The sequence below is a fragment of the Mesorhizobium silamurunense genome (assembly GCF_014843905.1).
Classification (GTDB): domain Bacteria; phylum Pseudomonadota; class Alphaproteobacteria; order Rhizobiales; family Rhizobiaceae; genus Mesorhizobium; species Mesorhizobium silamurunense.
Genome location: NZ_LPVS01000069.1, coordinates 114,418 through 170,619, shown reverse-complemented (window position 1 = coordinate 170,619; position 56,202 = coordinate 114,418). Strand labels below are relative to the sequence as shown.

Here is a 56,202-nt window from a genome sequence, read left to right as displayed (position 1 = left end):
GATGGCGGTCGAGATGATCGGCGAGCCGCGGGCGCACAGAATTGTCGTCTGCAACGCGCCGATCGTCGAGGGCGCGGTGATGGCGGCGACGGAATCCTCCGGCGGCGCCTCGCTCAAGGAAGTGGTGGCGACGGCGCATGAACTGTCGCCGTCGTGAGTGAACGGGAACCGACTGAATGTCCGCATCCGCCGAAGCCACGGTACTGATCACCCACGAGGTGGGTCTGCACGCGCGCCCTTCGGTGAAGTTCACCAAGCTCGCCAAGTCGTTCGCGGCCGATGTGGAAGTGGCAATCGCCGCCAATGGTCCCTGGTTCGACGCCAAGAGCATCGTCAAGGTGATGGCGGCTAAGGCACCAAAGGGAACTCTGCTGCACATAAGAGCAAGAGGTGACGGCGCCGTGGAAGCGGTGGGAGCGCTGGTCGACCTGGTGCAGCGCGACTTCGACGAGGACAGGGACCATGCCCGGTCCGCTTGAAACAGGCGAAACGCATTCGCCAGCCGCAAGGGCTGTTGACCGTGCGAATTGAAGGCATTCCCGCCTCTGCAGGTTATGCCGAAGGGCCGCTGTTCGACCTCGACCGGCCGCCGGCCGCCTACAGAAGCAAGGCGGGCGCGGCGGAGGAAAAAGCAGCACTGAAGGCGGCGATCGGCAAGGCGTTAAGCCGACTAACGTCACTTGTCGAAAACGCCGACGGCGACGCCGCCGGCATACTCGAATTTCATATCGCGATGCTGGAGGACGACGCACTGAGCGGTCCGGCCTTCGTGTCGATCGGCTCCGGGGAGCCTGCCGACGTCGCCTGGCGGCAGGCGCTGGATGGCGAGATCGCCGACTACGAGGCATCCAACCAGGACTATTTCCGCGCGCGCGCCGCCGACTTGCGCGACATCCGCGATCAGGTGCTGCGGGCGCTGAGCGAGGACAGCGACTTGGCGGCATCCCCCGGCGCCATCCTCTACGGCACGGACATCGCGCCGACGCGCTTCCTCGAAACCGACTGGAGCAGCGGCGGCGGCATCGCGCTCAAGGGCGGCAGTTCGGCCAGCCATGTTGCCATGCTGGCGCGCTCGCGCGGCGTGCCGATGGTGGTGGGGCTTGGCGCTTCGGCGGATAGACCCACAGGGAACGCGCTGCTCGACGCCGAGCATGGCGGCATCGTGTTTTCGCCCTCGCCTGCGGAACTCGAAGCGTTCCGGCAGTCATCCTCCTCCTTCGCGACGCGACAGGGCAAGGCGCAGGCTTTTCTAGCCCAGCCGGCCGTGACCAGGACCGGCACTCCTGTGCGGGTGCAGGTCAACATTGCCTACCCTTCCGATGTCGACGGCATCGATATCGAGACTTGTGACGGCGTCGGCCTGATGCGGACTGAATTCCTGTTCGGCAAGTCGCTGCCGGACGAGGAGACGCAGTACCATGCCTATCGCAAGGTGCTGGAATGGGCAGGCGACAAACCGGTGACCATCCGCACCGTCGATGCCGGCGGCGACAAGCCGGTTCCCGGTTTCACCGTCGAGGAAACCAATCCCTTCCTCGGCCTGCGCGGCATCAGGCTGTCGCTGGCGCGACGCGACATTTTCCGGGTGCAAATCCGGGCATTGCTGCGCGCCGCCGTACACGGCAATCTGAAGGTGATGTTTCCGATGATCGCCACCGCCGAAGAGTACAGCCAAGCCGCCGCGCTGTTCGCGGAGGAGCAGGCCGCTCTTGCGATGGGCGGTGCTGCGCACAAGCTGCCGCCGCTCGGCATCATGGTCGAGGTGCCGTCGGTAGCGATCGCGCCGGAAGCCTTCGCCAACGTCGCCTTCTTCTCGATCGGCTCCAACGACCTGACGCAATATGTGATGGCGGCCGCGCGCGACAATGCCGCCGTGGCGCCTCTCAATTCGGTCCGCCACCCGGCCGTCCTGCGGCTGATCGCTTCGGTCGCGGCTTTCGGGCGGGAGCAAGGGATTCCCGTTAGCCTCTGTGGCGATGCCGGCGGCGATCCGGCCGCTATCCCTGCGCTGCTCGAAGCCGGCCTGCGCGACCTTTCGGTGGCTCCAGCACAACTCGCCATGGCCAAGGCAGCCATCGCGGGCGTCTCGGTGTAAGCACGGCATGGCCAAGGCAGCCAAGATACAAGAAGCCGGCGCGGAAGACGCGATTCGCGCCTACAAGACGATCCTGTCGCAGGTCATCGACCAGCGACCTTCCGGCATGCGCCAGCGTCTTGCCGATGCGCTCGGCAAGCATCGCAGCTTTGTCACGCAGATCTCAAGCCCGGCCTATTCGATCCCGATCCCGTCAAAGCATTTGCCTTCCATCTTCACTGTCTGCCATTTCAGTCCGGCCGAGCGCGACCAATTCCTGGTCGCCTATCACCAGGCGCATCCCGGAAAGCTGCCGGCGGCTTCAGGCCCCCGCAAGACGCGCCACGTTTCGCTCATCGTGCCGGATTTCGGCGACGACAAGCAGAATGCCGCGCTCGACCGGGCGATCAACGAATTCATCCAGAAGATAACCAGCATCGCCGGCAAGGGCAGCAGCGGCTGAGCAAAGCAATTCCAGGAAAAGTGTGCAGCGGTTTTCCGTTCGCTGAGCAAAGCAATTCCAGGAAAAGTGTGCAGCGGTTTTCCGTTCGGAATTGCGTAAAATGAAGACTGTTGGGAGGACTGCCATGAAGAAGTTTATCAACGCGGTCGATACAGTCCTGACCGAAAGCCTGGACGGCTTCGTCGCCGCGCATTCCGACATCCTCGTGCTCGGCGATGAGCACAAATTCGTCCGCCGCAAGGAGCTCAAGCCCGGCAAGGTAGCGCTGATCTCGGGCGGCGGCTCCGGCCACGAGCCGTTGCATGGCGGGCTGGTCGGCGACGGCATGCTGGACGCCGCCTGCCCGGGCCAGGTCTTCACTTCGCCGACGCCGGACCAGATGCTCGCGGCCGTGCAGGCCGTCGACACCGGCGCCGGCTGCCTGTTCATCGTCAAGAACTACGAAGGCGACGTGATGAACTTCGACATGGCGGCCGAAATGTCGGAAGGTGTGCTGCAGGTGGTGACCAATGACGATGTCGCGGTCGAGAACTCGTCCTACACGACCGGGCGGCGCGGCGTCGCCGGCACGCTGGTGGTGGAGAAGATCGTGGGTGCCGCCGCCGAGCAGGGCATGACGCTGCCGGAGCTCAAGGCGCTCGGCGATCGCGTCAACGCCGCGACGCGTTCGATGGGCGTGGCGCTGACCAGTTGCACCGTGCCGGCGGCCGGCAGGCCTACCTTCGAGATCGGCGACAACGAGATGGAATTCGGCGTCGGCATCCATGGCGAGCCCGGCAGGCGGCGCGACGCGCTGAAGAGCGCCGACGCCATCGCCGAGGAGATCTGCGCGGCCATCGTCGGCGACCTCGGCAAACGCGCCAAGGGACCGGCGCTGCTCTTCGTCAACGGCTTTGGCGGAACGCCGTCGATGGAACTTTATTTGATGTACAACAGCGCCCGCAGAATCTTCGAGAAGAGCGGGGTGACGGTGACACGCTCGCTGGTCGGCTCCTATGTCACCTCGCTCGACATGGCCGGCTGCTCGATCACGCTGACGATGCTCGACGACGAGACGGCGGCGCTGTGGGATGCCCCGGTGCATACGGCGGCGCTGCGCTGGGGGATGTAGCCTCCGCTGGCGCCGCCCGGGCTTTTCTGCGACCATATTCGCCGAATTTGCCATTCGCGACGCTGCCCGGTTGATGCTGCCCCCGCTTTCGCCTGCCGAAGAAAAACTGCTGCTCGACTTTGCCGACCCCGAGACGCCGGCTGATCGAGACCGGAATCTTTCGGCAACCGGCTTGAAGGCGTTGCTCGCCAATGCCGAATTCCACGGCGTGCTGCCGATCATGCTGCGCAAGCTCCGCGAGCGCGGCGACGCCAACCTGCCGGACGATGCCGCCTTGCGGCAGAAACTCTCCGAGTTGCGCGACCAGGCGACGCTGGCGACCGGGCAGTCGATGCTCCTGCAATATCACGGCGACCGCATCATGAAGGCGCTGGCGGCGAAAGGCGTTCCCGCCCGCATCGTCAAGGGACCGGTCTTCGCGCGCAAGCTCTATCGCCATGCCGCCGATCGGCCGTTCACCGACATCGACATTCTTGTCGGTCCCGCCAGCATCGGCGAGGCCAACAGCGTGATCGCCGGCTGCGGCTTCGTCCTCGGCAGCGGCGAGGCTGAGTCGCACGAGTTGCAGGAGTTCAAGTGGCTGGAGAAGGAGAACTCCAGCCTATTGATCGAGCTGCACGGCAACCTGGTGCATGACACCGGCATGCGGCGGCGGCTATCGCTCGGCTTTCGTGAGCTGCAGGCCATCGATGGCCGCGAGACCGATACGCCGGCATCGCTGCTCACCATCGCCATCGTTCACGTGGCCGGCGGCCACAAATTCCACCGGCTGCAGCTTTGCGTCGACGTGTTGCAGGGGGTGCGCGCGCTGCGGTCGCCGGAGGCGGAAGCGTGCCTGCTCGAGGCTGCGCGCATGACCGGGATCGAGCTCGAGCTGGCAACTGTCCTCAACGTGACCGGACGCCTGTTCGACGAACCGCGCGCGATCGAGCTTGCCAACCGCATCAAGCCCGATCTGTCGATACGGCTCGCCAAGTGGCTGATCACCGGCAACATGCTGCTTAGGGTCAATTCGCGGGACAAGATGCGGTCGCGTCTCAGCCGCGATGCCTTCCGCTGGGTCCAGCGGTTGGCCCGGCCAAGGCCCTATCCGGCCTGAGAGCCCTCGATGGGGGAGGTATCCGGTCTAGGCCCGAGCCAGCACGGCGCGGATCAACGCCGCCGCGTCCGCCGGGCTAGAGCCGACTTCCAACGTAAAGGTCGGGACTGCCTTGACCAGTGCCGCGATCGACGCCATGCGCCGTCTCTGCATCGGCAAGAGGCCGGTCATGCCGGTCCTGACATTGTCGGTGGCAAGCGCCACCATCGCATCGGTCCTGGCCAAGGGCGTGAGTCGGGTGTGGCCGTCGGCCGAGCGCGCCAGATGCAAGAGCGCCGCGACCGGCCTGGCACGAACCTCCTCGACGCGGATGATCTCGCCGAGGCGCTCCAGCGAGACGGCCTGCTCGCCCTCCGCGTCCCATGTGTCGCCAAGGCAGGGGGAGAGGAATGGCAGCATCGCCGCGGTGTTGCGATGGATCTTCACCTTCCGCGGCATGCCCCAGGCCAAGGTGCCATCAGGTGTCGCGCTGAGGATCATGACATCGTCCGAGCAAAGGCCGAAGCCTCGCGATGCCAGCGCCATTGACGTCGTCGACTTGCCGGTGCCGCTCGGCGCGTGGATCAGCACGAGCGCCTCGCGTTCGGGCAGCGTCAGGCCGGCGGTATGGAGCATGTGCTGCCCGCCCGCATCCAGCGCGGCGTCCAGCACCATCATCAGCAGCGTCCATTTGACCTTGCTGTCGGGATGAACGCGGATTTCGGCCGAGCCCTGATCGGCATGGATCGAGGCCGTCTGGAGGCCGGGAAAGACCAAATGGAAGACGTCTCCGGCGTCGATGATACGGCAATGGCCGTCCAGCGGCATATCGCCGTCGAAAGCCAGCTTCCCTTCCGGGTTTTCCGGCAGCGCCGACGTTTCGAGGATATCGATGCGAAAACCGGGTTCGACCGCTTCATCGACACGCAAGGCGCCGAGCATCAGGTCGAAGCTCGGCCAGAGCTCGGTGCGCTCCGCCGATATGCCGATGACCTGGCCGTTGAGGTCATAGCAGAAGGTGGCTCCCGGACCGGTCAAGCGGCGCGCGCCTTCACGCTGCCGCCGGGATGGCGGTAGATTTCAACCATGTCGGGAAGGCTGTCGCTGACCACCGGCTTGCCGTCGAGGCAGACCCAGCAATGCGCCGACAGGCGCGGCTCGTGCATCGATTTGGCATCGACACCGAAGTGGAGGTCGGGGTCGAAACCCGCCATGCGCAGAAAGCGGAAACCGAGCAGCCCCTCCCTCAGGCATCTGCGATCACGCATGACCCAGGGGTGCCGGACCGTGCGGTTGACACAAGCGACGATGTAGCTCCACGGCAGGCCGCGATAGGGTGCGGGCAATTGCAATGGCGCCAATTTCAGCACGCTTTCGAAATCGCGCCGGGCGACCAGTACCGGCAGCACGCGGGCGCTCAGCCACAGATGGGTGCGGAACAGGGTGCGCAGGAACGGTCCGTCGGCCATTACGCGCCCGGGTCGGCGAGGATGCCTTCGGCCACCAGCTCTGCGGCAAGGGCGGCGATATCCTCATCGAGCGTGGCCTTGTCGACTTCGAACTCGTCCGACAACAGGTCGACGATCTGGTCGAGGCTGCGCTCGCCGTCGACCTTGTCGAGGAAGGCTTCGGCGGTGCCGTTGCAGGTGTAGAGCTGGCCGCTGCGCGCCAGAAGCACGACGGCGCCGTCGCCGACATGCTGCACGGAGGCGTCCTCCGCCAGCCGCAGAACCATTTCAGAGGCGATTTCGACCATGCGCCCGCTCCCTTGCCGAAGTGCAATTAGCGCGACGTAAGGGCGCTGTCCATCGCCTGATGTCAGGCAGGCAGGGTCATCAGCCGGTCACACCCGTCGGGCCACTCAAGCCGCCCGCGACCACACTCGACAGCTTCTCGCGCTTGACCAGTACCGGCTTTTCGTAAGTTCTCTTCATCAAAATCCCCCAAGAAAAAAATCCACGCGCGAGGATGACGGCGGGCTGTGCCGGCTGTCAAGTTGGCGCTTCCCGTCAGGGTTGCGATCTTTCCCTTAAGTAAGCTAAGAGTCCGCCGGGGTTTTCGGGGGAGTGGACAGTATGCGTTACAACTGGGATCGGCCTCCGACGGCATTCGAGCGCCCCCGGAAGGCATTGGCGGCCGCCATTCTGATCGCCGGCGGCGTCGGGCTGATGCTGGCGGCATTGCCGCTCTAAGCCGGCTTTCAATCCGCGACCGGTCGAACGGCGCTCCAAGCGGAAGCGCCGCCAGGACAAATTTCCCAAGCGACGTCGACCAAAATGCAGGAAGACATGGCCGTGAGAAGCGGCTTAGGCTATGGCCAGACGACGAAAATGTTCCTGGGGAGGAAAGTCGATGGCCTCACGCTACCGCGAAGTCTATGAGGGCTGGAAACGCGACCCCGTAGCGTTCTGGGCCGAGGCGGCCAAGGCGATCGACTGGTATTCGCCGGCCAAAAGCGTCTTCGATCCGACGGCCGGCGTCTACGGCCGCTGGTTCACCGGCGCCACCTGCAACACCTGCTTCAACGCCATCGACCGCCATGTGGCGGGCGGCCGCGCCGACCAGTTGGCGCTGATCCATGACAGCGCGATCACCGGCACGATCCGGAAATTCACCTATGCCGAATTGAAGCGCGAGGTGGTCGCGCTCGCCTCCGTGCTCAAGAACCGGGGCATCACCAAGGGCGACCGCGTCATCATCTACATGCCGATGGTGGCAGAGGCGGCCATCGCCATGCTCGCCTCGGCCCGCATCGGCGCCGTGCATTCGGTGGTGTTCGGTGGCTTCGCCTCGCATGAGCTCGCCACCCGCATCGACGACGCCAAGCCGAAGCTGATCATCACCGCCTCCTGCGGCCTGGAGCCCGGACGCGTCGTCGCCTACAAGCCGCTGCTCGACAGGGCGATCGAGATGTCGAGGCACAAGCCCGACGCCTGCCTGATCCTGCAACGCGAGCAACTGCGCTGCGAGATGAAGGACAATTACGACTTCGACTATGCCGACGCAGTTGCCCGCGAGCGGGCGGCGGGAGCCAATGTCGACTGCGTGCCGGTCTTGGCCACCGACCCGCTCTACATCATCTACACCTCCGGCACGACCGGGCAGCCGAAGGGCATCGTGCGCGACAATGGCGGCCATATGGTCGCCCTGAAATGGACGATGGACAACGAGTTCGGCGTCAAGCCGGGCGAAGTGTTCTGGGCGGCTTCCGATGTCGGCTGGGTGGTCGGCCATTCCTACATCGTCTACGGGCCGCTCTTGCACGGCTGCACCAGCGTGCTTTTCGAGGGCAAGCCCATCGGCACGCCGGACGCCGGCACCTATTGGCGGGTGATCTCGGAGCACGGCGTGGTCGCGCTGTTCACCGCGCCGACCGCCTTCCGCGCCATCAAGGGGCAGGACCCTACGGGCGAGTTCGTGCCGAAATACGACCTGTCGAAATTCCGCACCCTGTTCCTCGCCGGAGAACGCGCCGACCCCGAGACCATCAAATGGGCCGAGCAGAAGCTCAACCGTCCAGTGATCGACCATTGGTGGCAGACCGAGACCGGCTCGCCGATGACGATCAACCCCGCCGGGCTCGGACTTTTGCCGGTCAAATACGGCTCGCCGGGCGTGCCGATGCCGGGCTACGATATTCGCATTCTCGACGATGCCGGCCATGAGGTGGCGCGCGGCACACTCGGCAACGTCGTGGTCAAGCTACCGCTGCCGGCGGGTTGCCTGCCGACGCTCTGGAATGCCGATGCCCGCTTCCGTCAAGCCTATCTCGAGGAGTTCCCCGGTTTCTACAAGACGGCCGACGCCGGCATGATGGACGAGGACGGCTACCTCTATGTCATGGCCCGCACCGATGACATCATCAATGTCGCCGGCCACCGTCTCTCGACCGGCGCGATGGAGGAGGTGCTGGCCGCGCATCCGGACGTCGCCGAATGCGCCGTCATCGGCATCGCCGATGCGATGAAGGGTCAAGTTCCGCTCGGCTTCGTCGTGCTCAATGCCGGTGTGTCGCGCGATACCGGCGCCATCGAAAGCGAAGTGGTGGGGCTCGTGCGCGAGCGGATCGGTCCGGTCGCCGCCTTCAAGACGGTGGTGACCATCAAGCGGCTGCCGAAGACGCGCTCCGGCAAGATCCTGCGCGGCACGATGCAGAAGATCGCCGACAAGGAAGAATGGACCATGCCGGCGACCATCGACGACCCCGTGATCCTGGACGAGATCACGGCGGCGCTGAAGAGCCGCGGCATCGGGCTTTAAAGCATGTCTCCCGAAAGTGGGAACCGGTTTCGGGACAAAGACTTGCGTAAAATCAAAATCACGGAGCGTATCTGAAAGATCGCGACGCGCTTTAGGCTGCTTCGCAAGCGCCGATGATTTGCGACGTCAGGCGCTTGTACGAATTCATCCCGCACTGCAATCGACTGTTGTGCAATGCAGCAACAGTCCGTAAAGTTAGCGTGGGGGGCCATTCCGAAGGCACGGCATGGCTCAGCACAAGATGACATTCGGCGGCGTCGACATATTGCGTTTCCTCGCCGCCGTCATGGTGATGTTCTATCACTATGGCTTCTGGGTATGGGCATTTCCCGACGGCGTCTCGGCGCGCTCGACCGGCGGCATCCCAGCCCATCCCGAAATGGCCTTCGTCGGCTCCGGCTGGGTCGGCGTGCAGGTGTTTTTCGTCATCAGCGGCTTCGTCATCGCCTTCAGCGCCGAGAATTCTACTCCACTCAAGTTCTTCGAGGCGCGCGTGAGGCGGCTGGCGCCTGCCGTCTGGGTCTGCGCGCCGATCTCGGCGATCGTGTTGCTGCTCGTCGGCCTCTCCTGGCCGACGGACGCCGTAGTGCGGCTTGCCCGCACGGCGCTGTTCGTGCCGTTCGAGCCATGGGTGGACAGCGTCTACTGGACGCTCGGCATCGAGATCGCCTTCTACGCCATCGTCTGGATCCTGCTCAGGCTTGGCCGATTCGACCTGATGGAAGCCGTCGCCGTTGTCATCGGTCTCGTCAGCACGCTGTTCTGGTGCGCCTATTTTCTCTTCGACTGGTCCGATCTTGCCGAAACGCGCTGGCTGCAACTCACCCTGGTGCATCATGGCGCTTTCTTCGCCGTCGGCGTGCTGCTGTGGCTGATGCACTTCAAGGCGGTGACCATCCCGCGCCTCGGCTTCTCAGGCCTGTTCCTCGCCGGCGGCGCGCTGCAGATCGTCAGCTCAGTCGACGTGCACAGCATCAAGGTGGAGGCCGCGATGCCCTACGCGCCGCCGATCATCATCTTCCTGGCCGCGGTGGCGCTGATGGCTTGGTCGCTGCGCCTCGATCTTTCCTGGCGCGGCTGGCGCCGGATCGGGCTGATGACCTATCCGCTCTACCTCATCCACGACGTCGTCGGCGCGGCCGTGCTCGGCGCCCTGATCCGGGCGGGCGTGCCCTACCTCGTCTCGATCCCGATCGTCGGCGCGGCCATGATCGCGGCAAGCTGGCTGGTGGCGGCCGAGGCCGAGCCGCGCATCCGCCTGCTGCTCGACCACACGCTCTTCCGCTACCGGTTGAAAGCCGCCTAAAGCGCGTCGCACTGAAACGGATTCAGGCGACGCGCTTTAGGTCTTTGTTTTTATGCGTGTCGTTTTCGCAAAACCGCTGCACACTTTTGCGCGACATGCATTAAGTCAGCAACAGCGTCCGGTCCTCGCGTCGGCAATGCATCGCCGGCCGGTGTGGAATTGTTTGCGTTCGGCGTGATATCGAGGCTTAGTCCACGCTCCGTGGCGCGATCTAAATTCGAATACCGAGCCTCAATCCGTGAGCCTGTTCCAGCGATCGAGACGACCCCGACCCTTGCCGCGCGAACGGCTGGTGATGGATATGCGCGACACGGTGGTCTACGCGATCGGCGACGTGCATGGCTGCTATGACGAGTTGCGCGCGCTCGAACAGAAGATCCTGCTCGACGCGCAGCTATTCCGTGGCCGCAAGGTCATCATCATGCTCGGCGACTATATCGACCGCGGGCCCAATTCGTGCCGCGTGCTCGAGCATCTGATGGCGCCGCCGCCAAAAGGCTTCCTGCGCGTCTGCCTAGCCGGGAACCACGAAGTGGCGATGCTCGCCTATCTCGACGGCTCCCTGTCGCGGGAGCCATGGCTCGCGGTCGGCGGACGGGAGACCCTCTATTCCTATGGCATCGATCCGGCGCATCTCGCCAATCTCTACGCCTCGAGCGAAGAGGTCGATGAGCGCATCCGCGAGACGATTCCTGCCGGCCATATCGGCTTCCTCCGCACGCTGCCGGTGATGGTCTGCTCGGATGAGTTCGTGTTCGTGCACGCCGGCATCCGGCCCGGGATCGCGCTCGAAGCCCAGGACGAGGCCGACCTGCTCAACATCCGATCGGATTTCCTGGCGGCGGCGCATCGCCTCGATCATTGGGTCGTGCATGGACATACGATCGTGGATGCTCCGACACTCGATGGGCGCCGGCTCGGCATCGACACGGGCGCCTTCCAGAGCGGTCGGCTGACCGCCCTCAGGATCGTCGGCAAATATGGACGGCTGCTATCTTCCGGCGATTAGGGAGAGGGCCCTGGAGCGTTCGCCGCTCTCAGGTCGGCGCAAGCTCGGCCTCGGCGGCGGCGCCATAGGACAGCAGATCGCCTTGCCATTTGCTGCGCTTGAGGAACTGTTCCCAAGTCAGTGCATTCGGATCGATTTTCCGACTCCAGGTCAGATCGCGCTCGGGGGCGTAGTAGCCATATTCGACGCAGTATTCGACCATACCCACCAACTCGCGCACGAGATGCTCGTTGCCGGCGAAACTCGGAAAGTGGCGCAACAAGTCTTCGCGCGAGTACGCAGAGGCGTAGCGCGCTGGCTTTCCGGTGACTTGCACAAACGTGTCCACCATTTGCCGCGCCGAGATAAACTCGCCGATTACCGGCAGGACTTCGCCGGCGTATCGCGCCGGATGATCGAAGATTTCGCGCACCGCCGGGCCGGCCGCGGTGAGCGGATCGCAGAAGGGCATGGGGATGTCCGGCGGCAAGTATATGGCGAACGTTATGCCGTCCTCCTCGCTTTGCGGCACGTAGTACTCCAGGAAGTTGGTGTAATAAAACGCCAGGTAAACAAACGAGCTGCGGACAGGTAAGCCGCGAATATAGTCCTCTACCTTCGCCTTGTCCGTGAAATGCGGCGCCCACTTGGTGCCGCCGGTGATCGCTTCGACATTTTCGAGCCCGCTGAACACCACGTGTTCCACGCCGGCCGCCACCGCCGCATCGGCCAACTCCTTGCCGAGGTTGAGTTCGGGTTCCGCCGGCGGCACCTTGACGATGGGCGGCGTCATCAGGAATGCCCCGGCCGAACCTTTCAGTGCCTCGGTCAGTTCGGCCTGCCTACCGAGTTCAAGCGGTGCCGCCACGACTTCGGCACCCTTCTGCGCCAAGGCTTGCGCAGGTTGGCTGTCGAGGCGCCGCGTCAGGGCGCGTACCCGGTAGCGCCCACTGTCGAGCAGGGAATTGGCGACGCTGCGACCTTGCTTACTCGAGGCACCAACAACGCTGATCAGAGGTTTGGAAGTATCGGCTTGTATCATGCTAATCATCCCGGTCTGAGGGTGGAAACCGCCTCCGCCTGATCGACGGTCGGCGCGGCCCTGACCACGAAGTCTCGACTGCTCCAAGCTATTTTTGAAATCGTAGAAATATTCGGCTACTATCCGCTCCATGGATACCAAGCGCCTGGATCTCAACCTGTTGGTTACCCTGGAGACGCTGCTGATCGAGCGGAACGTCACGAAGGCGGCTGCCCGACTGCATCTGAGCCAGCCAGCAGTCAGCGCCCAGTTAAACCGTCTCAGGCACGAGTTCGACGACCAATTGCTAATTCCCGCCCAGCGAGGGATGACGCCGACGGTTAAAGCAATGGAGTTGCTCGGTCCGTTGCGCCAAACCCTTGATCAAGTTCGCGCCACGCTCACCTCGCATAAGAACTTCGATCCGACGAAGGCCAAGCTAACCTTCGCAATCGCTTGTACAGACTATCTGCAAGCAGCGGTGATCAAGCCGCTTGTTGTGGAGCTCAGGACGCGAGCACCCGGTGTTCGCGTCGCGATACGCAATCTGGACATGTCGCAGTTGGAAGCGCAGATGGCGCGCGGTGATGTGGATCTGGCACTGATGACGCCGCAAGCGGCCCCGCCAAGTCTTCGCGCCCGACATCTGTTCGATGAGCGCTATGTGCTCATCGGTCGCCGGAAGCATCCACGGCTGCGGGAAGAAATCAGCGTCGCTGAATTCGCCAAACTAGAGCAAGTGATCGTGTCCTTGGATGGCGGCGGCTTCGTGACGCCGGTGGACAGTGCGTTGGCCGCTCTCGGACACAAGCGTAACGTGGTGCTCTCCGCGGCTTCGTTCCTGTTCGTCCCCGAGATCGTATCTCACTCGGACTTTGTTGCACTGGTCCCAGAACGCCTGGTACGCGACAGTGCGGACAAGCTTAAAATCATAGACTGTCCATTTCCCGTTGAAGGCTTTGCCGTGGGAATGGTGTGGCATGAGCGCAGTCACGGCCACAGCGGCCAACGCTGGGTCCGTGAGGCCGTTGTCTCGCTTATCGCGCATCAATCCTCGTCTCGGGCGCGCGATGGTCACCGATAGAGCGGTTCGTTATTTCACGGAAACGCAGAACCGCTCCATCTCTTTATCCCGGCGCAATTCCGGACAGAAAAGCGCTACGCACTTTTCCTGGAATTGCTTTAGGCAGCCTGCTTGGCGCGCGATTCCGACTTCTCCAGATAGTAGCTCGAATAGCGGTCGAAGAACTTCTCCGAACCGCCAAGCGAGCCGTATTTCGCCAGCTTCTTCAGCTCGACCTTGTTGAGCACCGCGCCGACGATCTTGTCGGCGATGTAGGGTTCCTGTTCCAGCATCGAGCGCACCATGGCGCGCGGCGTGCGGCCCCATTCGGTGACGAGCACGAAGCCGTCAACCAGCGGCGCGAAGGCCTTGGCGTCGACCACCGGTCCGAGCGGCGGCAAGTCGACGATGATGTATTCGAACGTCTCCCTGGCGTTCTCGATGAAGCGCCGCATGCCGGCCGAGCCCAGAAGCTCGCTGGTGTGCGAGAACTGGCCGCGCAGCACGGCGGGGATGATCGCCAGCTTGGTCTGGCGGTCGACCTTGCCGACCGACTGCCAGGTCTGCCCGTTGACCACTGCTTCCATCAGCCCGTGCTCGGACTCCATGCCGAGGCTGCGGCTGAGGCCGGGGTTGCGCAGGTCGCCATCGATGAGCAACGTCTTGGCGCCATTGGCGGCGAGCAGACCGGCGAGGTTTGCCGCAACCGTCGACTTGCCTTCGCCGGGCAGGACCGAGATGACGCCGATCACCCGGCTGTCCTTGTCTTCCATCACCACATCGAACGCGATCTTGGCGTTGCGGAGTGTCTCGGCGAACATCGAGGCCGGCGCATCGAGGCTAACCCGCATGCGCGCCCTTTTCTCGGCGGCCGACAGGCTGGCGACCTTGCCGTCGGCCGGCAAGTCGTCCGGCTTCGCCTCCTTGGCCCTGCCGCCGCCGATCGTCGGCAGATAGCCGAGGAACTTCAGGCCGACGCGGTCGCGAACGTCCTCGCCGGTCCGGAAGAAGCGCTCGTTGAATTCGTTCAGGCCGCCGAAACCGGCGCCGAGCATAAGGCCGAGCACCAGCGAGAGCGCCAGAACCCTGATGGTGCGGGGGCTTGACGCGGCAAGAGGCATGTTCGCGTCCGAGATGATGCGCACCTTGCCGACGGGGAAGGACTGCTGCTGCGAGGCCTCCTGGTAGCGGCTGAGGAAGGTCTGGTAGAGCGTGGAGAGCGCCTGCGCCTGCTGGTCCAGTTCCCTCAGCTTCACCTGCGACTCATTGTCGACCGAGCTCTGGCCGGCAGCGGTCGTGATCTTCTGCCTGAGTTCGGCCTCGCGCGCCTGCGACACCTGGAAGTCGTTGCGATAGCTTTCGGTGATCTGCTTCAACTGCCCGAAGATCTGCGCCGATACATCGGCCTTTTCCCTGGCGAGCGCCACCGCCTGCGGGTGGTCCTTGCCGAAATTCGCCTCGACATCCTGCAGCCGCTTGGAGACGGCGAGATAACGCGTCTTGAGTCCGATGATGACCGAGCTGCTCGGCTGATCGGATGCAATCGCCGAATCGTTGAAAGCATTCTCTGAGCCGCTGTCGACGATCGCCTTGTACTGCTGGTAGCGGGCGCTGGCGCGCGCCGTATCGGCCTGCGCGATGATGAGCTGGGCGTTGAGGTCGGACAGTTGCTTGCCGCTGATCAGCTGGCCGTCGCTGTTTGCGGACAGCCCGTGCTCAGCCCTGAATTTCTCGACCTCCATGGCGGCCGCCTGCGAGCTTTGGCGCAGTTCGGTCAGCCTGCCCTGCAGCCAGACAGCCGCGCGCTCGGTGGCGTCGAAGCTGGCATTGAGCTGATCAGCCAGATAGGCGTCGGCATAGGCCTTGGTGATGGCCGTGGCGAGGGCCGGATTCGTCGACTGATAGCCCAACGTAATGACGTTGCTGCGGCCGTTGCGATCCGCCATCAATCCGGTTTGCAGAACGAGGACCGCATAGTCATGGGTCGCGGCCTTCATCATGGCTTCGCGCGTTGCGGCATCCACATTCTCGATCCCAGGGAGTTCGTTGGCCGCGCTGCCGCGAAAATAGGCAACGATACCGCGCAGGAACCCGACACCCTTGGCCAAAGCCGATTGCGGCGGGTTCATGAACTCTTGGTTCTGATCGAGCTTCAGCTTGTCGACCACCTCCGACGCCAGTCGCGCGGAGCTGAGAATTTCGATCTGGCTGAGGATCGTCGCGTCCGTCTGCTGCGTGGCACTGACCGCCGAGATGTCGTCCACGACCTTGTTCAGGCCCTCGTCGATCAGCACGCTCGCAAAGGACGTGTATTGCTTGGGCGTCGTCTGAAGATAAATCAGACCCAGGAACAGGCCGATGACGGCGCAGACCGCCACCACCTTGGCCTGCCGGGCCGCCATGCCAAGCAGGCGCTCGACGTCGATGAAATCTTCACCCTTTTCCGGTTCGGTGCTGGGCAATGGCATCCTCTTGTCGAGAGGAAAGTTGGCGTAATTCATCTTCGGTCCAATTCCAGGTTGCAGGCGCTACCGGCCTTCGAAGAGTGGCGTCGTTACCAGAAAAGACCACGCAACATCCGTGCCATGGGGCGCCTGGCCAGAAAGGCCAAGCGCTTGCGCGGCTGTCACGCCATCGCGAATTCGCATATGCACCCAAAAAATGGGCATTATGCGGCCACTTCCCGGCGCTCGTGCGACCGGACGAACTGCTGCAGCATTTCGAAGACAGGTCCTTTCATGTCGTCGCGCGCCAGGGCAAAGGCGATGGTGGCCTCGATGAAGCCCTCCTTGGAGCCGCAGTCGAACATGCGGCCGTTGAAAGGCTGAGCATAGAAGGGCTGGCTCTCGGCCAGGCGAACCATGGCATCGGTGAGCTGGATCTCGTTGCCCGCGCCGCGCTGCTGGGTGCCGAGCAGGGCGAATATCTCCGGCTGCAGGATATAACGGCCGTTGATGTAGAAGTTCGACGGCGCGTCGGCGGGAGCCGGCTTCTCGACCATGGCGGTCACCTCGAAGCCGGAGGCCACCTCGGTGCCGCGGCCGACGATGCCGTATTTGCCGGTTTCCGAAGGATCGCAGCGCTCGACGGCGATGACGTTGCCGCCGGTCCGCTGATAGAGATCGACGGTTTCGGCGAGGCAGCCCGGCGCGCCGAAGGACACCATGTCGGGAAGCAGCAGCGCGAACGGCTCGTTGCCGATCACATCGCGCGCGCACCATACGGCATGGCCGAGGCCGTGCGGCGACTGCTGGCGGATGAAGGAGGTGGCGCCGGCCACGGGCAGCAGGCTCTCCAGCGATTGGAGCTGCGCCTTCTTGCCGGTCTGCTCGAGCGTTCCGATCAGTTCAGGATGCAGGTCGAAATAGTCTTCGATGACCGCCTTGTTGCGGCCGGTGACGAAGACGATGTGCTCGATCCCGGCCTCGAACGCCTCGTCCACGGCATATTGCACGACAGGCTTGTCGACGACGGGCAGCATTTCCTTCGGCATCGATTTGGTCGCCGGCAGGAACCGCGTTCCGAGCCCCGCCACCGGTATGACTGCCTTCCTGACTTTCTGCATCGCTTATTCCTTCTGCGGAGATCGATTTTTACCTATCGCTGGCTATGAAACCGCATTCCATGCGCCCGCATGCTTCACCTCCCCATGCCCACGGCAAACTGTGCCGCAACCCTTCTCAGCCGAACCGCGATCGGCATGCTCATGTGCCTGACCGCGGCCGGATCGCTGAGCGCCGTGCGGATCGCCTTGAGCGGCGCACGCGCCTTGATGTGCTGAACCAATGACAGGAACGAGGCCGCCTTGCGCAGGCTGCGGCCGCGTCTGGCGAAGGCCGCCTTGGCGCCTTCGTCCATGAAATGCGCGGCGGCGAAGGCTGCGTCGGCTTTGGCCATCGCCTCGACATGGTGCAATTCGAGCACCCGCGAGATCGAGCCGGTGCGGATGTGGTAGACATAGCCGACGGTCGGCTCCACCACGCAACGGCCGCCCTTTGCCAGCGCGCTCGCCAGAAGAATGTAGTCTTCGCCAATGCGCAGATCCTCGTCGTAGCGGAGCCGGTTTTCGTCCAGGAAACGACGCCGGAAGATCGGCTTCAGATAGCCGAGGTTGAAGCGCGACTCGAAGACCACGTTGCCGGCGATGTAGTCGGCAAGAGATATTTCGGCGAGTTCTTCGAGATAGGTGGTCGGGAACATGATGTCGTCGGGCGTGCCGTCCTCGCGTACGACCTGGACATTGTCGACCGCGATCTCGGCACCTGCCATTTCCGCCCGCGCGATCATCGCCGCCAGCCTGCCTGGAAGGACCGCATCGTCGGAATCGAGCACGGCAATCCAGCGACCGCGGGCTACGCCGAGCCCGGCATTCCTGGCGCCGCCAGGACCCCGGTTGGCCGGAAGCGCGACCACCCTGACGATGTCCTCGGGATAGGCGCGCGCGATATCGAGCGTGCGGTCGCTCGACCGGTCGTCGACGACGATGATTTCGACGGAGACGTCGCGCTGCGCCACTGCGCTGAGGATCGCCCGATCGAGGGTCGCCTCGGCGTTGTAAGCGGCGATGACGAAGCTGACGTCAGGCTGCACGCTTGTCCCCTTCCTGTGGGTTCAGGCCGTATTGGCGGATTTCGCGGACGCCGACCAAACCGCTGACGACACCGACATGCATAATGCCGCGCAGCACGCTGCGGTTCCGTCGCACAGGGCTGACCGCGGTCAAAAGCGCCATGCAGAAGCAATAGGCTGCCTTGGCCGAAGCGAGACCGACCTGGCCGGCGCGGCGCAGGCCGCCGACGTTGCGTCCAATGAGGTGGCCATGCGTCTGTCCGAAGCGGAAGCGGCGGCGGCGCAGCCACTCGAAGGCAGCCCTCGAGCGCGGCACCACCTCGTCGACAAAGGCCCGCGGGGCAAAGGCGATGCATCCGCCGGCCTTGACCATGCTGTCAAAGAATTCGGTGTCCTCACCGCCGGTCTGGCCGCGCGCCAGGCTGAAACGCCGGTTGCGCAGGCTCTCCTCGGTCATCCTGAGCAGGACATTGCAGGTGTAGCCGGTGCGGATCTCGCCGCGCACCCAGACGGGCAAGGTCGAGTGGAAATCGCCCTTGCGCATCCAGTCCGGCGCATCCTGGCGATATGTCGCGCGAACCGGGCCGAGCACGGCCGTCGCGCCGGTCGCCTTAGCGGTTGCGACAAGCTCGACGAGCCAACCCGGCGAGGCCGTCTCGTCGTCGTCGATGAAGGCGACGAGATCCGAAACGCTGGCATCGAGGCAGGCGTTGCGGGCGATCGAGATGTTGCGGGCTGGCGCGTGGCGATAGCGGATCGGCAGCTTCAGCTCCTGCGCCAAGGCCTTCACCTGCGACTGTGCCGTCGGCTCGTCGTCATTGTCGGCGACGACAACGCCGATCTCGAGGCCGGCGGGCCTTTCCAGCGCGGCGATGGAGCGCAGCGTGTCTGCAAGCTCCGGCCTGCGGAAGGTGCAGATGCAGATGTCGACGCTGCCGTTCTTCTTTGCAGCCATCACGCCGCCTCGCGCGATGGCTGCGGGCCGAGGAGTTGCAGCCAGAAGCCCATGGACCAGCCCAAATGCATGACCATCACCGACACGCCGGCCAGCACGATGGCCAGATTGCGCTGGCTGATCGCGGTCCGGACGCCATAACCAAGGCAGACCGCCGCCCATATCAGAAACGGCACGGCCGCCAGCATAAAGATTGGAGACAAGAGCGTCAGCAGCACCACCGGGAATACCAGCAACGGGATCATCTGCCGCAGCTTCGGCATCATGCGATGCTTCAGCACGTTCCTGGCGCGGCCGCGGCCATAGCCGAGATACTGGAAAAAGAGGCTCTTCAGCGTAGAGCGCGGATAATAGACCATCTGCGTCCTGCCGCTCATCCAGATGCGGTAGCCGGCCAGTCGGAGGCGATGGTCGAGCTCGGCGTCCTCGTTGTGACTGAAGCTTTCGTCATAGCCGCCGACCGCCCGGAAGGCGGCGATGCGCATCAGCGCATGGTGGCCGTGGTCGACCCATTCACCCGCCGACATGTGGCGATGCTTCGAGCCGCCGGTGCCGAGCTTGGAATTCTGTGCCGCGGCAACCGCCTTCTGCATCGCGCCCGTGCCGCTGGTCAGCATCGAGACGACGACCGAATCGGCACCTGTTGCAATCGCCTCCTCGACCAGCCGGTCGCAATAATCGGCGGGATAGCCGCCATGCGCGTCGATGCGGATGAGATAGTCGGCGTCGTCGCCGAACGTCGCCACCGCCAGGTTGATGGCGGCGCTCTGGATGCGCTTTGGATTGGCTAGCAGCATGACCCGCGGGTCCTCGGCGGCAACCCTTTCGACAATGCCTTGCGTGCCGTCGGTGCTGCCGCCATCGGCGACGACGATGCGTGCGCCAAGCCGCGCCGCCGCCGGACGCAATTGCCCTAGCAGCGTGCCGATATGGGCGGCCTCGTTGAGGCACGGAATGACGATCAGGCTTGATGCGGTGGTCCGCGTCATCGGCTTTTGTCCATTCTCAGCCATCCTATGCCAGCGCCTCGGTCGCGAAGGTTCCGCGAACGGCGGTCAGGGCGCGCAGCTTGTCGACGAAAGCCAGGCAATCGCCGCGGTCGTAGCTCCAGGTCCTCGGATTGCGGGCCAGCACGCGGGATTTCAGCTTGCCGAAGCGTTTCTGGTCCATCCGGCCAAGCGCGGTGTCGAGCCCTTCAGGAGTGGCTTCCGACAGAAGCACGCCGATGTCCTGCCGCTTGAGGAACCGGCCGGTTTCGGTGCTCGCCATCGAGATCGGCACGGCGGCGAAGCGGCAGCCTTCGTAAAGGCGGTTGGGAAGCAGCCATTCGGAATTCTGGCCTTGCTCGAAGAAATCGATCGCCCAGGAGAAATGCACCTCGCGGTAGATCGCTGCCATGTCCTCCGGATTGCGATAGGCACCGCCAAAGGAAAGCCAGGGCTCGGCCTCGACGAAGGCGTGAAAATCCGGGAATTCCGACAGCGCCGGACGACCCCTGAGCACCACTTCGAAGCGTCCGCTTTGCCGGCGGGTGAATTCGGCCAGGAGCTCCAGCGAGCGGTGGCAGCGCAGCGCGCCGAACCAACCGATGCGCCAGGGCGGCGCTGCCGGGCCCTCCTTCTCAGGCAGACCGTCGGCCGGCACCGGCATGGTGTCGAAATATTTGTTCTCGATCAGCTCGACCGGTGCGGCGATTTGCCCGAACGGCTTGAAATAGTTGGCGATGAAAGCGGGAGAGCTGGTCACCAGAAGCTTCACGTCGCGAGCGAGATGGCGTTCGGCGCTGCGCAGCGTCTTGCCGATCAGGTCGTTGCGCAGCACCAGCCGGTGGATGTCCAAGCATTCGTAGACGATCGGCACGCCGGCACCGAAAGCCTGGTTCGCGCGGCGGGCAAGCGCCAGCATCTCGAGGTTGCGCGCGATGATCAGGTCGGGTCGCGCCACGCCCGCGAACTTGGCGCCGATCGACATGGCGGCCTTGGCCACAGCGCCGATGCGCTGCGCGAATCGGCCGTCGCGCGTCGGGCCGAGGTCGACCGGATCGAGACCTTCGATCTCGGCGATCGGATTGGGAGTGCGGCGGAAACCCGCCAGGGTGATCCTGGCACCGCCTGCCCTGAGCATTTTGACCCTCCGGCGCACCGCCGGGTCTGATACGTCATGCACAAGGTACAAGACATGCAGCATAAAACTCGACCGCAGTTGGGCCCGCCACCCAAAGAGGATGCTAGTACAGCTTTTGCTGCATCGCAACATTTTTGGTGCAGCGTAGCAAACGCCGCACATTTTTTGTTGCGCTGCAAAAACCTCTTGCGGTAGTTTGTGGATGGCGGCGGGCGCCGGTCGCGACGATGTCGGGCCGGTGCAAAAACAGGGATTCCTGAATTTGGAAACCAGTGCATTCGATCCGCCCGAGGGCTCGTTGCGCAGATCGGTCGGGCGCGGCGCCGTCGTCACCGCGATGGCGCAGGGCGTGCGGGTCGCTACCCAGATCGTCTCCGTCATCGTTTTGTCGCGGCTTTTGTCGCCACAGGATTTCGGTGTCGTGGCGATGTGCGCGCCGGTGCTTGCCTTCATCGCGCTGTTCCAGGATTTCGGCCTGACCCAGGCGACGATCCAGAAAACCGGCATCCGGCATGAGGAGGTCAACTACCTTTTCTGGATCAACACGGCGGTGAGCGCGATCCTGGCCTGCGTGCTCGCCGCGGCGGCTCCCTTGGTGGCTGCCTTCTACGGCGAGCCGCGCGTGACGGGGCTGGTTGCCGCGTTCGGCCTGCAGATTATTGCCTATGGCCTCGGCGCCCAGCATCTGGCGCTGCTGACGCGCCGCATGGAATTCAGCCGGCTCGCCATCATCGACGTCGCCAGCGCCGTTTCCGGCCTTGTCGTCTCGATCGCCTGGACCTTCATCGACCGCTCCTATTGGGCGCTTTTTGCCGGCACGCTGACTGGCGCCGTGCTGCCGACGCTTTGCTACTGGGCGTCCTCGCGCTGGCGCCCCGGGCTGCCGCGCAAGGTCGAGGGCATCAGCCAGCTGATCAATTTCGGGGCCGGCATCACCGGCTTCAACTTCGCCAATTTCTTCGCCCGCAACCTCGACAACGTGCTGATCGGCAAATACTGGGGCGAGGCGCAACTCGGCCTCTACGACCGCGCCTACAAGCTGCTGCTATTCCCGCTCAGCCAGATCACCAATCCGCTGTCGAAAGTGATGGTGCCGGCGCTTTCGCGGCTGAAGGACGAGCCGGACCGCTACCGCAGCGCCTATCTGCGGGTCATGCCGCTGATCCTTCTGGTGGCGCTGCCGGGTGTGGCCTTCGCCACCGCCATGTCGGACACGCTCATTCCCTTCGTGCTCGGCCCGCAGTGGCGCGAGAGCGCCAACATCTTCCTGGCGCTGGGTTTCGCCGGCCTGCTGCAGCCGCTCAACAATCCGGCCGGATGGCTGTTCGTCAGCCAGGGCCGTTCGGGCGACTTCATGCGCTGGGGCATCATCACCGCGGTGACCTCGGTGCTGGCCTTCGCCATCGGCCTGCCCTACGGCGCGCTCGGCGTCGCGGTCGTCTACGCGATCAGCGAATATCTGCGGACGCCTTTCCTCTGGCTCTATGTCGGCAAGGCCGGACCGCTCAAGGCCAGTCATGTGCTGCACGCGGCAACCCCATTCGTGCTCGGCGCGCATCTGGCGCTGGCGCTGGTCTGGCTCGCCAAGCCGATGCTGCCGGCGCAGCCCGTCATTGCCCTGGCAGGCGGCGCGGTGCTGTCCTATGTCGTCACCATCATCGTAGCGCTCGCCTTCGGCGCCGGCCGCGAGGCGCTTCGGGAGGCCTTGCGGCTGATCCCGGCGCGCGGGTTTTCCCCCGCGCCCAGCGAGGCGAAATGACCTTGCCGGCGCAACCGGATGGTATTCCGGCCGCAGCCGGGACAGCCGCAAAACCACTGATTTTTGAGGGTAAGGCAACAGCATGAATTACCGATCGATTTCAGACATGAACGACGCGATCGCGCGGAACCTGCACCGGCTGCCGCGCGACATCGACCTGGTGGTCGGCGTGCCGAGAAGCGGCATCCTCGCCGCGACGCTGGTCAGCCTGACGGCGAACATTCCGATGACCGATCTCGACAGCTTCCTCGCCGGCAAGATCTACACGTCGGGGATCACCAAGCGGCGCGCCGCGCTCGACCGGCAACATTCCGAAATGCGCAAGATCCTGGTGATCGACGACAGCGTCAGCGGCGGCAACGCCATGCGCGATGCACGCAGCAAGATCGCGGCCGCCGGCATCAAGGGCGATTTCGTGTACGCGGCCGTATTCGGGCTGCTGTCGCAGCACAAGGAAACCGACATCGTCTTCGAGGTCGTGCCGCATCCCAGGATGTTCCAGTGGAATTTCATGCACCACGTCTTCCTCGAGCAATGCTGCGTCGACATAGACGGCGTGCTTTGCCTCGATCCGACCGAGGAAGAGAATGACGACGGTCCGGCCTACGAGAAATTCCTCGCCGAGGCGCGGCCGCTGCTCGGGCCGACGCGCAAGATCGGCTGGCTGGTGACCAGCCGGCTGGAAAAGTACCGCAAGCTGACCGAGGCATGGCTCGCAAAGCACGAAATCAAATACGACCACCTCATCATGCTCGACCTGCCGAGCAAGGCCGAGCGGCAGCGGCTCGGCGCGCATGGCAGCTTCAAGGCTGATTTCTACCGCAAGTCGGACGCCATCCTGTTCATCGAGAGCGAGCATGAGCAGGCGCTCAAGATCGCCAAGCTGTCGGGCAAGCCGGTGCTCTGTGTCGAAACCAACATTGTGAGCTTTCCCGACGCGCTTTCCCTGCCGGCGCTGGAGCAGGCGGCGCGCAACCTGCCGGCGCGGCTCAGGCAGATCAATTCGCCCGCCGGGCGAAAGAAGGTCTTCAAGACCGCCGCCCGCGCCCTGCTTGGCGAACGCGTCTACGAAATGCTGAAAAGCCGCGTCAAAAGGCCTGCGTAAGTAAAATCTTACGCAAATTTTAAGCAGCGCACCGAGCGCGCTGTCTGGCAAATTCTATGCAGCGCGCCGGGCGCGCTGCCGGGCAGCCCTGTCCAGCAAGGCGAAGAAGGTGGCGAACTGGCGCTCGGGATCGAGTTCCGGGCGCTGCGAGAAAGTGAGCGCCGCCTGCGAGAGCCGTTCATATTCCTCACGATCGTTCCACAGCCGCCTGACCGCCGCGACCCAGTCCTCGAGCGGCGCGTCATAATCCAGCACGACGCCGCCCGAGCCGATCGCCTCCGGCAGACCGCCGCGCCGCGAGCCAATGACGGGAATACCGCTGCAATGGGCCTCCGAGGCGACGCGGCCCCAGGCCTCTTCCCATTTGCTCGGCGCCAACAGGATCCTGGTGCGGCCATAGAGGGTCTTCATATCGTCGGTGCGGTTCTCGAGCTTGATGTTAGAGAAGGGCGCGATCGTCTCAGCGACACGGGCGCGGTGATCGTCCTCCAGCTTCCAGCTCTCGACGAACAGGAAAGGTATCTCCGGGCAGGCCGCGGCGATGCGCACAGCGAGCTCGAAGCCCTTTTCCTCGTAAGGGTTGATGAAGGTGACGTACTCGCCCGTCGTCGGCGTGCTGTAGGCGGCCGGATTGATGGTCGGCGGGATCACCGTGGAATCGATGCCGAACTGCCGCTTGTAGGTGCGCGCCGTGAACTCGGAATTGGCGATGTAAGATGCCGAGTTCAGCTCGCGCAGATCGCCGCCCAGTTCATGGAATTCCACGTTCCTGAGATAGACCACCAGCGGCACGCCCTCGGCCTCCAGCGCCTTGCCGAGCGGAACCGACTTATGACACTGGACCACCGCGACGTCCGGCTGCAGTTTCTTGACGGCAAAGGCCGCCGCTTCCCAGGGAAACCAGGCGCGCACCACCGGATAGCCGGGGAAGCTGTCGATGACGGCGCGCTGGCCGAGGAGCTTCATCTTGGCGCGCGCCTTGTAGCCAAACATGCCCTGGCCGAACAAAGCGGCGAGCACCGATGCCTCATGACCATGTTCGATCAGCTGTTCGGCCAGGTGATGGGTGCTCGACTGGACGCCGCCGCTGAATTGCGGCGGATAGCCGTTGCCGCCTGCGAAGAGAACTTTCATGGTTCGGCTCCTTGTCACATTTTTCTTGGCCAAGTCGTTTCTTGGCTTGGCGGCGAGTATGCCGCCGAGCAGTGTCAGGCACTCTGCTGCTCAAGGTTGGCAAAGGGATTGGTGCATGGATGCCAGCCGGTGAAGCGGATCGGATCATTGGGCGAGCTGCGCCAGGCGTAGTCGGTCAGCATGTGGAACTCGGCGATGACCCAGCGCTCGAAATTCCCGACATCCTGCTGCTTCTGCCTGGGCAGCAATTCGCGCGCCTTGTCGAGCCTCACGGTCTCCAAAAGCGTCACCGCATCCGCCAGCTTGTCGCTCGGGAATACCCACGGATTACGGTTGCGGAATTCAAGCACGAACTGTTGCAGATGCTCGATGCGCATATTGAGCGGGCCGAAATATTTCTCGAGCGTGACGCGGACCAGATCCTCATCCGAGAAGGACGATACGGCCGCGGCGGCAATGCCGGTCGAAGCAATGCCGCCGGCAACAACGGCCAGTGCAGCGCGTCGCGTGATCTTCATCGGCCCCTCCTTCATGCCAGCCGGCTCGCCGCCCGCAACGAAAGCGCGGCGGCGGTCAGGCTTGGGTTGGCGCAGGAACAGCTCGGATAGGTGCTGGTGCCGACGACGACGAGGTTCCGGAGCTGGTGGTGGATCATGTCGCGGTCGACCACCGAGTCGGCCGGGCCCGTGCCCATCCGCAAGGTGCCCTGCACATGCGATTCGGTCGGCCTGATGCCGCGATCGAAGATCTGCTCGACCGGCAGCGGCTTGAGCAGCGACGGCAGCCTCTCGAGCGCCTTGGCCATGCCCTTGGTTGCATAGTCGGACGCGCCCTTGAAGCTGACGAAAGCGTTCTCGTCCTTGTCGAGGACCACCCGATTTTCCGGGTCGAGCAGATTTTCGGTGACGATGACCAGCGGCAGCACTTGCCGCAGCCGCCCCTTGTCGGCGCGCATGCCATGCTGCCAGCGGTTTTCGAAATAGACCAGCGCCGCCGCGTGCTCGGCGCGATGCGGGCCGTCATAGAGGCCGAAATTCAAGCCGGTGGTGATGGTGCTGCCGTCGAAATTGTCGACGCCGTCGAGATAGACCTCGTAGTTCCAGCCATAGGATTCGTGCAGGCCGAGCCCGACGAACTCGCCGCCGAGCCCGGAGCGCAGCATGATGGCCGGGCTCTGGATGGCATTGGCGCCGAGGATGACGAGATCGCCGCTGACCGAATAGTCCTTGCCGTTGCGCACGAAGGTAACCGAACGCACCGCGCCGCCTGAATGGTCGAGCCGGCGCACCTCGGCGCCCAGGCATACCGACACGTCGGGGTGCTGGAAGACGTGCATCAAACCGTTGTTGGCGGTGAACTTGGCATCGACCGGGCACAGCCAGCATCTGAGGTTGGCGCAGCATGAGGTGCGCTGCGCCGTCGCCACGCGGGCACGGGCGGTCGGCATGACGAAATGCTGCTCGGGCTGCGCCGCCTTCATCATCCGGTCCGGCGTCGACATGCGGTGCGGCGGCTGCGGGAACGGCCGCGAGCGCGGCAGCATGCGGGCCATGTCGGGATCGCCGGAGATCGACATGACCTCCTCGGCATCGCAGTAAAACGGCTCCAGCTCGTCATAGCTGATCGGCCAGTCGTTGCCGACGCCGTAGGTGCTCTTCAGCCTGAAGTCGTTGGGGTGGAAGCGCGGCGTCTGCGCGAACCAGCAGTTGGTGCCGCCGCCGAGGCCGATCGTGTAGTTCCACGGCTTGTCGGCATTGTCGGTCTTGTAGGTGCTTTCGTCGTCTATGTCCGTGTTGGCGTTCTGGTTGAGCTGCCATTCATGCGTGTTGTGGCGGCCCCATTCCAGCACCAGGGCGCGGGCTTTGCGCCGCTTCAGGAACTCATGCAGGAAAAAGGCTGAACCGAAACCGGAGCCGATGACGACGAGATCGAAATGCTCGCTGGCGATTTGTTCGGGCTGAACATCCATCACCATCGGATCGAACCCCTTCCCGAGACGCGCACCACCGTCATGCCGCCATCCTGCCGATCGAATGGTATTCGATGCCATAGCGCGCGATGACCTTCGGATCGTAGAGATTGCGGCCGTCGAAGATGACCGGCGTCGTCAGCGCGTCCTTGAGCGCATCGAAGGAGGGCGCCCTAAAACTCTTCCATTCGGTGCAGATCAAGAGCGCGTCGGCGCCGCGCAGCGCTGCTTCCTTGGTGCCACACAGCAGAAGGTCCTCGCGCAGGCCGTAAATGGCCTGGCATTCCTGCATGGCCTCGGGATCATAAGCCTGCACCTTGGCGCCCGCTGCCCACAACGCCTCCATCAGCGTGCGCGACGGGGCCTCGCGCATGTCGTCGGTGTTCGGTTTGAAGGCCAGTCCCCACACCGCAAAGGTCCTGCCCTTGAGAGCGCCCTGGAAATAGCGGTCGACCTTGTCGAACAGCACCGATTTCTGCGCGTTGTTGCGCTCCTCGACGGCGCGCAGCAGCTTGGCGTCGAACTTGACGCCCTCGGCGGTCTTGATCAGCGCGCGGACGTCCTTGGGAAAGCACGAGCCGCCATAGCCGAGGCCCGGATAGATGAAGTGGTAGCCGATGCGCGGATCGCTGCCGATGCCCTTGCGCACCTCCTCGATGTCGGCGCCCAATTGCTCGGCGAGATTGGCCATCTCGTTCATGAAGCTGATCTTGGTCGCCAGCATGCAGTTGGCCGCATATTTGGTGAACTCGGCGCTGCGCACATCCATCACGATCATCTTCTCGTGGTTGCGGTTGAACGGCGCGTAGAGCTCGCGCATCACCGCCTCGGTGTCCTCGCTGGACGTGCCGACGATGATGCGGTCCGGTTTCATGCAGTCGGCAACGGCCGAGCCTTCCTTGAGGAATTCCGGGTTCGAGGCGACGTCGAAGGCCAGGTCCTCGCGGCCACGCTTCTTCAGCGTTTCGGCGACCTTGGCCTTGATCTTCTCGCAGGTGCCGACGGGCACGGTCGATTTGCCGACGATGATCTTGGGCGCGTCCATCTCGCGGCCGATGGCTTCGGCGACGGCAAGCACATATTTCAGGTCGGCCGAGCCGTCCTCGCCGGGCGGCGTGCCGACCGCGATCATCTGGATCTGGCCATGCTTGACCGCCGCGGCCGCATCGGTGGTGAAGCGGATGCGGCCGGCGGCGTGGTTCTCCTTGACGAGAGCTTCCAGCCCGGGTTCGAAAATCGGGATGAAGCCCTGATTGAGCCGCTCCACCTTCGCTTCATCGATGTCGACGCACACCACTTCGTGCCCAACCTCCGCGAGCACCGCGGCCTGGACGAGACCGACATAGCCAATTCCAAACACCGTCAAGTTCATTCGGTTCTATTCCTGTTCAAGGCCGGGCCGCAAGGCGGCCCGGCCGGTTCAGATGTCCCCCAGGCCCTTCGTGGGCCCAGATGTTCCGCATGATCTTATCCCAAAACCGGTTCCCGGTTTGGGGATCATGCCTAGTTGCTGTTACTTATGCTGCATGCCAGCGATTCCGGGAACTGACATGGCTGGCCCAAAGCGGTGAAGGCGATGCGCTTGACCTGCATCGTTACCTTGCGGCCGGGATCGGCGAAGGCGCCCATCCAGTTGGTCAGCTTGTCGCTGCCCCACAGGCTGAAAAATATCTTTTGCGGATTGGTCGGCAATTCGTCCGGATTGGTCACCTCGTTGACCAGCTTGCCGTTGACATACCAGCGCAGCCGGTCCTTTTCCCAGACGAAGCCGTAATCGTTGAAGCCCTTGTCGGCGCCGCCTTCGACATCGACCAGCTTGCCGTTCTTCGGCTTGCCCTGGATGTAGCTGTTCACCTGGACTTTGGTCGGGTCCTTGGTGAGGATCTCGAAGTCGATCTCGTCCCAGGGCTTTTTGTCCTGCGGCCCGATATAGGTGAAAAAGGCGGCGTTGAGGCCGGATCCGGTATCCGTCTTCATCCGCGCCTCATAGACGCCGTAACCATAGCGCTGCTTGGTCTGGACCTCGGCGCAGGCGAACTCGCGATCCTTCAGCTTGCGTTTTTCAAAGCTCAGCGAGAGCACGCCGTCGGAAAGCCGGACAAGGTCCTTCGACCATGTGCAGTTCTGATGATTGCCGTTGTTCCAGCCGTCGGAGACGAACCAGCGCGAACGGTCGAAATTCGAAAAATTGTCGACGAAGGACGGCGCGCTCTGCATCTCCTCGGCATGCGCCGGATGCGGTGGGGCCACAATAGCGGCCGCAGCCGCAAGCAACGCGCCCGCGAGGCAGAGGTGCAGGCTCGTTGACCTATTCGTATGCGCGCGCGGCATGCTGGAAGCAGCCACGGTGGAGGTGTCGTTCGGATATGCGTTCATGACATCTTACCTTTGTGCTGTCCGCCCCAACCCAAAGTCATTCCTGGCCCGCCTCCAGAGAGCCGCTTCTGATCCTCCGCCCTTTTGGACTCCTCTCTAATGTCTTCTACCGATGACCCAGTGTCCGATGACCCAGTGTCTTGTACCGATGACGCCGCCTGGATGCGCTGTCAGCCTCTTCCCGCAGACCTTGCCTGTCCGGGCTGCGAACCGGGTTGCCCGGCACTGTCGTCGACAATCGCGTCGAGTGAATGACGCAGTTCCTTCATCAGACCTTTCTGGCGCGTGAGCTCGGCAATGCGCCGCTCGTAATTCAGGATCGCGCCGGTCATCGCGCTGACGTCCGACGATTTATCCGTCGACGCGGAGCCGTTCTCCATTGCCTCGACCAGGAAAGCCGCGTTGGTCGCCGTCGACCGATAGCGGTTCTCCAGCCCGGTCTTTTCCGCTTCGATCTCGGCGCTGATCTGGTCGAACAGCTTCGCCAGACGGTCGAGCCGCTGGAGATCAGTCTGCCGGTCACGGGCCGGGTCCCTGGATCTGAAGCCGAAAATCGAAGCCATTCGATCGGTCTTTCGAAATTGCTGCACCGCAACATAGAGTGCCATTCTCGGAGTAACTAGGCAACCTCATAGTTTCGGAAAGCGGATTTTTTTGGGAACAGCTGGCGCCTTTGTCCGATCATTCCTTTGCGGCACTTGTTGCCTGCATCAGGAAGCGCATCGGCGGCACCTGCTGCTTTGCAGCAATGCCTGCGCGACGGAAGAGAGCGTCCAGCTTGTCGGCGGCCACGCCGCGAATGATCGGGATCAGGTTGGACTGGCTGGCGAAGGCATAGGCCGCGGCCGACGCCAGGCCACGCTCCGCCTTCACGTCGAGGAAATTGCGCAGCCGGTATTTGTCGCGCACATGGCGCTCATGGCGCCGCAATGCGGCCTTCGAACCCTCCGGCAGGTTGCCCAGCGCCAGCAGCGCCAGGTCGGCATCGGCAAGCCGTTTCAGATCCTGCGTCCGGTGGCGGCCGCTCAGCGAATCGGCACGAACGATCGCGCCGTAGCCGCAGGACTTGATGATTTTGAAACGCGCTCCGCAGGCGACCGCGCGCGCATAGAGCTCGTAATCCTCGCCGAGCCGCAGGTTTTCGTCATAGCTCAACCCGTGGTGCTCGAGGAATGCCCGGCTGATCACCGGCTTGAGGAAGCCCAGTTCGCCGCGCTGGACGCGGCGGCGGGAAATGTTGCCGTCGATGAAACGCTCGAAATCGAGAAATTGCGGTTCGGGCGCAAAGGACGGAGCCGAGACCTTGGTGGGATCGGCCGCGGCATCATCCCTGATCAGCATGATGTTGTCGGCCGCGAAATCCCAGTCGGCGCCGTCAAACAGCCGGCGGAAACGACCTTCGAGGAAGAAATCGTCGGCGTCGAGGATGCTGATGAAAGGCGAAACAGAGGCCTGGATGGCGGCGTTGCGGGCAAAGGACGGACCACGATTGACATCGAGACGCATCACCTTGAGCCGGCCGCTGCCGTCATCGGCGGCCCGCGCCACATACTGCGTGTCGTCGGTGGAGGCGTCGTCGACCACGACGACCTCCGCCACCTCCGCCTCGCGCAGAGCCGAAGCGATGGCGACCGGTATGGTCCGCGCCGCGTTGCGGGCGGCGATGATGACGCAGACCCTGGGGGTCGTCACGGGCATGATTCACCTTTCGATTGCGTGAGTGACAGCCCGCCCATGAATGCAAAACCGGTCTTCATCCGTTGCCCCGCGCCGGCGTGGTGGCCGGCCGCTCGAAGATGCGCCGGCTGAGATCGGCGGAGGCCGCCCAGCCGGCCTCGGCCAGATAGCGCACGGGCTCGCGGCCGCAGAGCTCCCACAGCACTGTGCGCCGCTGCGGCCAGCACAGCGACGACAGCCAGGGCGCGATCACCATGTGGAAAAGGTCGGCATTGTCGATGCGCGCCAGGATCCGTGTGGCGCGATCCGAAAGCAGCGTGGCGGTACCGCCCAGCAGGACATCGGCCGCGCGCAGACCGAGCAGCAGCGTGTCGGCGAGGCCCTGCTCGGCGGCATGGTCGAGCACTTTCTGCTGCTCGGCTTCGTTCAGCCGGCTGGCCGCGGCTCTGACGTCGCAGACATAGCCGGCGCAAGGCTCGCGATTGAAGAAGGCCTTGGCGACGCTGATGCAGGACAAAAGCAACGTGTCGGATGCCGAAATCAGCGGCATGGCGGCGCCGGCCACCTTGACCTCGCGCTTGCGGCGCAGGAAGCAGTCGATATCGCGCGGACTTGGCGAACCCGGCTGCTGCAGCCGATAATGGAGATCGACCGTGGCGGCCCGCACGCCGTCGTCGCGGACCATGTGCTGCTCGCCGAGGAAACGCACCCACCAGACCGAACGGGACTTGCCCGCGACCTCATAGCCGGCCGAGCGGAGGGCCTCGCGAGCTGCCGAGAAACCGGACGGCGAAACCAGGATGTCGACGTCGCCGGACGGCTTCATGAAATGATCGCCATAGAGCAATTGCTGCTGCAGCGGCCCCTTCAGGAAGACGAAGTCTACCTGCCTGTCACGCAGCACCTGATGGATGGCGATCGAATCGCCGATGCAGGCGGCGTTCATCGACAGAGTGCGCCGGCGATAAGCTTCGAGCCATGCGAGCAGTTCGGGAGGCGCCGCGCCGGTCGCCGCCCGCGCCAGAGCCTTGAGCAAAAAGACAGCGACCTTGTTCAACCTCGCGATGTCGGCGACGTTGGCCACCGAGATTGCCGGAACCGGCATGCGGCCATGATCGACGGCTCCCGCAGCCGGGTTGAAGAACAGCCGCAGACAGGCCTGTACATAGGCGACTTCGTCGGCGCAGCCGGCCGCACGCAGCCTGTCGTAAGAAGCGTCCTGCACGGCCATGCCCCGTTGTCGTTTCTCCGCAAAACCGCCCGCGGCGGCGTTTATACCGCAACTGCGAAGAAAAGCATCGCCAAAAATCAGGGCAGCCATCCAGCGCCTTCCGAAGCGGCCTCGCCCCTGCAACCTTAGCGTTCATATTCGCCATCTCGCCGATCACTTTTGAAGACAGATCCGACTGCGGTGACGTAAGCCGGCAATCGATACTTTCTGCAGCATTCTCCCCGCGGTCGTGAGACAGGTATTTGAGCTTATGAAGTTATTGCAAATAAATCATACGCTTACTTAAACGGCAAAGATGCGCCGCCTAGCTACCGGATGACATCCGCCTAAAATGGGAATGTCTGCCGCTCCATCATCGGCGGATGCCGGCGCAACCAAGAATTGATTAATGCAAGGTAAATCACGCTTGACTCATAAATGTTGCCGTGCAGCAATTGCAACGCAGCATAGCAGTATGCTGGCGGCATTCTGACGCCGCTTCCAGTCCTCAGTTGGAGAGTAGAATGGAACAGAATGTTGAAAAGCAAGAGTACGAGACCCCCAGCCTGACGGTTCATGGTTCGATCGAAACGATCACGCAGGGTGCCTCCGGCACGACGGCGCTGGACGCGGCATTTCCCGCGCACACGCCGGTCGGTGAGCTCACCTTCTCCTGAGCTTGCAGGCGCCTGGGGTTGTCGCAGTTGTGGCTCCGGGCGTTCTCTTTTGAACAGTGGGCCGGGGGCTCGTATCCCCCGGCTTCCTGGCCGGGCGATCGCAGGCAACCGATCCCGATCCAGGTCACGCATGGCGTTCAAACAATGAGGTTTTAGGATGCACTGGAACCCATCGGACCATGACCGCGTGGTCGCGACCGGCGATGCGGTGGCTTGCGAATTCGGCAACGGACTGGCGCTGCTCCATCTCAAATCCAACATCTACTACAGCCTGAACGGCGTCGGCGCCTACATCTGGGAGCTGATCCAGGAACCGCGACCGATCGTCGACATAAAAAGCGCGGTGCTCGCGCGCTATGACGTCGATGCCGAACGTTGCAAGGCCGATGTCGAAGGCTTGCTCAAGGGGCTGCTCGAAGCCGGGCTTGCGAGGCTCCACCATGAGGAACTGGCCTAGGGTCCTCTCGCTGAGCGGCCCGGAGATGCTGTTTCTGGCGCACTGTCTGGCGGTGGTCAGCGCCGTGCGGCTGGGGCTGACACTCTCCTCCTATAACCGCGTGCGCATTCTGGTGAACCGGCTGGAGGCAAGGAATGACGCCGGTATCGCCGATCTGCGGCGCGTCGCATGGGGCGTTGCCGCCGCTGCACGGTTCGTGCCCGGCGCCAGCTGCCTCACCCAGGCGCTCGCCGGACAATATCTGCTTGCCCGCCAGGGCAATGCTTCCAAGATCCGCATCGGCATCGAGCGCGACACCGGCGTCGAGCTCAAGGCGCATGCGTGGCTGGTCAGCGGCAACCACATCGTGCTTGGCGGCTCGATCGATGGCTTCGCCCATCTCGTCGATCACGGGCAATAGGCCCATGAGCGGCGTCGCCGGAATTCTGCTCAGACAGGACGGCAGGCCCGCCGCGGCAGCCGACATCCAGCAGATGCTGGCGCGCATGCGCCACCGGGCGCGCGACGGCAGCTCGTGGTGGACGGACAGAAGTGCGGCGCTTGGCCATGCCTGGCTCGACACCACGGGCGAGGACGGCCCCGGCCCCCTGACCATGGCCGGAGGCAAGCTCGCCATCACGGCCGATTGCCGGCTGGACAACCGCGACGAGCTTCTGGCGCGGCTCGGCATACGCGACCGGCCAGTCGCCGACGCGATGCTCCTGATGCGCGCCTATCTCAAATGGGGCGAGGCCTGTCCGACCTATCTGCAAGGCGATTTCGCCTTCGCGATCTGGGATGCCGAGCGCCGGGCGCTGTTTTGCGTGCGCGACCATTTCGGCGTCAAGCCGTTCTATTATCACTCGACCGCCAGGCGCTTCGCGTTCGCCTCCGAGATCGGCCCTCTGCTTACCCTGGATGGCGTCGGCAGGAATCTCAGCGAGCATCAGATTTCCGGCTTCCTCGCCGGCCTGCCGGACGATCCGCAGTCAACCCATTATGCCGAAATCTTCCGCCTGCCGGCCCGCCACACCCTGACGGTGACGGGCAGCCAGGTGACGCTTCGTCGCTACTGGCAGATCGAGCCTTCGGCAAAGCCGCTGCGCTCGGATGCGGCCGAGGAATTCAGGCATCTTTTTTCCCAGTCGGTGCAGAACCGGATGCGCGGCACGCCATCCGTCGGCGCAATGCTGAGCGGTGGCCTCGATTCGTCCTCGATCGCCTGCGTGGCCGGACTTCAAGCAGCGGCGGCTCAGAAGCCGAAGCTCAAAACCTTCTCGCTGGTCTTCGAGAAAGGTTCGTCGATGGACGAGCAGCCCTTCATCGATGCGGTGCTTGACCGATATCAGCTCGACGGCACACTGATTGCCGTCGGCGACTATGCGCCCTTCGCCGAGTTTGAGCGCATTCTGGAGGAACAGGAAGGGACTTTCCTGGCGCCCGGCCTGTCCTTGACCCGCAGCATCTATCGCACCGCGAGCGTCAAGGGCGTCAAGGTGCTTCTCGACGGCCATGGCGGCGACGAGGTCGTATCGCAAGGCTATGGGCACCTACATGAACTCGCCCATGGCGGCAGGTGGCTAGACCTGTGGCGCGAGTTGCACGGCGCCGCCAAGACCTATGGCGAGGGGATGCTATCTCTGTATTTCAAGTTCCTCGCCGCCTACGGGCCGGCTTGGCGGGTTGCCAGGATGAGAGCGATGGCCAAACGCTTCCTCGGCAAGCTGCGGCGCAGACCACTGCACGCGCCGCGCGCCGCCTGGGCGGGACTGGTCAATCCGGAGCTTGCCAGGCGCACCGACCTCGCCGAGCGTTTCCATCGCGCCGGCTACATGCCCGCCAATGTCAGTACCAGCGAAGCGCTGACGCATCGCTGGCTTCTGTCCACCGGCCTGGTGCCGCACGCCTTCGAGGTCCTCGACAAGGCCGCCGCCAATTTCGGCATCGAGCCACGCTATCCATTCTGGGACAAACCGCTGGTCGAGTTCTGCCTGGCATTGCCGGGCGCGGAAAAACTGCACAACGGCTTCGGCCGCCATGTGCTGCGCCGGGCGATGGAAGGCGTGCTGCCACCGGCGGTGCAGTGGCGGCGTGACAAGATCGATTTTACCGCCAGCCTGGTCAAAGGCATGATCGTCAACCATCGCGATCTCCTGGACAGGCTACTGGTGTCGGACAGCGACTTGATCGCCCCCTATGTCAATCTGCCCGAAGTGAACGCCGTCTATGCCCGCATGCTGCGGCGGCCCGAGCAGGCGACGCTGCCCGATGTCCAGCATATCTGGCGGTCGGCCTCGCTGTCGCTGTGGCTGCGGCAGGTCCAACGGGATGGAAGCCCTGCATGAACCCTCCGGTCGCTTCTCTTGCCACGAGGCCTGGCTCCGCCGTCGAAGCGGCCATTCGAAAGGGACGTGCCCGGCGCTTCTATAAGGCGTACGGCCTGACGATCGGGTCCGAAGTGATTTTGCCGGAGCTGGAACCGACCGCGCCGGCAACATCGGACATCGAGATCGCTGTTGGGCCGATCGATTTTCCGGAGGCCGCATCGCCGAACGCCACGGCCTTTCGTTTCGAGCCGACGCGCCAATACCTGTCCTGGCAAGCCGTCGGCACCTTTCTGATCAGCGATGCTTCCAGGATCGATGTCGATCCGGCGCCGGGTATCGACGATCCGCTGCTGGCCTTTCCGCTTCTGGGTCCGGTGCTGGCGCTCACCCTGCATCAGCGCCGTCTGCTTGTCCTGCACGCCAGCGCGATCGCCGTGGACGGGCAAGGCGTGATCTTCATGGGCGACAAGGGCGCCGGCAAGTCGACCACGGCGGGCGCGATGATCCGCGCCGGTCACCTTCTGCTTACCGACGATGTCGTGGCGCTGGACCTGTCCGATCCTTCACGGCCGATGATCCTGCCCGGTTTTCCGCAGCTCAAGCTTGCCGCGGATGCCGCCGACGTCATCCGGATCGGACAAGCGGAGGTGCGGCCGCAGGTGCATCCGCAGATCGAGAAAGCGCAGCATCGCCTGCAAAAAGGATTTTCCGGCGAAGCCGTGCCGGCGGCCCGGATCTATGTGCTGGAGCGCGGCGAGCAGGCGGCGATCACGCCGCTGCCGGGCGCCGGCGCGTTGGCAGCGACCATCAAGTTCTCCTACGTCACCCGGTTCGGCCGGCAGGCGCTGGTCGGCGATTTCGCGTCCACGCATCTCGCTCAATGCGCGCAGCTTGCCGCCCGGATCGGCGTCAGCCGGCTCGACGTGCCGGCAGGTCTGGAGCGGATCGATGAAGCCGTCGCCCTGATCGAGCGCGATCCGGCGGCCGGCGCACAGGCAAGGTGAGCAGAGGCATGGCCTGGTCCTCAAAACTTCGCCTGTCGCTTTTGCGGGATGTTGCCGGCTTCGGCGGCATGATGGCGCATATAGGCGGGCAGCGCACGCTGACGGCGCTAGCATTCCTGATCCTCGGAAGCCTGACCGAAGGCCTCTCGATCCTGCTTTTGATCCCGCTCTTGCATCTGATCGGCAATGCCGACCAGGATTTCGCCGTCCGGGTGCCGAACGCTTTGCGCTGGCTGGAGCCCGATGGGACACTATCACTTGCGACGGTGCTCTGCCTGCTCGTCGCCCTGGTCGCGCTGCAGGCGATGTTCAACCGCTTCAAGTCGCTCTACATGGCGCGGCTGCTCTACGACTTCGTCAACCGCGTGCGCATGAACCTGTTCGAGAGCATCGGCAAGGCGCGCTGGGGCGTCTTCACCCGCATGCGCAGCTCCGATCTCGATCATGCGCTGACCGGCGACATCGATCGCGTTCAGGCGGCCGCCTTCTCGCTGCTGATGCTCGCCCAGACGGCGCTGCTGCTTGCCGGCTATCTCGTGGTGTCGCTGTTCATCTCGCCGGTGATGACGTCCTTCGCCATCCTCATCGGCGTGATCCTGTTCGTTGCGCTGCAGCCCTTCCGTGCGCGCGCCACCGCCTATGGCCGCGTTCTGACCGGCAGCCGCCAGGAGCAGTACCGCACGGTCTCGGAGTTCCTTGGCGGCATCAAGGTGGCCAAGAGCCTGAACGTGGAGGCCAGCTATTTCGCGCAGCTCCGCGCGACGCTCGAAAAGATGAAAGCGGACAACGTAGCCTATGTCCGCAACAGCACCGTCGGCACCGCGCTGTTCCAGGTGGCGAGCGTCATCGGGCTCAGCCTGTTCATCTACGTCGCGCTGGTGCGCTTCCACCTGTCGCTTGCGGAAATCGTCGTGCTGCTTCTGGTCTTCATGCGGGTCGCGCCGCGCTTCATGGATATGCAGGTGCAGGCACAGCAAATGCTGATCAACCTGCCGGCCTACACCGCCATGCAGGCCTTGCAGGCACGTTTCGACGCCGAGCGCGAGATGGAGCCGGGCGATGGCGCGCAGAACGCAAGGCTGTCGCTCGACAGCGGCCTCAACATCCGCGACGTCTCGCTTGCCTATGGCGACGGTAAGCCGGTGGTCAGCGACATCACCTTCGGCCTTCCCGCCGGCAAGGTGACGGCGCTGATCGGTCCGTCCGGCTCGGGCAAGAGCACGATCGCCGACATGCTGCTTGGGCTGCTCGAGCCAACCCATGGCACTATCCTGGCGGACGGTGTCGAGATCACCGTGCAAAATCGCAGGGCCTGGCGCAGCCAGGTGGCCTATGTGCCGCAGGACGTGTTCCTGCTGCATGACACGATCGCCGCCAATCTGCGCCTGGCGGCGCCGCAGGCCGGCGACGAGAAGCTTTGGGCGGCGCTGCGCAAGGCGCATGCGGCCGACTTCGTCGAGCGGCTCGACCGGCGGCTGGAAACGGTGGTGGGCGACCGCGGTGTCAGGCTCTCGGGCGGCGAACGTCAGCGCATCGCGCTGGCACGGGCGCTGTTGCGCAAGCCCTCGCTGCTCATCCTCGACGAGGCGACGAGCGCGCTCGACTGGCAGAATCAGTCGCTGATCGCCCAATCGATCGAGGAACTGCGGGGCCAGATGACCATCCTCACCATCGCGCACCGGCCATCGATGATCGCTTTCGCCGACTGGGTCGTGGCCATCGAGAACGGGCGTATCGTCGAGGTCGGGCAATATCAGCGGCTGAAGGCAAAGCCGGGCAGCCGGCTAGCCAGGATGCTCTCCGGCGAAGGGGCCGGGCCGGAACCCGCAACGCTGGCCGACAAGGCGCCGCTCCCGGTGCCGACTGAACAATCAGCGGACGCTGCCGCGCCTGGCGGTTAGCTTTTCGCCCTCGGCCACCTTGATGCCGCGGTCGGCCTCTCGCGCCCTGTCGGCGGGCATCGGCCTGTTCCTGGCAACCATGGCGAAGACCAGAAGGAAATAACCCAGCTGAATAATGACGGCGCAAATGACGGCACGCATGATGATGGTGCCAAGCGACGCGCCGTCGAAGTAAGACCAGCCGACCACGATCGCGAGTGCGAATATCATCCCGACGATGAATTTTGGCAAAGACATGCTCGTCGTCCCGTCAACCGGCACGAGCGCGCAAAAGCACTGACTTACCCACCCGCGCAACTCCCCGTTCCGCCAAAGAGCTATTTCTGGCTGCCCAATTCGGCCGGTTGCTTCCGGCCTTTCTGACCCATCCAGACTATGACAGAAACAGTTTGCGACTCTATTAAGGCGAGACCTTCGCAGCAAGGCCAGGCGCAGGAGATTTCCAATGGTTTTGCGGGATCGACTCTACCATGCTGCGACGCACACTCGGGCACCGCCATACATTCAAGATCGCTAAACCTACTACAGTAAAACTCAAAATATTAATTAGTATTTTACGCTAGGAACTTACCCACGCGAGTGATTCGGCCGCCATGCAACCGCCAATCGTCTGCAGCAAAGAATGCGTTGTCCAAAAACGGCCCAAATGGCGCACTACATTTCCTCGATTTTCTCTCATCTCGTCATAAACATGCCACAAAGGCCAAATTATGAGCAGGGTACGTTTATTATTTAATCAATTCATGACGTGAACATTTCATCCAGATGGGAAATTGTGTGTTGCGCTGCAGCATTTTTTTGATATCGTGCCGTAAACCATCCGTTCAACGTATGGAGCTTTTGCATGAGGGACGTCGCCAAGTCGGCCAATGCGGGTTTTTCGCAGGCTGGCATTGATTTTCCACCCCCCATCGGCGGTCTGCTCAAACGCAGTTTCGATATCGTCGGTTCCCTGACGGGCCTGGTTCTGCTCAGCCCGCTCTTCCTGATGGTCGCCCTGCTGGTCAAGCTTTCCGACCGCGGTCCGATCTTCTACGGCCACAAGCGAATCGGTCGCGGCGGCAGGATCTTCGCCTGCCTCAAGTTCCGCACCATGGTTCAGGATGGCGAGAAGGTGCTCCACGCGCATCTGGCCGCCAATCCGGACGCTGCTGCCGAATGGGCGGCGACGCGCAAGCTGAAGAACGACCCGCGCGTGACGCGTGTCGGCCAGGTGTTGCGGAAGCTCAGCCTTGACGAGCTGCCGCAGATCATCAACATCCTGCAGGGCGATATGAGCCTGGTCGGGCCGCGCCCGGTCGTGCGCGACGAGCTTGAAATCTACGGCAGCGCCGCCGTCTACTATTTGAAGTCGCGCCCCGGCCTCACGGGGCTGTGGCAGGTGAGCGGACGCAACGACGTGTCCTACGACACGCGCGTCGCTTTCGATCGCCATTATGTCGAGAACTGGTCGATGGTCGAGGACATTCGCATCATCGTGAAGACCGTGCCTGCCGTGTGGATGTCGCGCGGCAGCTATTGACCGACGGACCTGCCCCGCCAAACCCGGGGCAGGCGTCCGGCAGTGATCTCATCGGGCGGATGGGGCCAACGCGGATCGGAAACGTTCATTTGAGAAAACACCCCTTCGGACTCCTTTCCAAGGCGCCCAGCCGCTTTGCGGCCGTGGCGCTTGTGATGTGTCTTGCGACGCCGCAGATGGCGACGGCCGAAGACTATCGTCTCGGTCCCCAGGACAAGCTCAACATCCGTGTCGCCGAGTGGCAGACGGTCGACGGCACGTTCCGCGACTGGTCGGCCATCAATGGCGACTATTCGGTCGGCCCTGCCGGTACGCTCTCGGTGCCGTTCGTCGGCGAGATGCAGGCTGCCGGCAAGACGACGTCGGAGATCGCGGCGGCGATCGGGCTGGCGCTGCAGCGCAAGCTGGCGCTGCCCGACAAACCCGAAGCCTCGGTCGAAATGGCGCAGTTCCGGCCATTCTACATTTCGGGCGAAGTGCAGAACCCCGGCCAGTTTCCCTATGTGCCCGACCTGACGGTGCTGAAGGCGGTGAGCATCGCCGGCGGCATCCGGCGCAGCGCCGACTACGGCCCTCAGCTCGGCAAGGACCTCGTCACCGCCAAGGGTAGTTTCGACATCTATGACGACCAGCGGCTGCGGCTGCTCGTCAAGCGTGCCCGCATCGATGCTGAGCTCGCCGGCAAGGAGAGCTTCGACGTGCCGAAGGAGGTGGAGGGCGACCCGCGCGTGCAGGCGATAGCCTCTGACGAAATGCAGATCCTCACGGCCGACCAGAAGGCGCTGAAGCTGAAGCTGGACGCGCTCGACGACCTGAAGGGTGTCCTGCAGGGCGAAATCGAATCGCTGGAGAAGAAGATCGCCAACCAGCAGCAGCAGGTGGATCTGGCGCAGCAGCAGCTCACCAGCATCGGTCCGCTGGCGCAGAAGGGCCTGGTCGCCAATGCGCGCCTGCTTGATTCGAAACAGTCGGTGGCCGACCTGCAGGGCAAGATCCTAGACTATGAAACAGCCATCCTCACCGCCAAGCAGTCGATCAGCAAGGCTGAGCAGGACGCCATCGACGCCCGCAACACGCTTAACTCCAACCTGGCCGCCAGCCGGCAGCAGGCCGAAGCGGACCTCAACGAGGCGACGCTGAGGACGGCCATGCAGAAAGGGCTGATCGCCCAGGCGTCGGATCCCGCGACGATGGCTTCCATCACCGGCAGCGAGGAACCGACCCTGCTCTACTCGCTGCTGCGCGTTGCCGACGGCAAGACCAGCGAGGTCCAGGCCAAGGAAGACACGCCGGTGCTGCCGGGCGACGTGATCAAGGTCAAGCTGGCGCCGACGGCCAGCCAATAGCGCCACCGCACAGGCCTTGCTGAGCGAGGCCTGTGTCACGGAGGCGGGAGGAACATGGCAGGCTCGTTCGCGCCAAGGTGCGGGCGAGCGATCTGTTTGGACCGCTTGAAGGCACAGAATGCAGCCCGCCGCCCCGCGTCACGTCTACCTCAATCTCGACGCCATTCGCGGCGTGGCCGCGATCAGCGTGATGCTCTATCACTTCTCGCCGTTCCTGGCCGACGGCAAGGTGCTGCCTTCGAGCTATCTCGCGGTCGACCTGTTCTTCCTGCTCAGCGGCTTCGTCATCGCCCACGCTTATGACCGCAAGATCGAGAACGGCATGGGCTTCGGCACATTCGTGGCCATCCGCCTGATCCGGCTTTATCCGCTCTATCTCGCCGGCACGCTGCTCGGCTTCTTCTACCTACTGGTCAAGAACAGGCTGATGCCGGCCGAATACATACCAATATCCGAGATCGGCATGCAGCTGACGACCGGCATGTTCTTCATTCCGCTGGTCGGCGAGGCCTACCATACGATCTTTCCGCTTAATCCCGCTTCGTGGTCGCTGTTCTTCGAGCTTATCGTCAACGTCGCCTATGTCGCCGTCTTCTTCCTGCTGTCACGGCGCGTGCTGACAGCGCTGATCGCCGTCAGCCTCGTGCTGCTGATCGTCGCCTCTGTGGTCGTCGGCACGCTCGATTTCGGCATGACCGGCAAGACCATCGTCAGCGGGCTGCCGCGCGTGTCGTTCTCCTTCTTCCTGGGCGTGCTGCTCTGCCGGTCGATGGCGCGCTATCAGGACGGCCTCGGTTTCCTGCGGCGGGGCTGGTGGGTCGAGGCCGCGATCCTGCTCACGCTGATCGTCTTTGCCATCGCGCCTGCGGGCGCTGCCGGGCGCGTCGCCTATGACCTCGCCTCTGTCGCCATCGTCTTCCCGATCATGGTGGTGACCGGCGCCGTGGCGCCGACCGCTCCGCGACTGGCGGGGTTCTATGGCTGGCTGGGGCGGATTTCCTACCCGATCTACATCATCCACACGCCGATGCTGATGATCATCGCCGGCGCCGGCAAGGCGGTCTCGGTCGACCCGTTCGCGCACCATCCCTGGTTCGGCTTCCTGATGGCCGCTGCGGTCATCGTCATCGCCGATATAGCCACCCGCATCTATGACGAGCCGGTGCGCCGCTTCCTGCAGCGGCAGATGCAGCGCTCGCGGGCCGTGGCGTAAAGCGCGTCGCGCTGAAGCGGATTCAGGCGACGCGTTTTAGATCTTTGTCTTTATGTATGTCGTTCTCCCAAAACCGCTGCGCACTTTTGGGCAACATGCATTAAGGTCTGTTGAGAATCAGGCGATGCCGGCCTGCGAACGGCGGCTTCCTGCGCTTCCGGCCTTCGCCGGCCGAAGCATCCATGACATGAGAGTGGCGTGGCAATTAAGGCTGCGGTCGGCGTAGGCCGGTGCTCACGGACCTCAAGTACGCTCCGCTCCGGTTCTCGGAAGCCATCATTTTGGTCGCTTCGCGCCCGTCTTCGACTCCGGCTCGGCCTGACCTGAATCTCAACAGACCTTGGAGCGGTTCAGCTTTTCCCGACGGAACCCGCCCCGCCACTTTTCCCAGTTGCAGTCGGTCAGACCGGGGCGGGCATGTGGCCGGCGGCCGGCTTTTCATCCTGGACCGGGATGGCAACCCGCCGTCGCCGGGCGGCCGGCATCGGGCTCAGCTTGAACAGGCCGTAGTAGACGACGAAGGAGGCCATGAAGTAAGGGCCGAGGATCTCGACCTCGAAGAAGGAACGGATCAGCATCAGCCCGACAGCGCCGGCGAGCACCACCGAATCGGCGTTCCAGGCGCCGAATACCACCTTCGATATATGGCCATAGAAGGCGCGCAGGATGATCAGCGCCAGCATGGTGACGCCGACGAAGCCGATCTCGACCAGGGTTTCGATATAGGTGTTGTGGAAGTGGAAGCCGGTACGGGTCGTGATGTAGAACTCCGCCCACAACCGTTCCGGATCGGCGAAGCCTTGCACCCAGTAGGCGGCATAGCCGTAGCCGAGCAACGGATGCAACTGCGCCGCCTCCCAACCCTGCTGCCAGAGGTAGGTGCGGCCGGTGAGCGTCGAATCCTTGCCGAAGATGCCGAGCACGAAGTCCAGCAGGCCAAGGTTCAGCGCGGCCACCACGCCGGCCACCAGCGCGCCGCCGCCGACCACGAACAGCACACGGCGGTAACGGCGCGACAGGACCCTGCTCATGGTGAGCAAGATAACGATGCCGAGCACTGCCGGCAGCGAGGCGACGGATGTCGCCGAGTGGGCGATCACCAGCATGTATGCCGACATCAGGATGATAGGTGCGGTCCAGAAGAAGCTCAGCCAGTTGCGCCGGTAGAACATGAGGAAGACGATGGACAAGAAGATGCCGAGCGACGAGAAGAAACCGACCTGGTTCTTGGAGGCGAAAGCGCCGACGAAATTGAAGGTGCCGTCGATCGTGTCGAGCGCGTAAGCGTTGACTTTCAGTGAATAGAGCAGGACGACGAAGATGCCGATCAACGAGCCCAGCACCAGCGTCCGGACGCTGATCGTGCGGGCCGCGATATAGGCACAGACGATGTGCGAGGAATATTGCACCGCCGCACGCGCGCTAGTGCCGGCAGCCTGCGACCAGAAGACCGACAGGCAGACATAGGTCGCGAAGAGTACCGGCAACCAGGCGCTCGAGAGGTTCCAGGTGAAGCGCCTGTAGTCGACAAAGAGCAGCGGCAGCCAGACCGCGTAATAGGCAAGGATCAGGACCTGGCCGAAACTGCTGGAATAGGCAAAGGCAAAGACGGAAACCATGACGGCAAAGGCGCCATAGGCCTTGTTTGCCTCCGGATCGAGCAGATTGGATTTCGGAATCTTCATGCCGGATTTTTCGCCCGTTGAGCCTTCGCTGCCGACGCTCGCCAACGTGCGGCCCGGCCAGGGTTTATTGTGCACTGCAGCATAACCTATCGCCCTATCGCCGGCGGCTCAACCGGAAATCTTGTCACGGGCAAAAGGAGCGAGCGGCTAGCGGACGCTCTATCGCATGGCGAAAAGGCCGGAATGGGGCGGGAGCGCGGCTCGGGCCTTCCCGCATACGGACATCGTCCTCGGCATCGGCACAAGCGCCGGCTTCGGTCGGCGCCCTGGCGGGCGCATTCCCTTCGGGTCGCGACGAGGGGCGCCCTGCGTCCTCCTCGCACGAACGACTACGGCGGGCCGGTTACTTCAGCCTGCCCTCGATCTCCTTGATCGCCGCCAGCGCGCATGCCTCGTCCAAATTGCCCCTGGGAACGCCGCCGACGCCGACCGCGCCGATGGTCCTATTGCCGATCCTGACCGGCACGCCGCCGGCAAGAATCAGGAAATCATCTATGGCGACAAGCTGGGCCGCACCGGGATTGTCCTGGACATTCTTGGCCATGGCGCTGGTGGGCGCGCGCGCGGAGACCGCGGTATAGGCCTTGCGCCGCGCCGCGTCGGGTGTGTGGACGCCGGCGTTGTCCGCCCGGAGCAGCGCCCGCAGGACGCCGGCGCGGTCCACGACCGCCGCCGACACGTTGTAATTGTCCGCGGCGCACGCCTTGACGGCGCCCTGCGCAAGCTCGAGCGCAATGTCCATCGGCATGTTCCGTTCTTGAAGCACTTCCGCCGAAGCGCCGCTGCTCAGCAGCGCGACGAAGCAGGCAATGAAATGACGAGGTCTGATCATTGGAACTCCTTTGTTGGTCTGGTGGCAATTGAGGTCGCGGACACCCGAGACGGAAGACGGGCTCACCCGCGGCGGCGCTCGGCCCACGTGTTGTGGCAGCGCACCAGGGCGCCGCCCAACGGGCGAACCTCGGGCGCCTGGCTACGGCATAGGCTGGTGACGAGCGGACAGCGGGGATTGTAGCTGCAGCCGGGCGGCGGGTTGATCGGGCTCGGCAGGTCGATCGCCGCCGAGACGCGGTCGCGCTGCGGCTGGTCGAGGTTGGGCACCGTGTCGAGGAGGAAACGCGTATAGGGATGCTTCGGCCGGTCGAATGCCTCGTCGACCGCACCCTCCTCCACGATGCGTCCCAGATACATCACCGCGACACGATCCGAGACGTGGCGCACCGCAGCCAGGTTGTGGCTGAACGGGCCCAGGGCCGCGACGGCCCCGAATCGATAAGGCTGTCCGGCGACTTCCATACGCTGCTGGCCAGCATGACGGCCAACGAACTCCTGATACGCGGTGCGCGCGCAGCGCCAATTCGAGGGGCTGATGCAGAAATATCCGCAGCGCACCTTCGGCCATCCGCCTGCAAGCGAGATATTTTCGTCAGCCTATCGGATCGTCGAGAGGTGAACCGCTCTGGAGCAATTCCAGGAAAAGTGTGTAACGGTTAGGCTCGGCGCCTTCGCCGTAGCCTCCGTCCGGAATTGCGTAAAAACAAAGAGATAGAGCGGTTCGCCGTTTCCATGAAACGGTGAAACGCTCTAGGGGGCTGGCGTCCGCTGCCTTACCGCCGCCTGGATGAGCCGGTCGGCAAGGATCGCGAGGAAGGCGATCGACAGGCCGGCGATCAGGCCCATGCCTGCATCGGCCTTGCCGAGCGCGACATAGACCGCCTGCCCGAGATCGCGGGTGCCGACAAGGGCAGCGATCGCCAGCATCGACAAGGCCGCCATGATGGTCTGGTTGAGGCCGAGCATGACGACCGGCAGCGCCAGCGGCAGCTTGGCCTGCAGCAGCGTCTGCGTCGGCGTCGCGCCCATCTGCTCGACGGCCTCGACCACGTCGGCGCGCACATGCCTCAGCCCATGCTCGACATAGCGGATCGGCGGCACGATGGCGTAGAGCATGATGGCGATCAGCGCGGTGAACTCGCCGACCTTGAAGAACATCAGCGCCGGGATGAGGAAGACGAATTGCGGCATGGTCTGCAGCGCGTCGCAGATCGGCTTCAGGATGCGCGAGACGCGGTCGCTGTGCGCCGCCCATGTCCCCAGCGCGCCGCCGACAAGCAGGCAGAGCAGCACCGCCAGCGTGCAGAGATAGAGCGACTGCACGAGTTGCGACCACAGCCCGTTGACCAGAATCAGCGCGAAGCCGGCAAGCGCGAAAAGGCTGAGTCGCAGCCCTGCGACCTGCCCGGCAAGCAGCGCAACGGCGAGGATGAAGACGGGCCAAGGAAGGCCGAGGAACCCGGTGTAGAGGATGAGGCCCGCAGCCAGCACCGCCAGGGCCGCCCGCCAGCCGAGGCCGCGCAGCATCAACCCGGCCGCGGCGAGAACGAGAGCGAAATAGGCGGCTGCCATCGCCGGTGACAGCGCGAAGCCCCAGATGGCCGGCGTGGCGGAGCCCGAAATGCCGACCCGCAGCGGCAGAAGCAGACAATAAAGGACCGCGTTGCGGACACCGTCGAAGAACCAGGCATAGTCGCGCACGATCCCAAGCAGCCATTGGTTGACGGCGCCCATCTCCGTACGCAGCCCGGTTTCCGGCAACAACGCTCCCTCCGGCGCGACGAGGCGGATGACGACCGCGATGCCCAGAGCGAGCAGCAGCGACAAGATCAGCCGACGCGGCGTCATCCACCGCATGGCGCGCGTCGGCCCGGCCTCGGGCTCCCTGGCAAAGCCGATGGTGAGGCGGTCGATGAGGATGGCAAGCAGCGCGATCACCAGGCCGGAGAGAATGCTCTGACCGAACTCGGCCTTGCGCATCGAGGACAGCACCTCCCAGCCGATGTCCTCGAAGCCGCCGATGATGGCGGCGACGATGACCATCGACAGCGCCGCCATGGTCGTCTGGTTGAAGCCGACGAGAAGCTGCGGCAGAGCGGTCGGCACCTCGACCTGCCAGAATTGCTGGCGACGGGTGCAGCCGCTCATCAGCCCGGCCTCGCTGATGGCGTCCGGCACGCGGTCGAGGCCGAGCATCGTGTTTCGCACCATCGGCGGCGTGGCATAGATCGCGCTGGCGATCAGCCCGACCACCGGTCCGAAGCCGAACAGAATTAAGAGCGGGATGAGATAGGCGAAGGCCGGCACGGTCTGCATCAGGTCGAGCGCGCCGAGCAGCACTGGGCGCAGGCGCGGACGGGCATAGCCAAGGACGCCGAGCAGGAACCCGAGCACGATCGAGATCGGAACCGCCAGCAGCACGAGCGCCAGCGTGTTCATGCTCTGCGGCCAGTAGCCGGCAAACAGGATGTAGGCGAGAGCGAAAAGGGCGAAGATCGCCAGCCGGCCGCCGCTCGACTTCAACGCGAGCGCGGCGACCGCCAGCATTACCGCCGGCCAGGGCAACCAGGCGAGCGCCAGGCGCGCGCCGCGCATCGGCGCATCGAGCATGGCCGACAGCGCCCGAAACGCCGGCTGGACAACGGCGACGACGGCGTCGGTCACCGCATTGAGGTGGGCGGCCAGGGGCGGGGTCCATTCCTTGGGGAAATTGACCAGCCAGGGGAATTGCGTCTTCAACAGCAGGCAAAGCGCCGTCAGCAGCGCCAGGCCGCACCAGGGCAGGAGGGCCGGATCGACTGCGAACCTCGATGAGGACCGTAATGTCGCGGCCGGCGCGGTCATGACCGTGTGCGCCTCGCCTGTTCGCGCTCCAGCACGGCAAGCACCGCGCTGGCGTCGAGCACCGCCGGCGGGCTGTCGCCTGTACCGGGCACGGTGAAGGCGGCCACGCCGGAGGCCAGTTGCGGGATCAACGCTTCGAGGCTGGTGTCGGCGGCGATGCTCCGCTCGGGCAGCCCCGTTCCGTTGGTAGGCGTGGCGATGTCGCCCGCCGTGATGACGCGCAGCAGCGGCATGTCCTCGGTGAACTGCGCGACATAGTCGTCGGCCGGATTGAGCACGATGTCGGCCGGGCGGCCGATCTGGACGATCTTGCCGGCCCGCATGATCGCCAGCCGGTCGGCCAGGCGGAAGGCCTCGGCGATGTCGTGGGTGATGAAGATGATGGTCTTCTTCAGCATGCGCTGCAGGCGCAGGAACTCGTCCTGCATCTGGCGGCGGATCAGCGGATCGAGCGCCGAAAACGGCTCGTCGAGGAACCAGAGCTCCGGTCCGACGGCCAGCGAGCGGGCGATGCCGACGCGCTGCTGCTGGCCGCCGGAAAGCTGATGCGGGAAGGAAGCCTCGCGACCCTCCAGCCCGACAAGTGCCACCATCTCGCGGGCGCGGGCTTCGCGTTCCTTTGCCGGCTTGCCCTGGATCTTCAAGGGAAAGGCGACATTGTCGAGCACGCTCAAATGCGGCAGCAGGCCGAAATTCTGGAAGACCATGCCCATGGCGTGGCGGCGCAATTCGATGAGCTCCTTGCCGCTGGCCTGGAGCAGGTTCTTGCCGTCGAGGAGGATTTCGCCGGCGCTCGGCTCGACCAGGCGCGACAGGCAGCGGACCAGCGTCGACTTGCCCGAGCCGGAGAGGCCCATGATGACGAAGATCTCGCCGGTCGCCACCTCGAAGCTGGCGTCGACGACCGCCGGCAAATGCGCTTCGGCGCGCAGGCGCTCGGCCAGCGCATCGGGATCGATGACATAGCCGCGCGAGTCGAAATAGTAGGCTGGCCGCCGGCCGTAGACCTTCCAGACATTGCGGCAGGCGAGCTTTACCGGACGGGCTACGTTGTTCATCGCAAGCCACCCGCGTGAGTTGGCTGCCCGGCCCCACGCTTCGCGGAAGCCGGGCTTCGATTGCTGTCAGCCCTTGCGAGGCACATGGCCGATTATCCCTTGGCGCCCTCGACCCAGGGCTTCCAGACCGCCTCGTTCTTGTCGACCCAGGCCTTGACCACCGCATCGAGGTCCTCGCCCTTCTTGTCGACAGCGAGCATCATCTTCTCCTGCTCGCTGGCGTCCATCTTGAAGGCCTTGAGGAAGGCATAGGCCGCCGGCCATTTCGCGCCGAAGCCCGACCAGACGATCTTGTCGACATCGGGCGGGGTGATGCAGTGCTCGTTGGTCTGCTCCTTGCAGGGCGGCATGGAGACCCAGCCGACGTCGTTTTCGGCGAGAGCATAGTGCGGGCCCCAGAACATCATGATCAGCGGCGTCTTGGCGGCCTCGGCGGATTCGAGCTCGGCCACCAGGGCGCCTTCCGAACCGGCGGGCACGGCTGTGTATTGCATGGAGTTGTCGGCGATGATGGTTGCCGCGCGCGAACCCCAGTCGGCGGGGTAGTCGAGGAAGCGCGCATTGGGCGCGGTCTCCGGCGTCGACAACGCCTGGATGCATTCCGGCTTGTTGAGCGCCGTCCAGTCGGGCAGGCCGGGGCAGACCTTTTCCATGTACTTCGGATAGATCCAGCCTTCACGCGTCTTCAGATCGAGCTTGCCGATGTCCTCGATCTGCTTGGCGGCAAGCGTCTTGGGATAGATGTCACCGACATTGTTCATCCACACTTCCACCGAGGCGCTGAGCGAGCCGTCGGCGAGACCGGAAAACTGCGGGAAGTTGCCGGCGGTCACATATTCGACCTTGTAGCCGAGCTTCTGCAGCAGCTGCCCAGCGATGTGCGTGGAGACGTGGGCGCCGGTCCATTCGAGCATGGCGAGCTTGATCGGCTCGTCCTTGGCGCCGAGGTCGGCGCTCAGGCCAGGCGTCGTGGCGGCAAGCACCAGCGCCAGGCCAATTCCGGCATTTCTCAGTCTGTCCGTTGAATTCGACATGATCGTTTCCCCTGTTTTGGATGTTATGGTTTGAGCTGAATTCCATCCTTGACGGCGAGGCTTCCGCAAACCTCTCCCTGCGCGCCACTCCCCAGGCCACAGGACACTGTCGATCACTCCGCGAAGCTTATGACGAACCTGCCTTTCGACTGGCCTCTTTCAAGCGCGGCGAGTGCATCCGAGACTTCGTCCAGCCCGATGGTCTCGACCGCGGTTTCGAGCGGCTGTTTGGCGTGCATGGCGACCAGCTCGCGCATCTCCTGCCTGGTGCCGACGCTGGTGCCGGTGATGACGACGCCGGTGGCCGTCAGCCATTCCTGGATAAGCGGCACGGGCTGGAACACCATGGCGGCGGCGATGATCCTGCCCCGAGGGCGGATGCCAGCGACCATGGCGTCCCAGGTCGCGGTGGTCGGCGCGAAGTTGACGCAGGCGTGATATTTTTCACCTTTGGCGGCAAGGCGTGACGGCAAACCGTCGTCGGCGATTTCGGTTTCCGCCGCACCATAGCGACGGGCGATCTTCAGCTTCACCAGGTCGCGATCGACCGCGAGCACCTTGACGCCAAGCCGGCTAGCGATCTGCACCGCATAGAGGCCGAGGCCGCCGCAGCCGAAAATGATGGCACTCTCCCCCGCCTTCAACCCGGCCCGCTTCACCGCGCCGTAAGCGGTGATGCCGGCGCACATCACCGGGGCGGTGGTCACCGGGTCGACGGTCTCGGGCAGCGCTACTGCGAACCTGGCATCGCAGACGACATATTCGGCAAAGGCGCCGGGGACGTTCAATCCGTGCGCGCGATGGTGCTGGCAAAACGACTCGTAACCATCCAGGCATTCGTCGCAATGGCAGCACGTATCGTGGATCCAGGGCACGCCGACGCGGTCGCCGATCGCCCAGCCGCTCGCCCCCTCGCCAATCGCCTCGACGCGGCCGATCCCCTCATGGCCCATGACAAAAGGCGAAGGCGCGTGCGGCGGAACGCTCTCGCCGCGCCAGATATGCACGTCGGTGTGACAGACGCCGCAGGCCTGCAACCGCACCAGGATCTGGCCGGGACCGGCGACGGGGCGAGGCACGCTGGCGACCTCAAGCGGCTCGCCATACTTCGCCAGGACCGCAGCGCGCATGGTGGAACTATTCAACGTCATCGACACTCCGTTTGACTGGGAGGCTCACGCGCATCGCCTCCGTCGACCGAAGGCGGTCGGGGCATCGCGTCCATCTTTCCGAGAGGTTAAGGCGGCAAAAACTTTTTGACAACAGAAAAATTTGTTAGAGCGTACAAAAATTTCGTCGAGTATACGAAACCATGGCGAACAGAGCAAAGAAACAAAGAACCCGCATCGAGGACATCAGGCGGATCGAGCTGATCGAGGCGGCGCACCGCATCTTCCTGCGCGACGGCCTGAAAGGCCTGACGACGACCCGCATCTGCCACGAGGCCGGCATGTCGCAAGGCATCCTGACCTACTATTTCAAGGACAAGGACCAGGTGCTGTTCGAGATGGTACGGTACGCCAACCGTGTTCTGATGGATGCGGTGGTGGTCAATCTGCGTCAGGCCGAAACCCGATGGGATCGCCTGACGGCGATTGTCGACGGCAATTTCCCGGCGGAGAAGTTCGAACGCAACACGGCCAACGCCTGGATTTCCTTCTATGCGGAAGCGGCGCACAATCCGCGCTATGCCCGGCTGCAGGAGCTGTTCTACAAGCGGCTGCGGTCGAACATTGGCTCGGCATTGTCGCCGCTGTGGTCGAAGCAGGAGATCGACCATTTCGTGCGCGGCTTTGCCGCCATGGTGGACGGCTTCTGGCTGCGCCGTGGTCATTCCGATGCCGACATCTCGCATCTTGAGGCGAGAACGCTTCTGATCGAATATTCCGAGAAGGTGCTCGGCACGGAGATGGTGTCGAAGCTGAAGGCGCTTCAGCTGCAGGCGGCCTGAAACACTTTCCACCGGCGCGCCTGAGCGCTTTTGGCGATTAACGAGACACGGAAACGAGATCGCGTGATCTGCTAGGACAGCTCGTCCTTCAGCAGGTCATGTCGCATGAACGCCAACGCTCCTCCCGTCAACACAGAACAGCGATCGCGCGCCGTGCATCCCTGCATCTGCACGGACCGCATACGGGAGACCGGCGACGTCGCCACCCTGATGTTCAGGAGGGTCGATGGCCGGAAGTTCGATTTCCTCGCCGGGCAGTTCGTCACCATCCGGTTCTCCTGGGGCGGCCAGACCTGCTCCCGGGTGTTCACCATCTCCTCGCCGCCAACCCGGCCGGATCGCATTACCTTGACGATCAAAGCGGCAGTCGACGGCAAGGCGACGCGTATCCTCCACGACCATTTCGGCGAAGGCACCATGGTCGAGATCGGCGACGCCGCCGGCGACTTCACATTGGAGGGCCGCGCCGTCGAGAAAGCACTTTTCCTGTGCGCCGGCAGCGGGATCACGCCGCTGATGTCCATGCTGCGTGCGCTGCACGATCAAGGCAGGGACCTCGATGTCACTTTCATTCAGTGCGCCCGCACACCGGACGATATTCTGTTCGGCAACGAGCTTCAGACCCTCAGCCGAAACATGCCGAGGCTGAAGGTCGAAACTGTGTGCAGTCGGGCATCCGGCTCCGACGACAATGGCAGGGCCGGCCGGCTCGACATCACCCGCCTTGCCAGTCTTGTTCCGGATGTGGGATCACGGACGGTCTTCTTGTGCGGGCCGTCGAGCTTCATGCAGGCGATGCGCGGCCACCTGATCGAACTCGGCGTTCCAACCGGGCTTATATTTTCGGAAGCCTTTGGCGGCGACCCGTCCACGAGAACCGTGCCGCCGGGCACGACGACCATCGTCGCCTTCGAGCGCTCCGGCGTCCGCCGCGAGGCCCGTGAGAGCGCCACCATCCTGGAAACGGCCGAGGCAGCCGGTGTCTATGTCGACACATCGTGCCGGATGGGCGTATGCGGCACCTGCAAGGTCAGGCTGCTGAATGGCGAGGTCGATTTGAACGACATGGGCGGGCTTTCGGACCTGGAGCGTCAGGATGGCCTCATCCTGGCCTGCTGCAGCACGCCGAGAGGCGACGTAACCGTTGATCTATAGGCTCTAGGCAGTCATCAATTTGAGCGCCTTCAGCAGGCGGACGTGAGTGTGAGAATGATGGTGCCTGACATGCACAGCCGAATAAATAGGATGTGAGATCTTCGGCGCATCAGTGACAAGCCGCGCCACGCCTTCCTGCTGTAATTTCGTCGCCACCGCCTCGGTGACAAAGGCAGTGCCGCCGCGACTGCGCAATAGATAGGCGACGGCGCCACCGTTCCCTGTCGAGACCGGGCTGGCTTCCAGCTCCGGCAGCATCTGCTTGTGGGCGCGATTGAAGTAAGCCGAATAGTTGGCGCGGATATAGTCCGCCGCGGTGACTTCGCCGAAGGCCAGGCCGCGCGTCGAAACCATGACGAAATTCTCCTCGGCGATCTGCTCGTAATGCATGTCCGGCAGGTGCTGCGGCGAATAAAGCACCGCCAGATCGAGGCTGCCGGTGGTGAGGTCGAGGATCATCTGGTTGGAGTAGTCAATCTCGACATAGATCGCCAATTTCGGCATCGTCGCCCGCACCCATTCCAGCCACCCTTCGAGCACACGCTCGTAAAGCTCGAATTGGATGCCGATGCGGATCAGGCGGTCGAACTTGCCGACCGACTGGATCTCGCGGCGGGCGTCCAGCCAGCGCAGCCTGACGGCGCGCGCGTGCTCCTCGAACCGCAGGCCGGCGACAGTCGGCTCGGTGCCGCTTTTGCCGCGGATGAAAAGCTGTTTTTCCAGCAGCGCCTCGAGCGTGCGGATGCGGCTGGAAACGGTCGACTGGGTGATGCCCAGCCGCTCGGCTGTCCTATTGAAGTTGCGGGTTTCAATCAGGTCCAGGAACGTATCCAAGAGTTCGATCTGCATGTCGGCCATCCGAAGGAATTCCCGCAACGGCTAGCGCTTTTTGGGCCGACCCGACAACGGGTAATCGGATTCCTCGATCAACGTCTCGTCACCGGTTGCGTTGCCGGACCCGTCGCCGAAGCGCACGTTTGCTTCATCCATCCCACCCCATGGCAGGCAAGACATCCATGTTCATCGTCGACACCGACGTCCACAATTACTGGTCCAGCGCCGAGGTGCTGCTTCCCTATCTCGAGCCCTACTGGCGCGATTTCCTGGTTCGTGGCGAGAAGCCCGGGCCGACGGGAAGCTTTCCGCATGGCCACCGTCCGTGGCTTCATCCGGAGGGGTTCTCGCGGCACGACATCCGGCCGGAGACCGAGGAAGACAACTACCTGATCATGAAGGAGAAGCACCTCGATCTCTATGACATCGATGTCGCGATCCTCACTGCCGACGAGCCGCTGGAGGCTTCGACGCTGGCCAATTACCACTATGCCGACGCGCTGGTGAAAGCCTATAACGATTACATGATCGACTGGTGGCTGCCGAAGGACAGCCGCTTCAAGGGATCGATCATCATTTCACCGACCGACCCGCATGGCGCCGCGGCGGAGATCCGTCGCCTCGGCGGTCACAAGGACATTGTCCAGGTTCTGGCCAGCCACGGCTCGCAGCGCCCCTATGGCGATCCCTTCTATCATCCGATCTACGAGGCCTGCGCAGAGGTCGGCCTGCCCTTCGCCATTCACTTCGGCGGCCAGGGCGGCGTCAACCACAACGCGGTCGCCAGCGGCCCGACCGCCTACTATTGGGAAACGCACGCCTTGCTCAGCCAGCCGGCGATGACCCATGTGGTCAGCATGATCTCCAACGGCGTGTTCGAGAAATATCCCGACCTCTATTTCGTCGTCATCGAATGCGGCGTGTCATGGGTGCCATCGCTGATGTGGCGGCTCGATGCCAACTTCAAGGCGCTGCGCAAGGAGACGCCGTGGCTGAAAATGCTGCCGTCGGAATATTGCCGCCGCAACATCCGCTTCAGCACTCAGCCGCTCGAACAGCCGCAGAACGTCAAGCACCTCTGGGAGACGCTGGAGCACATGGACGGGCAGAACACGCTGCTCTTCGCCTCCGATTATCCGCACTGGGATTTCGACGCGCCGACCAATCTGCACATCCCGCCGGCCTGGCGCGACAAGGTCATGGGTCTGAATGCGCTGGAGGTCTACAAGCGCATCGAGGCTCCGGCCGCCACCGCGAGGGTCGCCTGATGACCGCCGCAGCAACCGCCCCCGCGCTGACCTTCGCCTGCAAGACGACGGAAGTCGCGGTCGGCAAACCAAGGATCGTCACCATCGGCCGTATCAGCGTCGGCATCTTTCAGCTGGAGGACGGCTATGCCGCGCTGCTCAACATCTGCCCGCACCGGGCAGGCCAGCTCTGCGAGGGGCCGATCTCCGGCACCAACCGGCAAACGCACAAGACCGAGTTCGTCTACGAGCGTGCCGGCGAACTCATCCGCTGCGCCTGGCACGGATGGGAGTTCGATATCCGGTCCGGTAAATGCCTGGTCGATGACAAGCTGAAGGCTCGCACCTTTCCCGTGCATGTCGACGGGGACGACATTTATCTCGAAATGGCCCGCTGACCGCAACAGCATTTGGAGTTTCGACCATGGAAACCGTGAAGTTCACCCAGATGAAGGATGGCGACCGCGAGGACTATGCCTTCCTGACCGAACATGAAACCGAATACGCCGCCGGCACGGCCGACCGGCTCTTGGCGGCGATGGTCGAACTCGACAAATCCCTGTCAGGCTACAAGGTGACGCGGCTGGGCCATTCGCTTCAGGCCGCCACGCGCGCCTGGAATGCAGGCGCCGATACCGACTGGGTGGTATCGGCTCTGCTGCACGACATCGGCGACATTTATGCGCCATACAACCATGACGAATATGCGGCCGCCATCTTGCGTCCCTTCGTACGCGAGCAATGCGCCTGGGTGGTGGAGAAACACGGCGATTTCCAGCTGATCTACTATGGCGAGCATGTCGGCGCGAACCCGCACAAGCGGGACGCGTTCAGGGACAGCGCCTATTTCGACGACTGCGCCGAGTTCTGCGAGAAGTGGGACCAGTCGAGC

Annotated in this window: 54 protein-coding genes (2 of these 54 cut by a window edge); 26 read left to right on the top strand and 28 right to left on the bottom strand. The window is 63.7% G+C overall.

The genetic code is table 11. The features are described 5' to 3' along the window. The 6 genes from dhaM to AU465_RS19185 all read left to right on the top strand — a co-directional run. Positions 1-157 carry the 3' portion of a dihydroxyacetone kinase phosphoryl donor subunit DhaM gene (dhaM, locus tag AU465_RS19210; RefSeq protein WP_126086216.1) on the top strand. The gene continues 233 nt to the left of window position 1, outside the view, so the window shows 157 of its 390 coding nt (coding positions 234-390); its start codon lies off the left edge, out of view; it ends in the stop codon at positions 155-157. A 19-nt stretch (positions 158-176) separates the two neighbouring features. Beyond that, on the top strand, positions 177-479 hold the full coding sequence (locus AU465_RS19205; protein WP_192251213.1) for an HPr family phosphocarrier protein: 303 nt from the start codon (positions 177-179) through the stop codon (positions 477-479). A 41-nt stretch (positions 480-520) separates the two neighbouring features. After that, positions 521-2,095, top strand: a complete 1,575-nt coding sequence (gene ptsP, locus AU465_RS19200; RefSeq protein ID WP_192251264.1) for a phosphoenolpyruvate--protein phosphotransferase — start codon at positions 521-523, stop codon at positions 2,093-2,095. A 7-nt stretch (positions 2,096-2,102) separates the two neighbouring features. Continuing rightward, positions 2,103-2,537 (top strand): hypothetical protein, encoded by a 435-nt coding sequence (locus tag AU465_RS19195; protein ID WP_192251210.1) that lies wholly within the window; start codon positions 2,103-2,105, stop codon positions 2,535-2,537. A 124-nt stretch (positions 2,538-2,661) separates the two neighbouring features. Next, positions 2,662-3,648, top strand: a complete 987-nt coding sequence (gene dhaK / locus AU465_RS19190) for a dihydroxyacetone kinase subunit DhaK (protein WP_192251207.1) — start codon at positions 2,662-2,664, stop codon at positions 3,646-3,648. A 73-nt stretch (positions 3,649-3,721) separates the two neighbouring features. Further along, positions 3,722-4,747, top strand: a complete 1,026-nt coding sequence (locus tag AU465_RS19185) for a nucleotidyltransferase family protein (protein WP_192251203.1) — start codon at positions 3,722-3,724, stop codon at positions 4,745-4,747. A gap of 27 nt (positions 4,748-4,774) precedes the next feature. Here the strand turns inward: AU465_RS19185 and AU465_RS19180 are convergent, their stop codons facing one another. The 4 genes from AU465_RS19180 to AU465_RS19165 form a co-directional block, all read right to left on the bottom strand. Further along, entirely contained in the window at positions 4,775-5,764 is a 990-nt protein-coding gene (locus AU465_RS19180) for a serine kinase (protein ID WP_192251200.1), read from the bottom strand. Then, positions 5,761-6,195, bottom strand: a complete 435-nt coding sequence (locus tag AU465_RS19175) for a lasso peptide biosynthesis B2 protein (protein ID WP_192251197.1) — start codon at positions 6,193-6,195, stop codon at positions 5,761-5,763. The genes AU465_RS19180 and AU465_RS19175 overlap by 4 nt, the downstream gene beginning before the upstream one ends. Then, positions 6,195-6,482, bottom strand: a complete 288-nt coding sequence (locus AU465_RS19170) for a PqqD family protein (protein WP_192251193.1) — start codon at positions 6,480-6,482, stop codon at positions 6,195-6,197. The genes AU465_RS19175 and AU465_RS19170 overlap by 1 nt, the downstream gene beginning before the upstream one ends. Before the next feature lie 79 nt (positions 6,483-6,561). Then, positions 6,562-6,660 carry a putative RiPP precursor gene (locus AU465_RS19165; RefSeq protein WP_192251191.1) on the bottom strand — a complete coding sequence of 33 codons (99 nt, stop codon included), beginning with the start codon at positions 6,658-6,660 and terminating at the stop codon, positions 6,562-6,564. Positions 6,661-7,078: 418 nt separating this feature from the next. Between AU465_RS19165 and AU465_RS19160 the strand changes: the two genes are divergently transcribed. The 3 genes from AU465_RS19160 to AU465_RS19150 all read left to right on the top strand — a co-directional run bounded on the left by AU465_RS19160 (position 7,079) and on the right by AU465_RS19150 (position 11,301). Next, positions 7,079-8,986 carry a propionyl-CoA synthetase gene (locus AU465_RS19160; protein ID WP_192251188.1) on the top strand — a complete coding sequence of 636 codons (1,908 nt, stop codon included), beginning with the start codon at positions 7,079-7,081 and terminating at the stop codon, positions 8,984-8,986. Positions 8,987-9,212: 226 nt separating this feature from the next. Continuing rightward, entirely contained in the window at positions 9,213-10,292 is a 1,080-nt protein-coding gene (locus tag AU465_RS19155) for an acyltransferase family protein (RefSeq protein ID WP_192251185.1), read from the top strand. A gap of 274 nt (positions 10,293-10,566) precedes the next feature. Then, entirely contained in the window at positions 10,567-11,301 is a 735-nt protein-coding gene (locus tag AU465_RS19150) for a metallophosphoesterase (RefSeq protein ID WP_312891290.1), read from the top strand. Positions 11,302-11,329: 28 nt separating this feature from the next. On the opposite strand, the gene AU465_RS19145 is transcribed toward AU465_RS19150, so the two are convergent. Then, positions 11,330-12,322, bottom strand: a complete 993-nt coding sequence (locus AU465_RS19145; RefSeq protein ID WP_192251180.1) for an NmrA/HSCARG family protein — start codon at positions 12,320-12,322, stop codon at positions 11,330-11,332. A gap of 130 nt (positions 12,323-12,452) precedes the next feature. Between AU465_RS19145 and AU465_RS19140 the strand changes: the two genes are divergently transcribed. Next, the gene (locus tag AU465_RS19140) at positions 12,453-13,385 is read left to right on the top strand and encodes a LysR family transcriptional regulator (protein WP_192251178.1); all 933 of its coding nucleotides are present in this window, start codon (positions 12,453-12,455) and stop codon (positions 13,383-13,385) included. 98 nt (positions 13,386-13,483) lie between these two features. On the opposite strand, the gene AU465_RS19135 is transcribed toward AU465_RS19140, so the two are convergent. The 6 genes from AU465_RS19135 to AU465_RS19110 form a co-directional block, all read right to left on the bottom strand. After that, positions 13,484-15,865, bottom strand: a complete 2,382-nt coding sequence (locus AU465_RS19135) for a polysaccharide biosynthesis tyrosine autokinase (protein WP_192251176.1) — start codon at positions 15,863-15,865, stop codon at positions 13,484-13,486. A 167-nt stretch (positions 15,866-16,032) separates the two neighbouring features. Beyond that, on the bottom strand, positions 16,033-16,929 hold the full coding sequence (galU, locus tag AU465_RS19130) for a UTP--glucose-1-phosphate uridylyltransferase GalU (protein WP_192251174.1): 897 nt from the start codon (positions 16,927-16,929) through the stop codon (positions 16,033-16,035). A 74-nt stretch (positions 16,930-17,003) separates the two neighbouring features. Further along, a complete protein-coding gene (locus AU465_RS19125; RefSeq protein WP_192251172.1) occupies positions 17,004-17,954 on the bottom strand; it encodes a glycosyltransferase family 2 protein in 951 nt (316 codons plus the stop codon). Beyond that, entirely contained in the window at positions 17,944-18,888 is a 945-nt protein-coding gene (locus tag AU465_RS19120) for a glycosyltransferase family 2 protein (RefSeq protein WP_192251170.1), read from the bottom strand. Before AU465_RS19120 ends, AU465_RS19125 begins: the two co-directional genes overlap by 11 nt. After that, on the bottom strand, positions 18,888-19,877 hold the full coding sequence (locus tag AU465_RS19115) for a glycosyltransferase family 2 protein (RefSeq protein ID WP_192251167.1): 990 nt from the start codon (positions 19,875-19,877) through the stop codon (positions 18,888-18,890). The genes AU465_RS19120 and AU465_RS19115 overlap by 1 nt, the downstream gene beginning before the upstream one ends. Positions 19,878-19,902: 25 nt before the next feature. Next, positions 19,903-21,075 (bottom strand): glycosyltransferase family protein, encoded by a 1,173-nt coding sequence (locus tag AU465_RS19110; RefSeq protein WP_192251163.1) that lies wholly within the window; start codon positions 21,073-21,075, stop codon positions 19,903-19,905. Between the two features lie 199 nt (positions 21,076-21,274). Between AU465_RS19110 and AU465_RS19105 the strand changes: the two genes are divergently transcribed. Together AU465_RS19105 and AU465_RS19100 are read left to right on the top strand one after the other, a co-directional pair. Beyond that, positions 21,275-22,771: a lipopolysaccharide biosynthesis protein gene (locus AU465_RS19105; protein ID WP_192251160.1), complete on the top strand. Its 1,497-nt coding sequence runs from the start codon at positions 21,275-21,277 to the stop codon at positions 22,769-22,771. 82 nt (positions 22,772-22,853) lie between these two features. Then, positions 22,854-23,876, top strand: a complete 1,023-nt coding sequence (locus tag AU465_RS19100; RefSeq protein ID WP_192251157.1) for a phosphoribosyltransferase — start codon at positions 22,854-22,856, stop codon at positions 23,874-23,876. Between the two features lie 54 nt (positions 23,877-23,930). Here AU465_RS19100 and AU465_RS19095 read toward each other — a convergent pair whose 3' ends face one another. The 8 genes from AU465_RS19095 to AU465_RS19060 all read right to left on the bottom strand — a co-directional run bounded on the left by AU465_RS19095 (position 23,931) and on the right by AU465_RS19060 (position 32,263). Next, positions 23,931-25,010, bottom strand: a complete 1,080-nt coding sequence (locus AU465_RS19095; RefSeq protein WP_192251154.1) for a glycosyltransferase — start codon at positions 25,008-25,010, stop codon at positions 23,931-23,933. Positions 25,011-25,084: 74 nt separating this feature from the next. After that, a complete protein-coding gene (locus tag AU465_RS19090) occupies positions 25,085-25,528 on the bottom strand; it encodes a hypothetical protein (protein WP_192251151.1) in 444 nt (147 codons plus the stop codon). Positions 25,529-25,539: 11 nt separating this feature from the next. Then, positions 25,540-26,985 carry a GMC oxidoreductase gene (locus AU465_RS19085; protein ID WP_192251148.1) on the bottom strand — a complete coding sequence of 482 codons (1,446 nt, stop codon included), beginning with the start codon at positions 26,983-26,985 and terminating at the stop codon, positions 25,540-25,542. Between the two features lie 34 nt (positions 26,986-27,019). Further along, the gene (locus AU465_RS19080; RefSeq protein WP_192251145.1) at positions 27,020-28,351 is read right to left on the bottom strand and encodes a UDP-glucose dehydrogenase family protein; all 1,332 of its coding nucleotides are present in this window, start codon (positions 28,349-28,351) and stop codon (positions 27,020-27,022) included. 131 nt (positions 28,352-28,482) lie between these two features. Continuing rightward, a complete protein-coding gene (exoK, locus tag AU465_RS19075) occupies positions 28,483-29,355 on the bottom strand; it encodes an endo-1,3-1,4-beta-glycanase ExoK (RefSeq protein ID WP_192251142.1) in 873 nt (290 codons plus the stop codon). Positions 29,356-29,525: 170 nt separating this feature from the next. Continuing rightward, complete coding sequence (locus AU465_RS19070) at positions 29,526-29,918, bottom strand: hypothetical protein (RefSeq protein WP_192251139.1); 393 nt, start codon at positions 29,916-29,918, stop codon at positions 29,526-29,528. Positions 29,919-30,036: 118 nt separating this feature from the next. After that, positions 30,037-31,053 carry a glycosyltransferase family 2 protein gene (locus AU465_RS19065; RefSeq protein ID WP_192251136.1) on the bottom strand — a complete coding sequence of 339 codons (1,017 nt, stop codon included), beginning with the start codon at positions 31,051-31,053 and terminating at the stop codon, positions 30,037-30,039. A 55-nt stretch (positions 31,054-31,108) separates the two neighbouring features. Next, positions 31,109-32,263, bottom strand: a complete 1,155-nt coding sequence (locus tag AU465_RS19060) for a nucleotidyltransferase family protein (protein ID WP_192251133.1) — start codon at positions 32,261-32,263, stop codon at positions 31,109-31,111. A 503-nt stretch (positions 32,264-32,766) separates the two neighbouring features. On the opposite strand from AU465_RS19060, the gene AU465_RS19055 reads away from it, so the two are divergent. From AU465_RS19055 to AU465_RS19030, 6 genes are all read left to right on the top strand, one after another. Further along, positions 32,767-32,919 (top strand): lasso peptide, encoded by a 153-nt coding sequence (locus AU465_RS19055; protein ID WP_082953851.1) that lies wholly within the window; start codon positions 32,767-32,769, stop codon positions 32,917-32,919. A gap of 157 nt (positions 32,920-33,076) precedes the next feature. After that, the gene (locus tag AU465_RS19050) at positions 33,077-33,376 is read left to right on the top strand and encodes a PqqD family protein (RefSeq protein WP_192251130.1); all 300 of its coding nucleotides are present in this window, start codon (positions 33,077-33,079) and stop codon (positions 33,374-33,376) included. Continuing rightward, positions 33,360-33,776: a lasso peptide biosynthesis B2 protein gene (locus AU465_RS19045; protein ID WP_246506244.1), complete on the top strand. Its 417-nt coding sequence runs from the start codon at positions 33,360-33,362 to the stop codon at positions 33,774-33,776. The genes AU465_RS19050 and AU465_RS19045 overlap by 17 nt, the downstream gene beginning before the upstream one ends. A 4-nt stretch (positions 33,777-33,780) precedes the next feature. Then, positions 33,781-35,700, top strand: coding sequence for a lasso peptide isopeptide bond-forming cyclase (locus AU465_RS19040; RefSeq protein ID WP_192251126.1), 1,920 nt, complete (start codon positions 33,781-33,783; stop codon positions 35,698-35,700). Beyond that, positions 35,697-36,686, top strand: coding sequence for an HPr kinase/phosphorylase (locus AU465_RS19035; RefSeq protein WP_192251124.1), 990 nt, complete (start codon positions 35,697-35,699; stop codon positions 36,684-36,686). Before AU465_RS19040 ends, AU465_RS19035 begins: the two co-directional genes overlap by 4 nt. Before the next feature lie 8 nt (positions 36,687-36,694). Continuing rightward, positions 36,695-38,587 (top strand): ABC transporter ATP-binding protein, encoded by a 1,893-nt coding sequence (locus tag AU465_RS19030; RefSeq protein ID WP_192251122.1) that lies wholly within the window; start codon positions 36,695-36,697, stop codon positions 38,585-38,587. On the opposite strand, the gene AU465_RS19025 is transcribed toward AU465_RS19030, so the two are convergent. Continuing rightward, entirely contained in the window at positions 38,558-38,824 is a 267-nt protein-coding gene (locus tag AU465_RS19025) for an exopolysaccharide production repressor protein (protein ID WP_192251120.1), read from the bottom strand. The genes AU465_RS19030 and AU465_RS19025 overlap by 30 nt on opposite strands. A gap of 607 nt (positions 38,825-39,431) precedes the next feature. Here AU465_RS19025 and AU465_RS19020 point away from each other — a divergent pair. The 3 genes from AU465_RS19020 to AU465_RS19010 all read left to right on the top strand — a co-directional run bounded on the left by AU465_RS19020 (position 39,432) and on the right by AU465_RS19010 (position 42,668). Continuing rightward, on the top strand, positions 39,432-40,109 hold the full coding sequence (locus AU465_RS19020; RefSeq protein ID WP_192251118.1) for a sugar transferase: 678 nt from the start codon (positions 39,432-39,434) through the stop codon (positions 40,107-40,109). Positions 40,110-40,264: 155 nt separating this feature from the next. Beyond that, positions 40,265-41,455 carry a polysaccharide biosynthesis/export family protein gene (locus AU465_RS19015; protein WP_192251261.1) on the top strand — a complete coding sequence of 397 codons (1,191 nt, stop codon included), beginning with the start codon at positions 40,265-40,267 and terminating at the stop codon, positions 41,453-41,455. 118 nt (positions 41,456-41,573) lie between these two features. Continuing rightward, positions 41,574-42,668, top strand: coding sequence for an acyltransferase family protein (locus tag AU465_RS19010; protein WP_192251116.1), 1,095 nt, complete (start codon positions 41,574-41,576; stop codon positions 42,666-42,668). Positions 42,669-43,069: 401 nt separating this feature from the next. Here the strand turns inward: AU465_RS19010 and AU465_RS19005 are convergent, their stop codons facing one another. The 7 genes from AU465_RS19005 to AU465_RS18975 all read right to left on the bottom strand — a co-directional run bounded on the left by AU465_RS19005 (position 43,070) and on the right by AU465_RS18975 (position 51,274). Further along, positions 43,070-44,353, bottom strand: a complete 1,284-nt coding sequence (locus AU465_RS19005; protein ID WP_192251114.1) for an O-antigen ligase family protein — start codon at positions 44,351-44,353, stop codon at positions 43,070-43,072. Positions 44,354-44,696: 343 nt separating this feature from the next. Continuing rightward, the gene (locus tag AU465_RS19000; RefSeq protein ID WP_192251111.1) at positions 44,697-45,185 is read right to left on the bottom strand and encodes a GlcG/HbpS family heme-binding protein; all 489 of its coding nucleotides are present in this window, start codon (positions 45,183-45,185) and stop codon (positions 44,697-44,699) included. A 62-nt stretch (positions 45,186-45,247) separates the two neighbouring features. Next, a complete protein-coding gene (locus tag AU465_RS37495) occupies positions 45,248-45,745 on the bottom strand; it encodes an oligopeptide/dipeptide ABC transporter ATP-binding protein (RefSeq protein WP_210325159.1) in 498 nt (165 codons plus the stop codon). Between the two features lie 192 nt (positions 45,746-45,937). Further along, entirely contained in the window at positions 45,938-48,031 is a 2,094-nt protein-coding gene (locus AU465_RS18990; protein WP_192251108.1) for an ABC transporter permease, read from the bottom strand. After that, complete coding sequence (locus AU465_RS18985; protein ID WP_192251105.1) at positions 48,028-49,089, bottom strand: quaternary amine ABC transporter ATP-binding protein; 1,062 nt, start codon at positions 49,087-49,089, stop codon at positions 48,028-48,030. The genes AU465_RS18990 and AU465_RS18985 overlap by 4 nt, the downstream gene beginning before the upstream one ends. A gap of 92 nt (positions 49,090-49,181) precedes the next feature. Then, entirely contained in the window at positions 49,182-50,123 is a 942-nt protein-coding gene (locus AU465_RS18980) for an ABC transporter substrate-binding protein (RefSeq protein ID WP_192251102.1), read from the bottom strand. A 113-nt stretch (positions 50,124-50,236) separates the two neighbouring features. Next, complete coding sequence (locus AU465_RS18975; RefSeq protein WP_192251099.1) at positions 50,237-51,274, bottom strand: alcohol dehydrogenase catalytic domain-containing protein; 1,038 nt, start codon at positions 51,272-51,274, stop codon at positions 50,237-50,239. Between the two features lie 161 nt (positions 51,275-51,435). Here AU465_RS18975 and betI point away from each other — a divergent pair, with 161 nt between their 5' ends. Beyond that, positions 51,436-52,074 (top strand): transcriptional regulator BetI, encoded by a 639-nt coding sequence (gene betI / locus AU465_RS18970; protein ID WP_192251096.1) that lies wholly within the window; start codon positions 51,436-51,438, stop codon positions 52,072-52,074. Positions 52,075-52,179: 105 nt separating this feature from the next. Next, complete coding sequence (locus AU465_RS18965; RefSeq protein WP_192251093.1) at positions 52,180-53,229, top strand: flavin reductase family protein; 1,050 nt, start codon at positions 52,180-52,182, stop codon at positions 53,227-53,229. Between the two features lie 3 nt (positions 53,230-53,232). Here AU465_RS18965 and AU465_RS18960 read toward each other — a convergent pair whose 3' ends face one another. Then, positions 53,233-54,078, bottom strand: coding sequence for a LysR family transcriptional regulator (locus tag AU465_RS18960; protein ID WP_192251090.1), 846 nt, complete (start codon positions 54,076-54,078; stop codon positions 53,233-53,235). A 167-nt stretch (positions 54,079-54,245) separates the two neighbouring features. On the opposite strand from AU465_RS18960, the gene AU465_RS18955 reads away from it, so the two are divergent. The 3 genes in view from AU465_RS18955 to AU465_RS18945 are tightly spaced (at most 26 nt apart) and all read left to right on the top strand, a layout consistent with a single transcriptional unit that may run on beyond the window. Continuing rightward, the gene (locus AU465_RS18955; protein WP_192251087.1) at positions 54,246-55,331 is read left to right on the top strand and encodes an amidohydrolase family protein; all 1,086 of its coding nucleotides are present in this window, start codon (positions 54,246-54,248) and stop codon (positions 55,329-55,331) included. Continuing rightward, positions 55,331-55,708: a Rieske (2Fe-2S) protein gene (locus AU465_RS18950; protein WP_192251084.1), complete on the top strand. Its 378-nt coding sequence runs from the start codon at positions 55,331-55,333 to the stop codon at positions 55,706-55,708. The genes AU465_RS18955 and AU465_RS18950 overlap by 1 nt, the downstream gene beginning before the upstream one ends. Before the next feature lie 26 nt (positions 55,709-55,734). Further along, positions 55,735-56,202, top strand: partial view of an HD domain-containing protein gene (locus tag AU465_RS18945; protein WP_192251081.1) — the 5' portion only. Its footprint extends 156 nt past the window's final position; the window shows 468 of its 624 coding nt (coding positions 1-468); its start codon is at positions 55,735-55,737; its stop codon lies beyond the right edge, outside the window.

Excerpts from the sequence above, each read along its gene's own strand:
- AU465_RS19205 (WP_192251213.1), top strand. The coding sequence starts at position 177 with ATGTCCGCATCCGCCGAAGCCACGGTACTGATCACCCACGAGGTGGGT.
- AU465_RS19195 (WP_192251210.1), top strand. The coding sequence starts at position 2,103 with ATGGCCAAGGCAGCCAAGATACAAGAAGCCGGCGCGGAAGACGCGATT.
- dhaK (WP_192251207.1), top strand. The coding sequence starts at position 2,662 with ATGAAGAAGTTTATCAACGCGGTCGATACAGTCCTGACCGAAAGCCTG.
- AU465_RS19185 (WP_192251203.1), top strand. The coding sequence starts at position 3,722 with ATGCTGCCCCCGCTTTCGCCTGCCGAAGAAAAACTGCTGCTCGACTTT.
- AU465_RS19175 (WP_192251197.1), bottom strand. The coding sequence starts at position 6,195 with ATGGCCGACGGACCGTTCCTGCGCACCCTGTTCCGCACCCATCTGTGG.
- AU465_RS19170 (WP_192251193.1), bottom strand. The coding sequence starts at position 6,482 with ATGGTCGAAATCGCCTCTGAAATGGTTCTGCGGCTGGCGGAGGACGCC.
- AU465_RS19165 (WP_192251191.1), bottom strand. The coding sequence starts at position 6,660 with ATGAAGAGAACTTACGAAAAGCCGGTACTGGTCAAGCGCGAGAAGCTG.
- AU465_RS19160 (WP_192251188.1), top strand. The coding sequence starts at position 7,079 with ATGGCCTCACGCTACCGCGAAGTCTATGAGGGCTGGAAACGCGACCCC.
- AU465_RS19155 (WP_192251185.1), top strand. The coding sequence starts at position 9,213 with ATGGCTCAGCACAAGATGACATTCGGCGGCGTCGACATATTGCGTTTC.
- AU465_RS19145 (WP_192251180.1), bottom strand. The coding sequence starts at position 12,322 with ATGATACAAGCCGATACTTCCAAACCTCTGATCAGCGTTGTTGGTGCC.
- AU465_RS19140 (WP_192251178.1), top strand. The coding sequence starts at position 12,453 with ATGGATACCAAGCGCCTGGATCTCAACCTGTTGGTTACCCTGGAGACG.
- AU465_RS19135 (WP_192251176.1), bottom strand. The coding sequence starts at position 15,865 with ATGAATTACGCCAACTTTCCTCTCGACAAGAGGATGCCATTGCCCAGC.
- galU (WP_192251174.1), bottom strand. The coding sequence starts at position 16,929 with ATGCAGAAAGTCAGGAAGGCAGTCATACCGGTGGCGGGGCTCGGAACG.
- AU465_RS19120 (WP_192251170.1), bottom strand. The coding sequence starts at position 18,888 with ATGGCTGCAAAGAAGAACGGCAGCGTCGACATCTGCATCTGCACCTTC.
- AU465_RS19115 (WP_192251167.1), bottom strand. The coding sequence starts at position 19,877 with ATGACGCGGACCACCGCATCAAGCCTGATCGTCATTCCGTGCCTCAAC.
- AU465_RS19110 (WP_192251163.1), bottom strand. The coding sequence starts at position 21,075 with ATGCTGCATGTCTTGTACCTTGTGCATGACGTATCAGACCCGGCGGTG.
- AU465_RS19100 (WP_192251157.1), top strand. The coding sequence starts at position 22,854 with ATGAATTACCGATCGATTTCAGACATGAACGACGCGATCGCGCGGAAC.
- AU465_RS19095 (WP_192251154.1), bottom strand. The coding sequence starts at position 25,010 with ATGAAAGTTCTCTTCGCAGGCGGCAACGGCTATCCGCCGCAATTCAGC.
- AU465_RS19090 (WP_192251151.1), bottom strand. The coding sequence starts at position 25,528 with ATGAAGATCACGCGACGCGCTGCACTGGCCGTTGTTGCCGGCGGCATT.
- AU465_RS19085 (WP_192251148.1), bottom strand. The coding sequence starts at position 26,985 with ATGGTGATGGATGTTCAGCCCGAACAAATCGCCAGCGAGCATTTCGAT.
- AU465_RS19080 (WP_192251145.1), bottom strand. The coding sequence starts at position 28,351 with ATGAACTTGACGGTGTTTGGAATTGGCTATGTCGGTCTCGTCCAGGCC.
- exoK (WP_192251142.1), bottom strand. The coding sequence starts at position 29,355 with ATGAACGCATATCCGAACGACACCTCCACCGTGGCTGCTTCCAGCATG.
- AU465_RS19070 (WP_192251139.1), bottom strand. The coding sequence starts at position 29,918 with ATGGCTTCGATTTTCGGCTTCAGATCCAGGGACCCGGCCCGTGACCGG.
- AU465_RS19065 (WP_192251136.1), bottom strand. The coding sequence starts at position 31,053 with ATGCCCGTGACGACCCCCAGGGTCTGCGTCATCATCGCCGCCCGCAAC.
- AU465_RS19060 (WP_192251133.1), bottom strand. The coding sequence starts at position 32,263 with ATGGCCGTGCAGGACGCTTCTTACGACAGGCTGCGTGCGGCCGGCTGC.
- AU465_RS19055 (WP_082953851.1), top strand. The coding sequence starts at position 32,767 with ATGGAACAGAATGTTGAAAAGCAAGAGTACGAGACCCCCAGCCTGACG.
- AU465_RS19050 (WP_192251130.1), top strand. The coding sequence starts at position 33,077 with ATGCACTGGAACCCATCGGACCATGACCGCGTGGTCGCGACCGGCGAT.
- AU465_RS19045 (WP_246506244.1), top strand. The coding sequence starts at position 33,360 with ATGAGGAACTGGCCTAGGGTCCTCTCGCTGAGCGGCCCGGAGATGCTG.
- AU465_RS19040 (WP_192251126.1), top strand. The coding sequence starts at position 33,781 with ATGAGCGGCGTCGCCGGAATTCTGCTCAGACAGGACGGCAGGCCCGCC.
- AU465_RS19035 (WP_192251124.1), top strand. The coding sequence starts at position 35,697 with ATGAACCCTCCGGTCGCTTCTCTTGCCACGAGGCCTGGCTCCGCCGTC.
- AU465_RS19030 (WP_192251122.1), top strand. The coding sequence starts at position 36,695 with ATGGCCTGGTCCTCAAAACTTCGCCTGTCGCTTTTGCGGGATGTTGCC.
- AU465_RS19025 (WP_192251120.1), bottom strand. The coding sequence starts at position 38,824 with ATGTCTTTGCCAAAATTCATCGTCGGGATGATATTCGCACTCGCGATC.
- AU465_RS19020 (WP_192251118.1), top strand. The coding sequence starts at position 39,432 with ATGAGGGACGTCGCCAAGTCGGCCAATGCGGGTTTTTCGCAGGCTGGC.
- AU465_RS19015 (WP_192251261.1), top strand. The coding sequence starts at position 40,265 with ATGTGTCTTGCGACGCCGCAGATGGCGACGGCCGAAGACTATCGTCTC.
- AU465_RS19010 (WP_192251116.1), top strand. The coding sequence starts at position 41,574 with ATGCAGCCCGCCGCCCCGCGTCACGTCTACCTCAATCTCGACGCCATT.
- AU465_RS19005 (WP_192251114.1), bottom strand. The coding sequence starts at position 44,353 with ATGAAGATTCCGAAATCCAATCTGCTCGATCCGGAGGCAAACAAGGCC.
- AU465_RS19000 (WP_192251111.1), bottom strand. The coding sequence starts at position 45,185 with ATGATCAGACCTCGTCATTTCATTGCCTGCTTCGTCGCGCTGCTGAGC.
- AU465_RS18990 (WP_192251108.1), bottom strand. The coding sequence starts at position 48,031 with ATGACCGCGCCGGCCGCGACATTACGGTCCTCATCGAGGTTCGCAGTC.
- AU465_RS18985 (WP_192251105.1), bottom strand. The coding sequence starts at position 49,089 with ATGAACAACGTAGCCCGTCCGGTAAAGCTCGCCTGCCGCAATGTCTGG.
- AU465_RS18980 (WP_192251102.1), bottom strand. The coding sequence starts at position 50,123 with ATGTCGAATTCAACGGACAGACTGAGAAATGCCGGAATTGGCCTGGCG.
- AU465_RS18975 (WP_192251099.1), bottom strand. The coding sequence starts at position 51,274 with ATGACGTTGAATAGTTCCACCATGCGCGCTGCGGTCCTGGCGAAGTAT.
- betI (WP_192251096.1), top strand. The coding sequence starts at position 51,436 with ATGGCGAACAGAGCAAAGAAACAAAGAACCCGCATCGAGGACATCAGG.
- AU465_RS18965 (WP_192251093.1), top strand. The coding sequence starts at position 52,180 with ATGAACGCCAACGCTCCTCCCGTCAACACAGAACAGCGATCGCGCGCC.
- AU465_RS18960 (WP_192251090.1), bottom strand. The coding sequence starts at position 54,078 with ATGCAGATCGAACTCTTGGATACGTTCCTGGACCTGATTGAAACCCGC.
- AU465_RS18955 (WP_192251087.1), top strand. The coding sequence starts at position 54,246 with ATGTTCATCGTCGACACCGACGTCCACAATTACTGGTCCAGCGCCGAG.
- AU465_RS18950 (WP_192251084.1), top strand. The coding sequence starts at position 55,331 with ATGACCGCCGCAGCAACCGCCCCCGCGCTGACCTTCGCCTGCAAGACG.